Raw genomic sequence first — 54545 nt, forward strand, 5'->3', positions numbered from 1 at the left:
GTGGATTCGAGCCAGTCACGGACGAACTGCTTGTCGAAGCTCGGCGGGTTCTTGTCTTCCTCGTAGCTATCGGCTGGCCAGAAGCGGCTCGAGTCGGGTGTGAGCACTTCGTCCATCAGCGTCAGCGTGCCGTCGTCGTCGAGCCCGAACTCGAACTTGGTGTCGGCGATGATGATGCCGCGCGTGGCTGCGTACTCGACTGCCGCGCTATAGAGCGCGATGGACACGTCGCGCACCTGGGCAGCAAGCTCCTTGCCGATGATAGCCTCGCACTGCTCGAACGAGATGTTCTCGTCGTGATCGCCCACTGCCGCCTTGGTCGAAGGTGTGAAGATTGGCTGCGGCAGCTTGGCAGCTTCTTTCAAGCCGGCTGGCAGCTGGATGCCGCAAACCGTGCCGCTCTTTTGGTATTCCTTCCAGCCGGAGCCGACGATATAGCCACGCACAATCGCCTCCACTGCTACCGGCTTTAGACGCTTGGCGACCACGGCACGGCCTTCTACCAGCGGCAACTCGGTTGCCGGCACAACGTCTTCGACCTTGTCACCGGTGAAGTGGTTGGGGATCAGGCCGTTGAGCTTGTCGAACCAGAAGTTGGAGATCGCGGTGAGTATCTTGCCTTTCTCCGGAATCGGTTCGGCAAGAATCACGTCGAACGCCGATAGACGATCGGTGGCGACCATGAGCATGCGTTTGTCGTCGATCTCGTAGAGATCACGAACCTTGCCCGAATAGATCTTCTTCAGGCTGAGGGCGGTGGGAGTGGTCATACGAAACTTCCGCGGTTGGCAGGTCGGCAGAAACGAAACAGGCGAAACCGAGGGTTTCGCCTATCCGTGTCGTGTTGCAAGGGCAGCTCTCGCTTAGCCCAGGTTGTCCTTGAGCAGACTGAGCACCCGGCGTGCGACATCGGCCGGTGCGACGGTGTCGACGCTCTTGTCGAGCGAGACCTGAACGCCATTGCCGACACGAGTCAGACGTACCTGATAACGCTCAGCCCGCGCCTCGATCTCGTCCTTGTCCGGTGCACCACCGAACAGACGGCTGAAGAAGCCGGGCTTGTCATCCGGATCGTCGGCACGCTCGCTCAGATTCACGTAATACACGCCAAGGCTGCGGTCCAGATCGTCCACGCGTACGTCCGCCGCCTGAAGGGCTCGACCGATACTGGACCAGGCGCGATCGAAATCGCTATCCAGCTGCAGCAGAGGATTGCCGCTGCCGTCCTCGGTCAGATTCACCCGACTCGGCGCATCGAAATCACGCTCTGCCAGCAGCGACACCGAGCCGCCTTGCTTGGCGCTCTGGGTAAGGCTGGCTTGCAACTCGTCGAGCAGTACCCGATCGAGTTCCTTGTTGCTGGAAATCTCCGGCCAGGCCACGTCGGCGGTGCTGCCGGCTGGACGCTTGACGCTGACCACGAAGATCTCGCTGGTATTGCGCTGTACACCCGGCTCGACGCGAACACGTACCCGCGTTTCGCCATCCTGAATGCCCAGATTGCGTACCAACGCGTCGTTCAGCCCCGCGGCGCCTTGCCAGGCCGTGGTGAACTCGCCGGTCTGGCGGCGCTCTTCAGCAATGCTGAAGCCGTTGTCGGTGAAGAACTGCCGCGCGGCGGTCCAGACCTGTGACGGTGTGTACTGTGCCACAAGCCAGCGAGAATCCTCGGACGACTGCACGCTGAAATCACTGAGCTCTGCCGCCACTTGCAAACGCTGGGGGCGCGGCACTTCGTACTTGCCAGGAACGCCAGTGCTGTCAGCAACCTGCTGCGGAATCGGCAGCAGCGGGTCGAGCGGGCGGGTCTCGCCATCGACTGCAACCTGCATCGGTGCGGTCTGACGCGCCGAAAGGTAGTCACTACCGCGGTCACGGAAATATCCATCATCGCCCCACAGCCAGCCGCAGCCACTGGTTGCAGAGATCATCAGGGCAAGGGTCGAAAGTCCGGCCAGTCGCTTCATGCGTATTCCTTTGTTATTAAGCCAGTACGCCGGTTTGGCGCATTGCCTGGCGTAGCGGTTCCTGGAAGCTCTGACTCAGCCAGGTCAGCGGCAGACGGATGCCATTACCCATCAGGCTCATCTCGTGCAGTGCCCACTTGACTGGGATCGGGTTGGCTTCCAGAAACAGAGCGCGATGCAGCGGCATCAAACGCTCGTTGATTGCCCGAGCAGTGGTGGCATCACCGGCCATCGCAGCGGCGCAGAGATCACTCATGGCGCGTGGCGCCACGTTTGCGGTCACGGAGATATTGCCCTTGCCGCCCATCAGCATCAGCTCGACGGCAGTGGGGTCATCACCGGAGTACACGAGGAAATCCTTGCTGACACGATCCAGCACTTCCTGGCCGCGCTTGAGGTCGCCCGTGGCCTCCTTGATCCCGATGATGTTGGATATCTTGGACAACCGCTCGACGGTATCCGGCAGCATGTCGCAAACGGTACGACCGGGCACGTTGTAGAGAATCTGCGGAATCGCCACGGCCTCGGCGATGTGTTTGAAGTGCAGGTAGAGGCCTTCCTGGGTCGGCTTGTTGTAGTACGGGGTCACCAGCAGGCAGGCATCGGCGCCTGCGGACTTGGCGTTCTCGGTCAGCTCGACGGCTTCGCTGGTGGAGTTGGCGCCCGTACCGGCGATGACCGGAATCCGGCCATTGACCTGGTCGACGACGCGCCGGATCACTTCGATGTGCTCGGCGACGCTAAGCGTGGCCGACTCACCGGTAGTCCCGACAGCAACGATTGCATTGGTGCCTTCCTGCAAGTGGAAGTCCACCAGTTTGCTCAGGCTGTCCCAGTCCAGACCGCCCTGCGCATCCATGGGCGTGACCAGCGCCACCATACTGCCCGCAATCATGCAACCACTCCTGCCGGAATAATAAAAAAGAGGCGTAATGGTACAAGGCTCCCCAGCGCTTTGCGAGTAGCCTGAAGCACGCTGCACAAAGCCGATGGGGACCAGGCGCCGAGCCCTCGCCACGGGGGCCATTTGGCAGTGCGCATTCCCTCTGCCCTCGGTTTTCGCTACCCTTAGCCGTTTTCGGCTTGGCTGGCCGACCGATTCACCACCGCCAGGAATGCTGCATGTCCACCCCCCCTCTACCCCGCGAACAATTTCTCGTCATCAGCGCGCTCGGCGCCAACCCGATGGAGCTGACCAACGTGCTCTGCCGGGCCGCCAACGAGAATCGCTGCGCGGTTGTCAGCACGCGGCTGACCCGCCACGGCGAATGCAGTGCACTGGTTCTGGAAGTCACTGGCAGCTGGGACGCATTGGCCCGGATGGAAACGACCCTGCCGGGGCTTGCGAAGAAGCACTCCTTCACCGCCAACGTGGTGCGCAGCGAGGCGCTGGAAAACCGCCCGCAGGCACTGCCCTACGTCGCTTATGTGAGCGCCGCCTTTCGTCCCGACATCCTCAATGAGCTGTGCCAGTTCTTCATCGACCATCGCGTCGAACTGGAAAGCCTGACCTGCGACACCTACCAGGCCCCACAGACCGGCGGAACCATGCTCAACGCCACACTGACCGTCACGCTCCCGGCGGGTACGCAGATCAGCTGGCTGCGCGACCAGTTCCTCGATTTCGCCGACGCACTGAACCTCGACGCACTGATCGAGCCCTGGCGTCCGCAGAACCCTTGAGATCAGTAACCAGGAGCCCACAATGGCCGTTGAAATCGACCGCCCCGTCCCGCCCTTTCAGGCTCAGGCCACCAGTGGTCAGCTGATCAAACTCGAGTCGCTGGCAGGCAAGCAGGTCGTGTTGTACTTCTACCCGAAGGACAACACACCCGGCTGTACAACCGAAGGCCAGGGCTTTCGCGATCACCACCAGGCTTTTATGGCGGCGAACACCCTGGTATTCGGCGTTTCCCGTGACAGCCTGAAGACCCATGAGAACTTTCGCGCCAAGCAGGGCTTCCCGTTCGAGCTGATCAGTGACAAAGAAGAGCAGCTCTGCCAGCTGTTCGACGTGATCAAACTGAAAAAGCTCTACGGCAAGGAATACCTCGGCGTGGATCGCAGCACCTTTCTCATCGACCGCAACGGCGTGTTGCGACAGGAGTGGCGTACGGTCAAGGTGCCGGGCCACGTAGAGGCGGTCCTTCAAGCCGCGCAAGCACTGAACGCCGAATGAAAAAGGCTGGCCACAGCGCCAGCCCTTCCCGCGTCATTCAGCCACTTCGACCAAACCCGCCTTAGGCTCGCCTGGCCACGCATTGAGAACGGCCTTGAACAAGGTCGCCAACGGAATGGCAAAGAACACGCCCCAGAAGCCCCACAACCCTCCAAACAGCAGTACCGCGCAGATGATCGCCACCGGGTGCAGATTCACCGCCTCGGAGAACAGCAGGGGCACCAGCACGTTGCCATCCAGCGTCTGGATGATCGCGTAAGCCACCATCAGGTAGAAGAACTGGTCGCCCAGCCCCCATTGGAATATTCCGATCAGCGCGATCGGAATGGTCACGACCGTCGCGCCGATATAGGGCACCACGACCGAGACGCCGACCAGCATCGCCATCAGCGCGGCATAGTTAAGCCCCAGCGCGGCGAAGACTGCATACGACACCACGGCACAGATCAGGATCTCGATCGCCTTGCCACGGATGTAGTTGGCGATCTGCAGATTCATTTCCTGCGAGACCTGAGTGATCAGCCCGCGCTCGCGCGGCAGATAGCTCTTGATCCAATCGCTGATCTGCTGCCGGTCCTTGAGGAAAAAGAACACCAGGATCGGCACCAGGACCAGATAAATCATCAGTCCGATCAGCAGCGGCAGGCTGGACAGCGACGATGTCAGCACCAATTGGCCATAACGGCCGATCTCGCTTCGAATAAAGTCGATACCGCGCAGCACCTGCTCCTCGGTCACCAGCTGCGGGTAGCGCTCCGGCAGCAATAGCAGCAACGACTGCCACTCGACCAGCATGCGCGGCAGTTCGTTGAACAGGGTCAGAACCTGCTGCCAGAGCAAGGGCACGATGAACAGCGTGCAGACCACCATCACACCGATGAACATCAGAAATACCAGCCACACCGCGAGCAGATGCGGCACCCGCAGCCGTTCCAGCGCGCCCACCAACCCCTGCATCAGGAACGCCAGCACCAATCCCGCCAGTACCGGCGCCAGCATCCGACCAAAAATCAGGACGGCGGCGAAAGCCAGAAACAATAAGACTGCAAGAACCACTGCCTCCTCATGGGAGAAGTAACGCTGCATCCAGCCGCGTAATACCTTGAGCATTTCATTCCTCGAAGCGAATCGTCAGGCCTTGCGCAGCCAGTAGCGATAAAGACCACCTTCGACCTCTTCATGCAGCAATGCATGACCGGCCAGTTTGGCGAAGCTGCGGAAGTCCCTTTGCGAACCCGGATCGCTGGCAATGACCTTGAGCACTGCACCGCTGGACATACGGTTCAGCTCCAGCTTGGCCTTGAGCAGAGGCATCGGGCAGTCAAGCCCAACAGCATCCAGTTCGGCATCGCATTCAAGCGATTGCGGTCGCGCTTCGGTCATGGTTCGCCTCCACAGAAAAGCCTCGCAGCATACCTAGCACAGCGGGCCTCTGGCCAGCCGGCCAAGGTCAAGGCTACAGTAGCCGCTCTCAACTCAACGAGCCTGTCTGGATGAAATTGCTGCGCCCCGCCCTGCTCACGCTCGCCTGCCTGACTGCACTGCCAGCATTGGCCAACGACCTGCCTTCGCTCGGCGATGCCAGCTCCTCCATCGTTTCTCCTGAACAGGAGCACCAGCTCGGCCGGGCATGGCTCAGCCTGCTGCGCGGGCAGGTTAGCCAGCTCTCGGACCCACAGCTCAAGGACTATGTAGAAAGCAGTGTCTATCGCCTGGCAGAAACCAGTCAGCTGCAGGATCGTCGCCTTGAATTCGTCCTGTTGGACAGCCCGCAACTGAATGCCTTCGCAGCTCCAGGCGGGATCATTGGTGTCAACGGGGGCCTGTTCATTTATGCCCAGACCGAAGCCGAATATGCATCGGTGATGGCTCACGAACTGGCGCACCTTTCCCAGCGCCATTTCGCCCGCGGACTGGAAGCGCAACAGCGCATGCAACTGCCTCTGATGGCCGCCATGCTGGCTGGCGTCGTCGCCGCCGCAGCCGGCGCAGGTGATGCCGGCATCGCCGCCATCGTGTCTACCCAGGCCGCTGCCATCCAGGCCCAGCGCCGCTTTTCCCGGCAGAACGAACAGGAGGCCGACCGCATCGGCATCGTCAACCTCGAGCGGGCCGGTTACGACCCGCGTGCGATGCCCTCAATGTTCGGTCGCCTCATGCGCCAGTATCGTTACGATCAGAAGCCACCGGAATTCCTGCTGACGCACCCGGTCAGTGAATCACGCATCGCCGATACCACAAACCGAGCGGAACAGTATCCACAGGGTGGAGCACAGGACAGCCTGCGCTACCAGCTGATGCGCGCTCGAACGCAATTGAAGTTCGAAAGAACACCGGGCGTCGAGGCCAAGCGATTCCGCGCGATGCTCAGCGAAAATCCAGAGATGGATGCCGCACGCTATGGCCTTGCGCTCGCGCAAGTCAAAGCAGGGCAACTCGACGAAGCGAACAGCAGCCTTGCACCGCTGCTAACCAAGGCACCGGACGACATCACCTACAACCTCGCGCAGATCGAACTCGACATCACCGCCAACCGCCTGCAACAGGCGCAGACCCGTTTACAGCGGTTGCTGCAGCTATATCCGGGCAACTACCCGGTGCGCCAGATGCACATTGACCTTCTGATGGAGAAGGGCGAGACACAGCAAGCCGAGCGCGAGCTGGACAAGCTGGTGGAGCAGCGCCGCCAGGATCCCGATATCTGGTATCAGGTCGCCGAAGTGCGCGGGCTCAGCGGCAACATCGTTGGCCTGCATCAAGCACGCGCGGAGTACTTCGCCCTGGTAGGCGACTATGACCAGGGCATCGAGCAACTCGACCTCGCCAAGCGTCGTGCCAGCAACTTCCAGATCGCATCACGGATCGACGCGCGCCAGAAACAGCTGATCGAAGAAAAGCGAATGGTCGAGGAAATGCTGCGCTGAGTTGAAAACGGCGCTGAACATTCAGCGCCGATGCAAAGGCTCAGGCGTTGCCGGCCTGTTTCAGCCGCGCGGCCTGGGTGAAATCGAGCATCCGCTTGAGGGGCTTGACCGCACGCGGAATGATCGCCGGATCGACGAAGATTTCATTGCTGCCAGCGCGCAGGCATTCCAGGGTCCGCTCCAGCGTGTTCATCGCCATCCAGGGGCAATGCGCACAGCTTCGGCAGGCTGCACCCTGGCCGGCGGTCGGCGCTTCGATGAACGTTTTTTCAGGGCACAACTGCTGCATCTTGTAAAAGATGCCCCGATCCGTCGCAACGATCAGCGTCTGCTGCGGCAAGGTCTGCGCAGCCTTGATCAGCTGACTGGTCGAACCTACCGCATCGGCGAGTTCGACCACCGCCTGCGGGGACTCCGGATGCACCAGAATCGCGGCATCCGGGTAAAGAGCCTTCATGTCAGCCAATTGCTTGGCCTTGAACTCTTCGTGGACGATACAGGCGCCATCCCAGAGCAGGATGTCGGCACCGGTCTCGCGCTGTACGTAGTTGCCCAGATGCTTGTCCGGCGCCCAGATGATCTTTTCGCCGTTATCCATCAGGCTTTCGACGATTTCCAGCGCACAACTGGATGTCACCACCCAGTCAGCCCGTGCCTTTACCGCCGCCGAAGTGTTGGCATAGACGACCACGGTGCGCTCCGGATGCTGATCGCAGAAGGCCGAAAACTCATCGACAGGACAGCCCAGATCGAGGGAACAGGTCGCCTCGAGCGTGGGCATGAGCACGCGCTTCTCAGGATTGAGTATCTTCGCCGTTTCGCCCATGAACTTGACGCCGGCTACCAGCACGGTCTGGGCCGGGTGCTCGTTGCCGAAGCGCGCCATTTCCAGGGAGTCCGAGACGCAGCCGCCGGTTTCCTCGGCCAATGCCTGGATCACCGGATCGGTGTAGTAATGCGCCACCAGCACCGCATTCTGGCGCTTCAACTCGGCGGCTATCTCACTGCGCAGCCGCGCTTCCTGCTCAGGCGTAAGCGGCTTGGGCTGCTTGGCTGCCAGGTGAGCCTGCACGAGAATGCGTTCGGGTATCTGCGTCATGGACGGGTCCTGCCAGCACGGGATTGCACGAAGCGCCGAGTATAACGGCCCAGGCCGGGAATTCGGGCTTGTCGGTAGAGACGAGGCGCGCAGGATTCAGACACGCCTCCTGCCTTTCAACGGGGCAGGAATACTAGCCGAAGCCTCTATAAAAGGGAAAGCACGGTAAAAAAGCGTGAAAAGCCGGGCATTGCGCCCTGTCAAACGAAAACCGCCGGCATCAGCCGGCGGTTCTTTTCTTCTGGATCACTCGCCCTTGAGCATGTGTCCACGTTCCTCCAGGTTGATGTGCCACTGCATCGCTTCGCCCAGCAGGTGCGGCGTCTGGCCGCCCTTCTTGCAGGCGTCGTCGAAGTACTGGTTCAGCGCATCGCGGTAGGAAGGGTGCACGCAGTTGTCGATGATGGCGCGGGCGCGCTCGCGCGGAGCGAGGCCACGCAGGTCAGCCAGGCCTTGCTCGGTAACCAGAATCTCGACGTCATGCTCGGTGTGGTCAACGTGAGCAACCATCGGCACGACGCTGGAGATGTTGCCACCCTTGGCGATCGACTTGGTCACGAAGATGGCCATGTGAGCGTTACGCGCGAAATCGCCCGAACCGCCAATGCCGTTCATCATCTTGGTGCCGCCCACGTGAGTGGAGTTGACGTTGCCATAGATGTCGAACTCGAGCGCGGTGTTGATACCGATGATGCCAAGACGGCGCACAAGCTCAGGATGGTTGGAGATTTCCTGAGGACGCAGGATCAGCTTGTCCTTGTACTTCTCCAGGTTGCCGAACACGCGATCATTGCAACGCTCGGACAGGGTGATGGAGCAACCGGAAGCAAAGGTCATCTTGCCCGCATCGATCAGCTCGAAGGTGCAGTCCTGCAGTACTTCGGAGTACATCACCAGGTCTTCGAACGGCGAATCGATCAGACCGCACATCACTGCGTTGGCGATGTTGCCGATACCTACCTGCATCGGGCCGAGGTTCTTCGCCATACGGCCGGCTTCGACTTCGCTCTTGAAGAACTCGACCAGATGGTTGGCGATGGCCTGGGTTTCTTCGTCCGGCGGAGTGACCGTGGAGTAGGAATCCGGCTGATTGGTGATGACGATGGCGGCAATCTTGGCCGGATCGACCGGGATCGAAGTCGCGCCAAGACGATCATCGACCTTGGTCAGCGGGATCGGACCGCGGTTCGGGCGCTCACCCGGGAAGTAGATGTCGTGCAGACCTTCCAGGTTCAGGTTGTGTGCCAGGTTCAGCTCGATGATCACCTGGTCGGCGAACATGGCCAGGTTGGCCGAGTTGCCTACTGAAGTGGTCGGTACGATGTGGCCCTGCTCAGTGATGCACAACGCTTCGACGATGGTGACGTCGGGACGCTTGATCTGATGATTGCGCATCTGCTCGACGGTATGCGACAGGTGCTGGTCGATGAACATGACCTCACCGGCGTTAATCGCCTTGCGCAGTACCGGATCGGCCTGGAACGGCATGCGACGGGCCAGTAGACCCGCGGAAGCCATCTTGCCATCGAGATCGTTACCCAGGCTGGCGCCAGTGACCAGGCTGATCTGCAGCTTCTCGTCCTTGGCACGGTCGATCAGCGCGAGGGGCACGGCCTTGGCTTCGCCCGCACGGGTGAAGCCGCTCATGCCAACGGTCATGCCGTCGCGAATAAGGGCAGCTGCCTCGTGGGCACTCATGACCTTGTTCTGCAGAGAGGACAAGCGGATACGATCAGAATACATTTGAGCCTCGAACCAACGGTAATCGGAAGGGGCCGCAGTCTATTACGTTAAAAACGCTTGAGCCACCTACTAAGGTCGTAGAGAAAAACGCTTCTTATGACCGAACGTAGCAGCCTGCAGCAACGCAAAAACGCGGCCATTAAAAAAGCCGGATAACCCTGACAGGTCTCCGGCTTCTTGTGCTCCCTCGAGAGCGATATGGTGGGTCGTGTAGGATTCGAACCTACGACCAATTGGTTAAAAGCCAACTGCTCTACCAACTGAGCTAACGACCCAATGCGGGGCGCATGATACTGATTTGATTGATGAAAACAAACTTTTTTTTGAAAAAATTCGCGATCGCCTTCGTTTGACGGCACCCCTCCAGTACTGGCGCAGGCCGCTCAGAAATAGCGAGTGGGGTCAGCCAGCCCCGCTTCGGCAAAACCGGCGGCGCGCAATCGACAGCTGTCGCACTTGCCACAGGCACGTCCATCCGTGTCGGCCTGATAGCAGGAAACCGTCGCCGCATAGTCCACGCCCAAACGAGCCCCCTCCTGCACGATCCGCGCCTTGCTCATCTCCTGCAGTGGTGCCTGGATGCGGAACCCCAGCCCTTCTACGCCTGCCTTGGTGGCCAGATTGGCCATTCGCTCGAATGCCGCAACGAACTCCGGTCGACAATCCGGGTAGCCCGAGTAATCGACCGCATTGACGCCGATAAAGATGTCATGGGCACCCAGCACCTCAGCCCAGCCAAGGGCCAACGAGAGAAACACCGTATTGCGCGCCGGGACGTATGTGACCGGAATACCCTCACCAGGCACCTCAGGCACATCGATGCTGTCGTCGGTCAATGCCGAGCCGCCGATGCCATTGAGGTCCAGGCCGATCACCTTGTGTTCGACCACTCCCAGTTGTTGAGCAACACGTTCGGCCGCCTGCAGTTCGGCGCGATGACGCTGGCCGTAGTCAAAGCTCATGGTGTAGCAGGCGTAGCCCTGAGCACGGGCCATGGCGACCACCGTAGCCGAATCGAGCCCGCCGGACAGCAGGATGACTGCTTTCTTCTCGTTCATTTCGCGATACCTTCAAAACGGATGAGCACGACCAGCCAGGGACGAGCCGCTAATGCCAGCGACTCAGTGGCCGGGCGCGTCGTTCCAGATAATCTTGTGCAACTGAAGCTGCAAGCGCACCGGCAGGTTGTCGGCAACGATCCAGTCCGCAAGGGCACGAACATCGACCTGACCGTGACTCGGCGAGAACAACACCTCTCCGGCACGTCGATCCAGCCCGTACTCGATCAGCTTGCTGACAGCCCAGTCATAATCCTCGCGGGAACAGATGACGAACTTGACCTGATCGTTGCGCGTTATGCAGGCGATGTTCTCGTAGCGGTTACGCGCGACCTCGGCGGAACCCGGTGTTTTCAGGTCCACTACACGACTGACACGCTCATCCACCACGGAGATATCGAGTGCACCACTGGTCTCCAGTGAAACCTCATATCCCGCATCGCACAATCGCTGCAGCAAAGGCACGCAGTTGGGCTGCGCCAGCGGCTCTCCCCCGGTCACGCAGACGTAACGGGGATTGTAGGAGGCAACCCGCTCGACGATCGCGTCGAGCGTCATCAACTCTCCGCCGCTGAATGCGTAGGCGGTATCGCAATATTGACAGCGCAGGGGACAGCCGGTCAGGCGAACGAACACAGTAGGCAATCCACTGGTCCGCGTCTCCCCCTGCAGCGAGTAGAAAATCTCGGTAATTCGCAGGGTCATATCAGCCACGGGCGTGACGGCTAAACAGGCCATCCGCCTCCGTTGCGGGAAATAGGGGCGGCGATTCTAACGAAAAAACCCGCGCGATGGGCGGGTTTCGTTCGGTCTCGCCAGTGTGCCTCAGCGATTGAGCTGACGCTGAGCCAATTGTGCAGCCGATGTATTCGGATACTGGGCAATGACCTCACGCAGAATGCCCTGCGCCTTGTCCCGGTTACCCAGGCGGATCTCAACATCTGCCAGCTTGTAGAGGGAATCCGGCACCTTGTTGTGCTGCGGATACGCCTGGCTCACTCGAGCGAACGCCTGACCGGCCCCTTGCAGGTCGCCCTTTGCCAGGTTGACCTCGCCAAGCCAGTACTGGGCGTTGCCAGCGTACTGACTGTCAGGGTACTTGCGCAGGAATGCAGCGAAAGCCTGGCTGGCCTTGTCGAAATCCTTCGCCTTGATCAGGTCGAAAGCAGCGTCGTAATAGAGCTTTTCCTTTGCAGGATCGCCGGATGCGCTTTGCGACTGGCCCTGGCTGGCAGCGGCGGGTGCCGAACTTCCAGCTGACGCCGCCGTATTACTGGACGGAGCAGGCTGATTGCCTGCCGCGGATCCGCTGGACAGACGGCGATCCAGGTCCTGATAGCGTTCCAGCCCCTCTTGTTGCAGGCGCTGGATCTGATTCTGTTGTTCCTCAAGCATGCCGCGCAGTTGCGCGATCTCTTCCTGCATCTGCTGTAGCTGCATGAAGAGCATGCCCTGTGCCGAAGATGGAGCGGTGGCTCCACCTCCGGCATAGGCACCGTCACCGCTCGGCGCAGCGGTGGAGTAACCCGAGTTGCCACTAGCGGCACCTTCTTCGTAATCCACCACCGGCACTTGAGCCACCGCCATCAGCGGCAGCGCGAGCACTGTAAGAGTCAGAGCATGACGGTACTTACGCATGACGAATTACTTGCGCAGTTCGACGCGACGGTTCTGGGCCCAGGACTGCTCGTCGTTACCCATGGCAACTGGACGCTCTTCGCCGTAGGAAACCAGTTCCAGCTGAGCCGGGGAAACGCCCTGCAGTACCAGGTAACGCTGTACGGCCTTGGAGCGACGCTCGCCCAGAGCCATGTTGTACTCACGGGTACCACGCTCGTCGGTGTGGCCTTCCAGAACGACGCGAGCGCCGTTGCCTTTCAGGTCCTTGGCATGAACGTCCAGAGCGCGCATGGCTTCCGGCTTCAGGTCGGAGCTGTCGTACTCGAAGTAGAAGGTAGTGATGGCGCGCAGAGCGGCTTCTTCGCTCATGCTGCTATCGACGGAACCGGAATCAGCACCGTAACCAGCATTCGGATCGATCGCGCCCGAACCTTCGCCCGAATCGTCGCCGCCTTTGGAGGAACAACCGACAGCAACAGCCATGGCCAGAGCCAGAGCGGTGAACTTACCGAATTTCAGCATTTCCATTTGTAACAACCCCAGGTGTGTTTTGGTTAAAAGCGTTGATACCGCATCAGTTCAGGTAAGGGGACCAGGACGGCTCTCGGACTTCGCCTTGAGCTGTAGGAAGCGGGAGCCTAACGCGTCCGTTGATGGACACGAGCATCAAGACTCCCCGGCCCTGCTGGCGGGTGGCGTAGATTAGCATGGTGCCATTAGGCGCAACAGTGGGCGATTCATCCAGACTGGTATCCGAGAGTATTCGCAGATTGCCACGCTGAAGATCCTGCGCAGCAACCTTGAAGTTTGTGTAACCGTCCTGGCGATGGATCATGACCAGCGTCTTCTCATCGGCCGACAGCTTCGGGTTGGCGTTGTAGTTGCCAACGAACGTCACACGCTCAGCTGAATTGCTGCCCAACCGCTGCTTGTAGACCTGAGGCTTGCCAGCACGGTCAGAGGTGTAATAAATGGTCTGACCATCAGCACCCCAGAAGGGTTCGGTATCGATCGCGTAGTGATTGGTCAGGCGCTGCAACTGCCGCGAGCCGAGGTCCATCACATAGATTTCCGGATTGCCATCTTTCGACAGTACGAACGCCAGGCGATTGCCATCTGGCGAGAATGCCGGCGCACCGTTCAAACCTTCGAAGTTGGTGACCTGTTCGCGGCGACCCGTGTCGATGTGCTGAATGAAAATACGTGGACGCTTCTGCTCGAAGGACACATAGGCAATACGGCGTCCGTCCGGTGAATAACGCGGGGAGAGGATGGGCTCGCGCGATTGCAGCAGAGTCACCGCCCGAGCGCCGTCATAATCCGAACGCTGCAGCGTGTAGCGCGTGTTGGCGCCACCCAGCCGCTCAACCGTCACATACAGCAGACGCGTGGAAAACGCGCCCTTGATGCCGGTGAGTTTCTCGAAGGACTGATCCGCCGCATGGTGCGCCATGTCGCGCAACTGATCCGGGGAACCACCAACGGTTCCAGTCATCACCTGCTGTTCGGTCGTTACGTTGAACACTTCGTAACGGACCTGAAGGCGGCCACCGGCCGGCTCGATATTGCCGACCATCACGTACTGGGCGCCCAGAGCCTTCCAGTCGCGATAGATGATCTCGCTGCCGCGGGTCGGCATGCTGATCATGTTCTGCCGCGGAATAGGCTGGAAAATACCGGAATTGCGCAGGTCGTTGCCGACGATTTCCGCCATGTCCTCAGGCAGTACGGTGCCGCCCTGCCAACCGAATGGAACGACCGCGATCGGGATCGCACGGTCGGCACCACTGGTGACGACGATGTTTTTTTCCTGCGCCACCGCCATTCCCGCCAGGCAGCAGAGCAGGACAAGTAGACCTCGAAGGGAGTTGATCACAACGCAAGATCCTCAGGCGTAAATGTCATTTTGAAGGACCGGTAAGGCTGGAAGTCCTGCGGGCTCAGGCCCTGCATTTCCGTCAGCCGACCGATGTTCTTTACTGCGGCGACCGCAGAATTGTCGAATGGCACATCTCCGCTCGATCTGGAGACGCTGACGTTGGTGATGGTGCCATCCGGAAGCATGTTTACCTGGAGCTGCACGGTCATGTTATTGCGCGCCGACGGCGGTCGGGTCCAGCCTTCTGCTGCACGCAGCCGGATCAGATCATCGAAGTTGCCGGCAACCTGATCACCATGGGTATCAGCCAGTGCCTGCTGGCGCTCGGTAGTGTCAGAGAGCAGCTCGGCAAGCGCCTGCGCCTTCTTGTCTTCTGCCGCTTTGCGCGCGGCTTCCGCCGCAGCCTTCTTCTTGGCATCTTCAGCAGCTTTCTTCTTCGCTGCTTCTGCGGCAGCCTTCTTCTTCGCTTCCTCCGCTGCCTTGCGCTTGGCTTCTTCGGCGGCCTTCTTCTTGGCCTCCTCTGCTGCCTTCTTCTTGGCCAGTTCTTCAGCAGTCTTTTTCTTGGCGATGTCAGCCTGCTTCTGCTGTTCGACCTTCTTGGCTTCCTCGGCCTTTTTCGCCGCAGCCGCTTTATCGGCTGCAGCTTTCGCCGCATCCGCCTTTCGAGCCTCTTCCGCCTTCTTTTGTTCCGCAGCGCGGGTGGCAGCAGCCTGCTTCTGCTGCTCGACCTTACGCTGTTCCATCTGTTCGCTTTCGAACTGCTTGGCAGCCGTCTTCTTCGCTTCGCCGGCAATCTTCTGATTGGTCTGAGTCGTCGCCTGGCTCTGCGACTTCAACTGATACAAGGTGGCCTGCACGATCGGCTTGGACGGCGGCAGCTCGGGCGTCATCGAAAAGCTGACGAACAGCATGCCGAAAATAATGACGTGCAGGCCGACCGCCAGCACGGTCGGCCAGAAGTAGCTCTGAGAAGGCGATGACTCACGCTGCTGCATCAAGGCGCCTCGGTGATCAGACCGACATTACCCACGCCGGCTTCCTGCAGACCGCCCATGGCCTCCATCACCGAACCATAATCAACCGCGCGATCGCCACGGATGAACACCTGGGTATCCGGACGCTGGCGCATGATGGCAACGACAGCCTGCGTCATGTCTGCCAATGCGACGGCCTCGTTGCCCTTGCTGTCGGTATCGACCTCGCTACCGACGTTCCAGTAATAGGTTTTGTCAGCCTTGATGGAAATGGTCAGCACCTGCTTGTCGTTATCCTGCGGCAAGGCTTCGCTGCTGACCTTGGGCAGATCGACCTTGACGCCCTGATTGAGCATCGGCGCCGTGACCATGAAGATAACCAGCAGCACCAGCATCACATCGATGTAAGGCACCACGTTCATCTCGGCGACGGGCTTGCGTCTGTTGCGGATTCTGGCCATGGCCGTGGGCCTCAGTCTTCGGTGGTGTGAACTTTGCGGTGGAGGATGGCCTGGAACTCATCGGCAAAGGTGTAATAACGACCGATGAGCATCTCGCCCCGCGCGGCGAAACGGTTGTAGGCGATCACCGCAGGAATCGCGGCGAACAAACCGATCGCCGTAGCGATCAGCGCTTCGGCGATGCCTGGCGCCACAGTCGCTAGAGTTGCCTGCTGAACCTGAGCCAGGCCGCGAAAGGAGTTCATGATCCCCCAGACGGTACCGAACAGGCCGATGTAAGGGCTGGTGGAACCAACGGTGGCCAGGAATGGCAAGCTCTGCTCGAGCTTTTCCTCTTCACGGGAAATCGCCACGCGCATGGCGCGATTGACCCCATCCATCACTGCATCGGGATCGACACCCTGCTGCTGACGCAGACGGGAAAATTCCTTGAAGCCGGCGCGAAAGATCTGCTCGACGCCAGAATCCGGATCCGGGTTGCTGCCTGCCTGGCGATACAGCTTGGACAGGTCGATACCGGACCAGAAGCGCTCTTCGAAGGTATCGAGTGCTCGCTTCGCGGCACGCAGCATACTGCCGCGCTGAAAAATCAGAATCCATGATGCGACCGAAGCGGCCACCAGAATCAGCATGACCAGCTGCACCACGAAGCTGGCGTTGCTGATCAGGCTCCACATGGACATGTGATCGACGTTGGCTTCCACGCTTACTCTCCTGCAGGGGATAGACCCGAGCCAGCGAAGGCGACACGCAGCGCTTCGGGAATGGCTCGGGGTTTCAAACTTTCGGCACGCACGCAGGCAACCAGCACCTGCCCCTCACAAAGCAGAACATCATCCAGTGCACGCCGGACCTGCTGGCGAAACCGCAGACTGGCACGATTCACCTCAACCACCTCGGCCGTCACCAGCAATTCATCATCCAGGCGAGCCGGTGCTCGGTAGCGGGCTTCGACCGAATGCACGACGAACAGCAAGTCCTCACCGGCCAGCTGCGACTGGGCGAATCCCAGGCTGCGCAACCGCTCGGTACGAGCTCGCTCCATGAATTTGAGGTAATTGACGTAGTAGACAATGCCGCCCGCGTCGGTGTCCTCGTAATAGACTCGACAGCGGTGGGTGAAGATTTCAGCTCCGGCTTGCGCGCGCATACTAGTGCTCGGCCCTGTAAATGCCAATCGGGTAACAGAACAATATTTTCTTCAAACTATGTCGCCATCGAACAGATCCGGCGTTGGAGCATCGCTCATGCGCTTGGGCAGGTTGAGACCGAAATGGAGATAGGCGTGACGCGTCACGACCCGACCACGCGGCGTGCGCATGATGTAGCCCTGCTGGATGAGGTACGGCTCGAGCACATCCTCGATGGTGTGCCGCTCTTCACTGATCGCAGCGGCCAGGCTGTCGATCCCCACCGGTCCGCCGTCGAACTTCTCGATCAGGGTCAGTAGCAGCCGGCGATCCTGATGATCGAAGCCTCGCTCATCGACGTCGAGCATGTTCAAGGCAAGGTCGGCAATCTGCCGGGTGATCTCGCCACGACCCCGCACTTCTGCGAAATCTCGCACACGGCGTAGCAAGCGGTTAGCGATACGCGGCGTCCCTCGCGCCCGACGGGCAATCTCGAATGCACCCTCCGGCTCGGTCGGCAGACCGAGGATACCGGCGGAACGGCTGACGATGGTCGCCAGGTCCTCGGTGGAATAGAACTCCAGACGCTGGACGATACCGAATCGGTCTCGCAATGGATTGGTCAGCATACCGGCCCGCGTGGTGGCGCCCACAAGGGTGAACGGCGGCAGATCCAGCTTGATCGAGCGAGCCGCAGGCCCCTCGCCGATCATGATATCCAGCTGGAAATCTTCCATCGCCGGGTACAGAACCTCCTCGACAATGGGCGAAAGGCGATGGATCTCGTCGACGAACAGAACGTCGCCCGCCTCCAGATTGGTCAGCAATGCGGCCAGGTCACCCGGTCGCTCAAGCACCGGGCCCGACGTGCTCTTGATCGACACGCCCATCTCTTCGGCGATGATGTTCGCCAAGGTAGTCTTGCCCAGCCCCGGCGGACCGAAGATGAGCGTGTGATCGAGCGCTTCCTGACGGCCCTTGGCGGCGCGGATGAACAGATCCATCTGCTCGCGCACGACCGGCTGACCGATGTACTCGGCCAGCTTGAGTGGCCGAATGGCACGATCCAGTTGCTCGTCGCGATCGCGACTGCCTGCCGTGACGATACGATCCGCTTCGATCATGGCTTACACCATCCCCTTGAGGGCGCGGCGGATCATTTCTTCACTGCTCAAATCATCTTCCTGTATGGCGGACACTGCACGGCTGGCTTCCTGTGGCTTGAAGCCCAGGGAGATCAACGCGCTGACCGCATCATTCTCGGCGCTTGTGACTGCCATTTTGCTCCCGGGTTCAACCACGAAGGTCGCAATGGCGGGCATGCTCTCCCACGCCTTGAAGCGGTCCTTCAACTCCACCAGAAGCCGTTCGGCGGTCTTCTTTCCAACGCCGGGGATGCGCACCAGGACCGACGTATCCTGTGCTTGCACACAACGCACCAGCTCATCGACTTCCAGTCCGGACATCAACGCCAACGCCAGCTTCGGTCCCACACCGTTCAAACGGATCAGCTCACGGAACAGCTCGCGCTCGCGCTTCTCAGCGAAGCCATAAAGAAGTTGTGCGTCTTCACGCACGACGAGGTGCGTATGCAGCGTCACCGGCTCGCCGACCGCCGGCAGGCGATACAGCGTCGTCATCGGCACTTCGACCTCATAGCCGATACCGTTGACATCGAGAATCAGATGTGGCGGTTGCTTTTCCACCAGCGTGCCACGCAAACGTCCGATCAAGCTGTTTCCTCCATGGCCATCGCATCCGCTGACGACCAGTCGATTATTCGTTCAACCAAGAGAGTTTGCGCCGACTACAGACGCAACCGCCCGCCTCGTCGCTTGGCGCCGGCCAGGCCGTGCGGAATGAGGCTCTGCCGGTGATGCGCATGACATAACGCAATGGCCAGCGCGTCCGAAGCATCGATCTGGGGTTTTTCCAGAAGCTTGAGCAAGTGCATGACCATCATCTGCACCTGCTGCTTATCAGCCCCGCCCGTTCCGGCGATGGCCTGTTTGACATGCGTCGCGGTGTACTCTGCGATCTGCAGACCTGCTTCCGCGCCAGCAACAATGGCTGCCCCCCGAGCCTGGCCGAGCTTAAGCGCGGAATCGGCATTACGCGCCATGAATACTTGCTCGATGCCCATCGTTACCGGGCCATAGGTCCGAATGACCTCGCTCACACCACTGAAAACGGCACGCAAGCGATCAGGCAGCTCGCCGGTGCCGGTACGAATGCAACCAGAGGCGACGTATTCACAACCGCGGCCGGTGTCCCGTACGACGCCGTAGCCGGTGATTCGAGAGCCGGGATCGATACCCAAAATCAGCGTCATGCCGTGCCGTGCTGTCTATTTATCCAGTGGCGAGTATACGGAGGCGCTGCCGTCTCCGCCACCGACAACAATATGCGCCCAGATAGTCACTACGTTGCCAGCGATGCGTGCCTATAAAAAAGCCGGGAGCCCAGCAATGCGGCTCCCGGCTGCGGACACCACGACATTCAGCCCAGCTGCTGCATGATCTCGTCGGAGATTTCCGCGTTGTGGTAGACGTTCTGCACGTCATCCAGGTCTTCCAGCGCATCGATGAGACGCAGAACCTTCTGCGCCGTCTCGACGTCGGTGATGGGCGCCATGATGGACGGAATCATCGCCACTTCTGCTTCGTCGCCGCGGAATCCGGCTTCTGTCAGTGCTTCGTTGACCGAGAGGAACTCGGCGAAGCTGGTATAGACGTCGACCGACCCATCCTCCTGACTGACGACGTCGTCGGCGCCCGCCTCCAGCGCCGCTTCCATCAGCGCGTCTTCATTGACGCCGGGCGCATAGCTGATCTGGCCCTTACGATCGAACATGTAGGCGACCGAGCCGTCAGTACCGAGGTTGCCACCGTTCTTGCTGAAGGCGTGACGCACTTCGGCCGCGGTACGGTTGCGGTTGTCGGTCATGGCCTCGATGATGATCGCCACCCCGCTTGGCGCGTAACCCTCATAGCTCAGCTCGGTCATGTTGTCCGCTTCGCTGGAGCCTGCGCCCCGGGCGATGGCGCGATCGATGACGTCACGCGACATGTTGGCTGTCAGCGCCTTGTCCACGGCCAATCGCAGACGCGGATTGTCCGCCGGCACGCCGCCGCCATGCTTGGCCGCCACGGTCAGCTCACGGATCAGTTTGGTGAAGATCTTGCCCCGCTTGGCGTCCTGACGCTCTTTGCGGTGCTTGATATTGGCCCATTTGGAATGACCAGCCATAACTCACTCCATTCTTCGACTGAATCAGAAAATCTCGATAACCGGATCCGTCTGTCACTCGATAAAGACAGCGGCCGGCTATCGCCGTAATGTCTCGCACTCAGAGCCGCAAGACGAAGAAGCCTGGCAGAACCAGGCTTCGGGTAGCGCTTACTCCGCCTTCGGTTGCTCGCGCAGACGGATATGCAGGTCGCGCAGCGCTTTGCTGTCCACCGCACCCGGCGCCTGAGTCATGACGTCCGCCGCACTCTGGGTTTTCGGGAAGGCAATCACTTCACGAATCGACTGCGCACCGGTCATCAGCATTACCAGGCGATCCAGACCGAAGGCCAGACCACCATGTGGCGGAGCGCCGAATTTCAACGCATCGAGGAGAAAGCCGAACTTCTCTTCCTGCTCGGCCTCATCAATGCCGAGAATGCGGAACACAGTCTGCTGCATTTCCTTGCGATGGATACGGATCGAACCGCCACCCAGCTCGGTACCGTTGAGCACCATGTCGTAGGCACGCGACAGCGCCGCAGCCGGATTGGCCTCGAGCTCCTGAGGCGAGCACTTCGGCGCGGTGAACGGGTGGTGCAGCGCGCTCAGCGAGCCGTCATCGTTCTCTTCGAACATCGGGAAGTCGACCACCCATAGCGGCGCCCAGTCGCAGGTCAACAGCTTGAGGTCGTGACCAATCTTGATGCGCAGGGCACCCAGGGCCTCGGAAACGATCTTCGCCTTGTCTGCACCGAAGAACACGATGTCGCCATCGACCGCGCCGACGCGATCGAGAATCACATTGAGGTTGTCTTCCGGGATGAACTTGACGATCGGTGACTGCAGGCCTTCAACGCCCTTGGCGCGCTCATTGACCTTGATATAGGCCAGGCCCTTGGCCCCATAGATGCCAACGAACTTGGTGTAATCGTCGATCTGGCTGCGCGGCATGCTCGCCGCACCCGGGACGCGCAGCGCGGCAACGCGGCCTTTCGGGTCATTGGCCGGACCGGAGAACACCTTGAACTCGACAGCGTTGAGCTGGTCGGCAACATCCACCAGTTCCAGCGGGATGCGCAGGTCGGGCTTGTCCGAGCCGTACCGGCGCATGGCCTCTTCGAACGGCATGTGCGGGAATTCGCCAAACTCCAGATCCAGCACTTCCTTGAACAACTTGCGGATCATGCCTTCGGTGATACCGATGATGTCCGCTTCATCGAGGAAGCTGGTCTCGATGTCGATCTGGGTGAACTCGGGCTGGCGATCAGCGCGCAGGTCTTCGTCGCGGAAGCACTTGGCGATCTGATAGTAGCGGTCGAAACCGGCAACCATCAGCAGCTGCTTGAACAGCTGCGGCGACTGCGGCAGGGCAAAGAAATTACCGGCATGGGTGCGGCTCGGCACCAGATAGTCACGCGCGCCTTCAGGTGTAGGACGCCCCAGGATCGGGGTTTCCACATCGAGAAAGCCGTTGTCATCCAGGTACCGACGAATGCTCGCGGTGATACGCGAGCGCAGCTTGAGCTTCTCGGCCATTTCCGGGCGACGAAGGTCGATGAAGCGATAGCGCAGTCGCGTCTCCTCGCCCACATCGCTGTATTCGTTGAGAGGGAACGGCGGGGTTTCGGCGTCGTTCAACACCTCCAGCTCGTAGCCCAGCACCTCGATGGCACCGGAAGCCATATTCGGGTTCACCGCACCAGCGGGGCGCAGGCGGACCTTGCCGGTGATCTTCACTACATACTCGCTACGCACCTTGTCGGCGGTCGCAAAGGTTTCGGCGCGATCCGGATCGAAGACCACCTGAGCCAGGCCCTCACGATCACGCACATCGAGGAAGATCACCCCGCCGTGATCACGACGGCGATGTACCCAGCCGCAAAGAGTGATTTCCTGGCCGTCCAGGCTTTCGTTCAATTGGCCGCAATAGTGGCTGCGCATCATGGTGAAGTTCGCTTCTCGTATCTTAATTCGATGGGGCGCCAGAGCCGCGACAGACTGACAAGACCGTGACTGCTCTGCGCAAGCGGCATGTACCGTACGCGATACCGCATTGACGCCGGGCGCCGCAGCACGCACTGGGACCGCCAGGCACAAGCGCGGGATTATATCGACATAATCACCGCGGCGCAGCCGTTGCCCTCGCCAACTCGAAATCGGGCCATTGATGGAACCCTGAATCGATCAGAGCCTTCCAATGGTGAGCATTCGACCAGAAACGTATCGCTTCACAACACCACGCATTTTTCTGGCATAACTAACGGCTGAACCATCCACCAGGAGAAAAACATGGAAATCAACATTGGCATCGCCGAACAGGACCGGGCAGCCATCGCCGAGGGCCTGTCGCGCCTGCTCGCCGACACCTACACCCTGTATCTGAAGACCCATAACTTCCATTGGAACGTCACGGGGCCGATGTTCAACACGCTGCACACCATGTTCGAAACCCAGTACACCGAACTCGCCATCGCCGTGGACGATATTGCCGAACGCATCCGCACGCTGGGATTCCCGGCGCCGGGCACCTACGCGGCATACGCCCGCCTGAGCTCGATCAAGGAAGAGGAAGGCGTCCCCTCCGCCGAAGAGATGATCAAGCTGTTGGTCGAAGGCCAGGAAGCCGTTGTACGAACCGCCCGCGGTATCTTCCCGCTACTGGACAAGGTCAACGACGAGCCGACCGCCGACCTCCTGACTCAACGCATGCAGAGCCACGAAAAAACTGCATGGATGCTGCGCAGCCTGCTTTCGGCCTAAGTTTCGCTACTGGGCGGAGCGCCACATGCGCTCTGCCCAGATCGCAACGCATCTGCTACGAAACAGCCCGTCTTCGAGCATTCTCCGCACCCGAAGCCACGACGGCGAACAGGCTCATTTGAGCCCCCTCCTCCTTTCCTGTTAAATACGCCGCGCTGCAGCCCGGACCCGCGCGGTTTATCGAACAGTGTTCAGCCCTGACCGACAAACGTTTTCTACGAACTCCAGGCCTGCGGCTTCTCTGTCGTGTTATCAACCGTGAGCCATACAAGAATGTTAAAGATCGTCCATGTCCTGGCGGGCGTCATTGCCCTATTGCTGTCCTTTGTTCCAAGCCTGCGCGGCGCAATGCCACTACTGCTGCAACCCGACGCCTTGTGCCTGCTGATGCTTGGCCTGCTGAACGTTCAATTCGCCCCATCTGCCCAGTTGATCGACAGCCGCACCCGGCCAGTCATAATCGCTGCGTCAGCGCTGCTGCTCCTGTCTATCGCGCTGCAGGCCGTCATCGTACTTGTAGCTTTGCCGCAGATCGCCGGCCAGCCCGCAACACTCGCCAGCCTGCTGCTCGCCCTTGTGGCCGTGCTGCTACACCTCGCCACGCCACGCGGCCTGAGCAAGCAGGCAAAACCGGCTCGCACAAACCCCCGCGCGCCATCGGCAGCAGGGCGCGAGGCTGGCACCGTGAAATGGTTCAACACATCCAAGGGGTTCGGATTCATTTCCCGGGACAGCGGAGATGACGTATTCGTCCACTTTCGCGCCATCCGCGGCGAAGGGCACCGCATCCTGGTCGAGGGCCAGCGCGTGGAGTTCACCATCATGATGCGGGACAAGGGACTGCAGGCCGAAGACGTCGTCCCGATTGAGTAGGACGACCAAGCAAGCCGCCACGGGGCGAAGTCACCACGCCGCCCCGTTTCACAATTCAATAATGCGGTGGAGGCGCGTCGTCCTCACCAGTGTCCATTGGAACCTGCATTTCGTCCTGACGTTTTGCCAGTGCGCGCAGCTGAAGCTGCAGACGCTCCATGATCCGCTGTTGCTCGACGAGCACATCGCTCAGCGCCTGGATCGTATCGTCCTGAAACGCCAGACGCGTTTCCAGATCCATCACTCTCGATTCAAGGTCCACAGTCATACTCCAAAACGAAAGTGATCGGTCAGCACCAACTTTAGCTTGTCCCTGATGGCTGCCACCTGCTCGTCACTGTAAGGCTTCGCCGGATGCCTGCCCCACACCGGCGCTGGCCAGGCAGCATCATCGCGTCGCCGCGCAATGACATGCATATGCAGCTGCCCGACGACATTACCAAGCGTGGCGACATTCATCTTGTCGGCGCCGAAGGTGTCCTTGACGGTCTCGGCCAGCGCAGTGGCCTCCTTCCACAGCGCCAGCTGATCAGCCGCATCCAGCTGAAACAACTCACTAATCTCTTCGCGACGCGGCACCAGAATGAACCAGGGATACTGGGCGTCGTTCATCAACAGCAACCGGCAGAGCGGGAAGTCACCAAGCAGCAACGTGTCCTGCTCCAGACGTGAATCAAGTACAAACATAAGACTCCCCTTGCGAAGCAAACCCCGCGCGAATGCGCCGTAGGAAACAGGTAAAAAAGGATACCTCAGACATCCCAGACAACAACCTGGCAACCGCGCACAAGATTGGTGCCTGACCTGAGAAAACGCGCCGCCTTTCAGTGCAATGCGGCCCCAATATTTCTCCGCAACGCCCGACTAGCTCGATCATGAATTCTGAGTACGATTCTTGCTAGACGAACTATGCGAACGCTAGGGGCGGCTTCAAAACACCGCAATCAGCGTCACACAGCTTGCTCTAGCGCTGCACTAGAGCCAAACAGTACATTCTCTGGATGGCTTTTCGCGAGAGCAGCCAAAATTGGCTAAAGCCTGATGCGGGACTAAGAAGTTGCACCCTTTCCGCCCACGCGCGGCAAGGTAAGCACCGTTTTTAAACCAAAGGAGCAATCACAATGAAAGTGATGAAGTGGAGCGTAATCGCCCTGGCCGTATCGGCGGGCACCTCCCAGATGGCGTTGGCCAGCCAGCAGTCGGAGTCCAAGGGATTCGTCGAAGATGCGAGCCTAGATCTGTTGCTGCGCAACACTTACTACAACCGTGATTACAAGGATGGTGCCGACGACGTACGGAGCTGGGGCCAGGGCTTTATCACTACCTTCGAGTCCGGCTTCACCCAAGGCACCATCGGAGTAGGCGTCGACGCCTATGGCCTACTGGGTGTTCGCCTTGATGGCGGCCAGGGCTATAGCTATACCGCCATGTTCGAGCGCGACTCCAACAACGAGCCGGAGCGCGACCTTTCCCAGGCAGGCGCAGCTATCAAAGCCCAGTTCTCCAACACCGTGATCAAGTACGGCAACCAGATGCCGATGATGCCGGTACTCGCCTACGATGACTCGCGCCTGCTGCCAGAGTCGTTTACTGGCACCTTGATCACCAGCAATGAGATCGAAGGCCTCGAGCTGAATGCTGGTCGTTTCACCGCAGATAGCTCCATGCCTTCCTCCAGCCGTGACGACGTGGGCCTGAAGAGCATTGATGTCGTCGGCGGCACCTATGCCTTCAACGAGAACCTGAGCGCGTCGCTTTATTACGCTGACAACGAAGATGTTGCCAAGAAGAAGTACGCTAACGTCAATTACGTTATGCCCTTTAGTGACGACCAGTCGCTGAGCTTTGACTTCAATATCTACCGTTCCGATTATGACAAGGACTATGTCCAAGCTGCGGACACCACTTTCAACAACGACGGTTCGGTTGATGAGCTTGGCGCACGCGAGTCACACGACAACACCATTTGGAGCCTTGCAGCCAAGTATTCTGTCGGTGCGCATGCGTTTATCCTCGCTCACCAGCGCGTTAGTGGTGACCGCGGTTACGACTACGACATCGGCGACGGCGGCAGCTCCATTTTGGGTAGCTAACTCCTACTACTCCGACTTCAACTCCAAGGACGAGCGTTCCTGGCAGGCGAGCTATGAGCTGGACTTCGGCGGTTACGGCGTTCCCGGCCTGTTCTGGAAAACCGCCTATGTCTACGGCGACAACGTAGACACCGGCACTGGCGAAGGTAAGGAACGCGAGTTCTTCAACCAGGTCCAGTACGTCGTACAGAGCGGCCCGGCAAAAGATCTGTCGCTGAAGCTGCGCAACTCGATCTACCGTTCCAACAGCGACATGCGTGAGTACTACAGCCCGGACCTGAACGAGATCCGTGCATTCATCGAATACCCGCTGAGCATCCTGTAACCCAGGCGCTCGGACCATTCGATGCAAACGGAGGCCGGCGAAAGCCGGGCTCTTTCGTTTCGCCGCACATCCAGCGCGGCGCCCCGTCCTGTACGCCGCAATGCGCGCGCCGTACAATGCCGAGCCAAATTCCAGCCTCTTCTGCAAGGACACAACGGCCACATGCGCACCAGTCAGTTCCTGCTCTCGACCCTCAAAGAAACCCCATCCGATGCAGTGGTCATCAGTCACCAACTCATGCTGCGTGCCGGGATGATTCGCAAGCTGGCGTCCGGTCTCTACACCTGGATGCCGATGGGGCTGCGTGCGCTGCGAAAGGCCGAGGCCATCGTTCGCGAGGAAATGAACAAGGCAGGCGCCCTGGAAGTACTGATGCCGGCCATTCAGCCAGCCGAGCTCTGGCAGGAGTCCGGCCGCTGGGAGCAGTACGGCCCGGAGCTGCTGCGTCTGAAGGACCGCCACAATCGCGAATTCTGTGTCGGCCCGACCCACGAAGAGGTCATCACTGACCTGGCACGCAACGAGCTTCACAGCTACAAGCAGCTGCCGATCAACTTCTATCAGATCCAGACCAAGTTCCGCGACGAAATCCGTCCGCGCTTCGGCCTCATGCGCGGCCGCGAGTTCCTGATGAAGGACGCCTACTCCTTCCACCTGTCCCAGGAATCGCTGCAGGAAACCTACGACCGCATGCACGAGGCGTACTGCAATGTCTTCACTCGCCTCGGGCTCGACTTCCGTCCGGTGCAAGCCGACACCGGCTCCATCGGCGGAACCGGCTCGCACGAGTTCCACGTACTGGCCGAGTCTGGCGAAGACGACATCGCGTTCAGCGACACCTCCGACTACGCCGCCAACATCGAGAAGGCCGAAGCCATTCCGCGCGAAACCGATCGTGCGGCACCAAGCGAAGAAATGCGCCTGGTAGACACACCGAATGCCAAGACGATCATCGAACTCGTCGAGCAGTTCGGCCTCGCCATCGAGAAAACGGTAAAAACGCTGGTCGTTCATGGCGTCGAAGAAGGCCAACTGATCGCCCTCATCGTACGCGGCGACCACGAACTCAACGAGATCAAGGCCGCCAACCTGGAGCAGGTTGCCAGCCCGCTGGTATTCGCCTCGGAAGCGGAAATCCGTACTGCCATTGGCGCGGGTCCCGGCTCGCTGGGCCCACTGAACCTGACGATTCCCTGTGTGATCGACCGTTCTGTCGCGCTGATGAACGATTTTGGTGCCGGCGCCAACGTCGACGACAAGCACTACTTCGGCCTGAACTGGGAGCGGGACCTGCCGCTACCGCAGATCGCCGATCTGCGTAATGTGGTTGCGGGTGATCCGAGCCCGGACGGACAGGGGAATCTGGTAATCAAACGCGGTATCGAGGTCGGCCATATCTTCCAGCTGGGCACCAAGTACAGCGAGGCTATGAATTGCCGGGTGATGGGTGAGAACGGCAAACCGGCCACTCTGATCATGGGCTGCTACGGCATCGGCGTATCCCGCGTGGTTGCCGCGGCGATCGAGCAGAACTACGACGACCGCGGCATTCTCTGGCCAGACGCGCTCGCGCCTTTCCAGATCGCCCTGGTACCGATGAAGTACGAAAATGAAGCGGTTCGTGAGGCTACCGACCGACTCTACGCCGAACTCACCGCAGCAGGTTACGAAGTGCTGCTCGACGATCGTGACAAAAAGACCAGCCCCGGCGTCAAATTCGCCGACATGGAACTGATCGGCATCCCGCACCGTATTGTCATCAGTGATCGCGGGCTGGCCGATGGCACCCTGGAATACAAGCACCGCCGCGACGCGCAGCCTCAGCCAGTCGCGACTGCTGACATCCTGTCCTTCATCAACTCGCGTGCTCATCGCTGATCGGAAATCATGCTCAACCGACGTATTGTCGTTTCAACCAGCGCCGCGCTTTGCGCGGCGCTGCTCCTTGGCGGCTGCGCCAATCACTTGCCGCAGCGCAGCGAGCACGAGGCGCGTGTCGAGCGCAAACTGCTCGACCACAGCCTGCGCATCGAACTCGGTGAACCCCAGGTGCTCGAACTGCCGCAGCGGCGTATCCGCGTGCAAGAGCAGATGACATTCGAAGTCACCGATTTCGAAGTAACCCGCCGTTACGATCGCTATACGCCTTACCAGCCCTGGCGAGAGCTGTACGAGATTCCGCTGGGCGTCGTCGCAGTGGTCGCCGGCGTAGGCGCAAACGTGCTCAACGTGGTGATGCTCGGCAACATGCCAGAGAGCGCGACTCGCGACTGGATCAGCTACGGCTTCGCCGGCATCAACCCGTTCATGAACGCCGAGTCCAATGGCCGCTCGCAGCAGAACCTGGCCAGCCTCGACGAGCAACGCCGGGATGCGCGGCTCGAGTACACCAGCCTGCCTTGGGCGGGGCGTCCGGTGCTTGTCAGCGCCGGTCCGCACACTCACGAGCTGTCGACCGATCGTCACGGCGTCTTGCGCCTGAATCTTCTCGACGGGCCGTTCGCTGATCAGGACGTCACGCAGATCGGCAAGTTGCAGCTGTCGGTTGAGGATGAACAGGATGGCACCCGGGCAGAGGCCACGCTGCTTGTAAGCCACAAGCTGCGCGGCAAGCTGCAAGAAGCTCACGACCTGATCTTCGATGACCTGGAAGGCGACGACGTCGCGCAATGGGTGCATCGCGTCCGGCGCCTGTCCGAACTTGGTCTGGAAGAAGAAGCCAGCGAACTGGAGCAGAGCCTGATAGAGCTGACGCGCAACGACCCCGAGCTGCAACAGCACTTTCTGCAAAGTCTGATCGAAGGCAGCAACGGAAACTGAAACCGATGAAGACGCCTGCTCTTCTTCTCGCATTGCTGCTGGTGAGCGCCCTGCCGGCAGCAGCCAATATCCGTCAAGCGCCCGAACCCGAACTCCGCGACCTCATGCAGAGGACAGTCGCTGAGGCGGACAGCTTTCAGGATCGCTTCGATGCAGAGGTCTGGCTGGTCGACATGTCCGGCCGACTCAAGCGCTACATCCCCGATGCCGAAGAGCGGCTGTCGCTGCTCCGACTGGTGCATCGCGAGGCGAGCAAGGCGGGCCTGAAGCCGGAACTGGTGCTGGCGCTGATCCATGCCGAAAGCCTATTCGACCGATTTGCAATCTCCAGCGTTGGCGCGCAGGGCATGATGCAGGTGATGCCATTCTGGAAAGCGGAACTGGGTCGACCACAAGACAACCTCACCGACAACGCCACCAATCTTCGCTATGGCTGCACCATCCTCAGCTATTACCTGAACAAGGAAAATGGCGACATCAACCGGGCGCTCGCGCGCTACAACGGCAGCCTCGGGCAGAATCGCTATCCGGTCAAGGTGATCGGCTTCTGGCAGGATTTCTGGTACGTCAAACCCTGAGTCACCAGGCGGGCTACTCGCCCTTCAGCCGCGCCAGATGCACAAGGATGCCCTCGGCAGTCTGTTCGCCAACCAGGCGCTCGCGCACCTTCCCCTGGTCGTCAACCAGATAGGTCACCGGCAGCACCTCGCTACGCGGCAATTGCAGACGCTCGGCGGGATCATCACTGAGCACACGGAAGTCGATACCCAGCGCCTTGGCGGCCTGAGCGAGCTCTTCGCCGCGCAACTCGTCGAAATTCACACCCAACACTGCCAGTCCCTGCTCGGTTTCGGCCAAGGCGTTCAGCTCCGGAATCTCGGTGCGGCAGGGACCGCACCATTCGGCCCAGTAATTGATCAGCAGCCACTGCCCCTGCAGCTGTGCCGCAGTCACTTCACGCCCGTGCTGGTCGATCCCCCAATCCTTTTCGCAGGCAGACAGGAACAGGCAGCTCAGCAGGAGCAGCAACGAGGCGATCGGTTTGGTCATGGTGCTCATTCCTTAACGTATACGGCCGAGGATACCGCTGCGTTGCAGTCAAGGCACGCCTGGGACGACCCGATCCTGACGCAGACCGTGGCGGCGCCAAGTAACCGTCGCGCTTTTCGCCGTTATGCGAGTCCGATCACGCGCGGCGGCGCTCAAGTGCACAGTTTTGTCGGACCTGCACTGCCTATAATTCCGCACCCACCACCGTATGCCAGTAGCGAAGCCATGTCCCAACTCCACGACAAACTGATCGGCACCGTACCCTCACGCATCGTCGAGCAAGCCGCCATCGCCCTCACTACCTATGACGGGCGCGTAGCTGAATTCAATGTCGCCAGCTGGTTGCAGCTGCAGGGACACGCAGGGCTCATGGTGTCTCTCGTCGCCAAATATCGCGATGGACAGCAGCAGCGAGAAGCGATCATTGATCACGGACGCACCGATGGCGCAGGCAAGATTCTGCTGTCCGGCGTCGCGCGGCTACCGGTCCGACACAAGATCGAGGAGCTGCAGATTCACCTGCGTCCTGCCGCCACGGTAGCTGCAATCACCGTCGAAGAGCTGTTCGCTCACCCGGTCGAGCCCGTAGCCGCCGAAATGAAAGCCGTCCAGGCCTGATTCAGCCGCTGACCTTTTTCGGCTCCAACTGCTTGCTTGCCAAAGCGGCGTGCGGCGCGTCGGTTGGAGCATCATCCCTGACGACCAGCGATTCCGGCCATTGCCTAAAGCGAAGACCGGTAAGGCGGTTCAATGCCTCGAGCGCCGCGTCTGGCGCCCTCTGGTGCAAATACAGAATGGTGCTGCGCTTGCCGTCCATTACGTCTTCCCCTCAACTACTCCGAGCCATAGCCAGAAGCGTGCCATCACCTCGAAAACGCCGTCATGGCCTGTACGTACGCATCTGATCGCTCGAACAACCTGCCACCGAGCGCAGCGCCTCCACGTAAACACTCCCTTACTGACGATTTTTGTCACCGCCCGATTGCAACCAGTCGGCCAGGCTGCCACTGAACAGGCTGGCCTGTTCCTGCTGCAGTAGCTCCAGTGACTGGCGCAAAGTCGGATACCAGGGTTCGTTCAGCTGCTCGGGCAACGTTACGCGCGCTGACAGTGGCCACGGGTTGCAGCGCAATAGTTTATCCAGACTGTAGTGATTCAGATCTCGACAAAGCACCCAGCCCCCGGAACCCGTCCGACAGACCAGCTGTTCCTGTTCGAAGAAGCCGAGTATGTCGTCCCACTCATCCTCGGGAAGGCGCAGGCCGGCCCTGTGCAGATCACGCAGGCGCAGCTCCCGCCCCTCCTGCTGACGCTGGTGCAGGTTGCGCAGCAGCATCAGCATGACCAGCAGGCGTGGCAGCGGCCGACGGCGCCATTGCTGCGACGACGACAGGCCGCAGACCAGCTCGGCGCCGAACAGCACGATCATCCAGGACAGATAGACCCATAACAGAAACAGCGGGACAGCCGCGAAAGCGCCGTAGATCAGCTGATAGCTCGGGAAATAGCTGACGTACAGGCCGAACAGTTGCTTGGCCGCCTCGAACAACACTGCGGTGAATACACCGCCCACCAACGCATGCCGTAACGGGACACGGGTATTGGGCACCGCGGCGTAGATCAGAGTGAAGGCCGCCACGCTGAGCAGCAATGGCATGACCTTGATCAGCGTGCCGACGCCAATGAGCGCGTACGGCCCCGAGATCAGCGAAAGCGAGGCGATGTAGGTACTGGTGGCAAACCCTGCGCCGAGCAGCAGCGGCCCGAGGCTGAGAATCGCCCAATACAGCAGAAAACTGGACACCCCCCGTCGTGGCTGTCGTACGCGCCAAATGGTATTGAAGGCCTTCTCGATGGTCAGCAGCATCATCAACGCGGTAGCCATGAGAAACCCGACCCCGAACCAGGTGAGTTGCCGCGCCTGGCTGGTGAACGCGAGCAGATATTCCTGGATGGTCGCGCCGGTGGACGGGATGAAATTGTTGAATATGTAGAACTGGATCTGCTCGCCAACACCTTTGAAAGCGGGAATCGCCGACAGCATGGCGAACGTGACGGTCATCATCGGCACCACGGCGAACAGGGTGGTGTAGGTCAAGGCCGCCGCGCTATGCGGACCTTGATCGGACAAAAAGCGCCGAACCAGGAAGCGACCGAACTCGAGGGCATTGTCGATGCGCTGATGCATCCCTTCTCCTTGTTACAGCTGCCTGGAGCCGTTGGCTCGACAGTGCTCATCGTCAAAAGACCCGGACAGACCGACAGCCCGCCCGGATCACACGCGCTGCACATTTCGGCGAGCGCCACGTTGGGGGTTAGAATGGCCACCTCATCCGGCGAGACGCAACCACAAATGACCGAACTCACGCTGTATCACAACCCTCGCTGCTCCAAATCGCGCGGTGCCCTGGAGCTGCTTGAAGCCCGCGGTCTGACGCCCGAAATCGTGCGCTACCTGGAAACGCCCCCCACCGCAGCCCAACTCTGTGCTCTGCTGGACAAGCTGGGGCTCACCGCCCGGCAACTGCTGCGTACAGGCGAAGAAGAGTACAAAAGCCTCGACCTGGCCAATCCTAAACTCAGCGAAGCAGAACTGATCGACGCCATGATCGAGCACCCTCGCCTGATCGAACGCCCGATCCTGGTCGCGGGCAATAAGGCGATCATCGGCCGCCCGCCGGAAAAAGTGCTGGAGATCTTGCCGTGAGCACGCCCTACATTCTGGTGCTGTACTACAGCCGCCACGGCGCTACAGCCGAAATGGCCAGACAAATTGCTCGCGGCGTGGAAATGGCCGGGTTGGAAGCGCGTCTGCGCACCGTACCTGCCGTGTCCACCGAGTGCGAAGCGGTCGCGCCCACCATTCCCGACGCCGGTGCACTGTATGCGACCCTCGAAGACCTGAAGAATTGCGCCGGCCTTGCGCTAGGTAGCCCCACTCGCTTCGGCAATATGGCGGCCCCCCTGAAATACTTCCTCGACGGCACCAGCGGCCTGTGGCTGACCGGCGAGTTGGTCGGCAAGCCAGCCGGCGTGTTCACCTCAACCTCCAGCTTGCACGGCGGACAGGAAAGCACGCTGCTGTCGATGCTGCTGCCGCTGCTGCACCACGGAATGCTGGTGCTCGGCCTGCCTTACAGCGAGAACGGGCTGCTGGAAACCCGCGGTGGTGGCACGCCTTACGGCCCTAGTCACCATGCCGGTGCGGACGGCAAGCGTTTGCTCGACGAACATGAAATCGCCCTCTGTCGCGCCCTCGGACAGCGCCTGGCACACACGGCACAGCGGCTGGAGATGTCCCTTGGCTAAGAAGCGTAAACCGCTGCCATCACTGGAGTGGCTGACCCCGCGGGTCAAATCCAGCCGAGCGATAAGCCTTGCCAGCTTCATCGGCCTCGCAGTGCTACTGGTCGTCTGGAACCTGGCCTTTGCCGACTTGCACGGAGCCAGAACCTGGGTTGTCGTCAGCATCCAGCTCATTCCACTATTGCTGGTTGCACCAGGGATGATCGCTGGCAGCCCGAGGGCGCACGCCTGGCTCTGCTTTATCGTCAACCTGTACTTCATTCAGGGCGTGCTCGCGGCGATCGACCCGGCGCGGATGATCTACGGCCTGCTGGAGGCCGGACTGAGCCTGACATTGTTCGTCGCGGCGCTGCTCTACACCCGCTGGAGCTATCAGTACGAACGCAAGGCCGCGGGCGAGGCGTGAGGGCAGCTGATCACGGCGAAAACTGCTTCAATGTTTTCGCCGACGTCGCCTAGTGGCCTGTGCGGTGAGTTGTTGAGGCAAGTTCGGATGAGCGTGGCTGCGAGACAAGGCGCTGAACTTACCAAGCAGGCCACAAGCTACCAGCCGAGCGTTTCCTTGAGGAAAGGGATGGTCAGTTTGCGTTGCGCCTGCAGCGAGGCCTGATCCAGCTGATCGAGCAACTCGAACAGCGCGTTCATGCTGCGTGCGCCTCGGGTCAGGATGAAGCGACCAACGTCATCCGGCAGATTCAGCCCACGACGCGAGGCTCGCAGCTGCAGGGCGCGTAGCTTGTCCTCGTCGGACAGCTGTTGCAGCTGGAAAACCAGCGCCAGACTCAAACGAGATTTGAGGTCGGGCAGCGCGATCGACAACTCGCGCGGCGAGGCGTCCGCAGCCAGCAATAACCGTCGGCCGGCGTCACGCAGGCGGTTGAACAGATGGAACAACGCCTCCTCCCATACCGCGTCCCCGGCCACCGCATCGAGATCGTCCAGGCAGACCAGCTCGCTCTGCTCGAGGTTGTCGAGCAAGGCCGGACCATATTCGGCCACTTCCGCCAACGGCAGATAGACAGCCAACTCTCCGCGCTCCTCCACCCGCAGGCAAGCAGCTTGCAGCAGATGACTACGACCGACACCGGCCTGCCCCCAGAGATAGATCAACTCATCGGACCAGCCCGCAGCAGGCGAACACAGCCGCTCGACATAGCCGAGTGCGGCTGCATTGGCGCCAGGGTAGAAGTTGGCGAAGGTGGCGTCGTCGCGCAGACGGACGCCCAGGGGGAGCTGGATGGGTTTCATGGCTGGCTGGGTGGTTCGGCCGGTGCACCGGCGGGCTCGGCGTAAAGGTCCGAGAGTTTATAGAGATCGTGCACGTGGCGCAGCAGAACCATGATCACCGCCGCCACCGGCAGTGCCAGCAGCACACCGGTAAAACCGAACAGCTGACCACCGGCGAGCACCGCAAAAATCACCGCCACCGGATGCAGCCCAATGCGGTCGCCGACCAGTAACGGCGTCAGCAGCATCCCCTCGAGCATCTGCCCTACCGTGAATACCGCCGCCACGCCCAGCAGCGGGTAAGGTGCCAGCCCGAACTGAAAGAGCACAGCGACCACCGCCGCACCGATGCCGACGACGAAGCCCATATAGGGCACGATGCTGGCGAGGCCGGCAAGAACGCCTATCAACAGCCCCAGTTCGAGCCCGACCAGCATGAGGCCGGACGCATAGATGATTGCCAATGCCAGCATGACCAGCAACTGGCCGCGGAGGAATGCGCCGATCACCTCATGGCACTCGCTCATCAGACGCACCACCATGCCCTCACCGCGGCGCGGCAGCAGGCTGCGCAGCTTGAGCATGATCAAATCCCAGTCACGCATCAGATAAAAGCTCACCACCGGTATGAGCAGCAGGTTGCCAATCCATGCCAGCAGGGCCAGCCCCGACGCGGTGGCTCGGCTCAACACCATGCCGAGGACGTCGGTGGTGCTGCCCAGGTGTTCAGCGAATGCGGCCTTCAGCTGATCGAGACGCCAGAAGTTGTCTTCCAGCCCGAACTGCGCCTGCACCCAGGGCAACGCCTGATGCTGCAACCAGTCCAGCGCCAGCGGCGCCAGCTGGTAGAGCTTCACCAGCTGCTTGCCTAGCATCGGCAGCAACACCAGCAACATCAGCAACATCAGCAGACTGAACAGGGCGAATACGACGATCACCCCCCAGGTACGCGACAGCCCCCAGCGCTCCAGGCGATCAACCAGCGGATCTCCGAGATAGGCCAACAGGATGCCGATGAGAAAAGGGGTGAGGATCGGCGTCAGCAGATATACCAGCCAGGCGCACAAGAGCACGCCTGCCAGCCAGAGCCAGCGGTTCGAATCGTTCATGGTCACTCTATGCCTTCCGTGCAGGACAGTCGCCGATATAGGAATTGCGTCATCACCAGCGGTAACGCATCACCGTGCCGCTCTCGGGCGACGCAGGCGCATTGTCGGGCTCGCCAACCACACCGCCCTCATCCATCGGCTGCCGTGCATCCAGCGGCGCCTCGTCTTCGGCGACTTCCTGCAAACGCGCCAGCGCCAGCTGAGCACGCAACTGCTCCGGACTGGCGTTGACGCGATAGACCAGGCGATCACTTTCCACCCGCAGCAGGTTGCCACCAAAGGGTTCGAGCAAGCGATCCAGCTCCGCGAATCTCGCGACATCGGCCCCCAGGATCTCCAGGGTGATGTCCGACGCGGCGCCTGGCGCAACCACATAGCGTGGCGCCAGGTACTCACTGACGGACAGCATTACCGCATCCGCCAGTCCCTCGAGGGTTTCCGCCTCAGCCTTGCCGTCGCGCTGCTCGTCGTCGAGCCAGACGTTCCACTGAGCCTGCCAGCGGGAATCGGCTTCTCGCGCATGGACCGCCAGCAGTACGTCGGCATCGTAGCGCTCGGACGCCTCGCCCAGCGTCTCCCGGCTGTTCGCGCCGAATGCGTCCGGTGTTGCCAGCAGCTGTTCGGACAGATCCGCCAGCGGCAGGCGCAACGGCAGGCCACGGTGCTGCGCGGCAGCACGCACTGGCGCAGCGCTGCGCTGATCGTCGCCAAGCAACTGGGTGCCCTCGACCCGCTCGTTCAGCCACCAGACCAGAAGCGTCGGCCGGTTCGCACCCCACAGCGACAAGCCGGCACTACGCAGGCTGCGCTCCGTGGTGCCTGGATCGAAGTCGACGACGATATGGTCGTGCTCGTAACCATACTTGCTGATCAGTTGCTGCGGGTCCTTGCGCAGCTCAGCGACGGCCTCGCGCTTGCTTGCCTGCGCATCGCCGGTCAGGCGCAACAGCAAGGTATCGAAAGCCCGCTGCAACGCAGCTGCGCGCTCCTCGCTCTGCTCGCCGGAAACAGGCTCACGCACCTGATACAGACCCTTGAGCTGTTCGGCCTGACCGGGCAATGACGCCCCCAGCGCAAGGCACAGAATGAGTAAGCGGTAGACAAGGCGCATGATTGATTCTCGCAGGCCGCCGGACCCCGGGGCAGGAAGTAGAGGAAACAGGACGCTACACCTTAAACAGCCGGCCCAGAGCCGGCAACCGCCTACCTCACAGATGCCCGACTCAAAATGCGGCCCGCCCGCGCCATCGCAGCTGCCGGGATGGCCGCTGCGCGGCAAGCCTGATAAAATCGCGCGCTTTCCGCAGACCGGTTCCGGCGCTTGTACGAGCCCGGCATTCAGTACCCAGGCAAACGCGACGCAGGTGGACTCAGCCCCGGCGTCAACCGGCCACTCTGGTGACAACACCAGTAGCCGGAAACGGTTAGCCCTGGCGTGGATGCAGCACCTGACCGGTCGACACCCGCACTCCTTTCACAGGTCCGGATTCTATGAGCAAGCAACCCTCCCTCAGCTACAAGGACGCTGGCGTCGATATCGATGCAGGCGAAGCGCTGGTCGAACGCATCAAAGGCGTGGCCAAGCGCACCGCACGACCTGAGGTAATGGGCGGCCTGGGCGGCTTCGGCGCCCTGTGCGAAATCCCGGCAGGCTACAAGCAGCCGGTGCTGGTCTCCGGCACCGACGGCGTCGGCACCAAGCTGCGCCTGGCACTGAACCTGAACAAGCACGACAGCATCGGCCAGGATCTGGTCGCCATGTGCGTCAACGATCTGGTGGTCTGTGGCGCCGAGCCGCTGTTCTTCCTCGACTACTACGCCACCGGCAAGCTCAACGTCGACGTGGCCGCCACCGTGGTGACCGGCATCGGTGCCGGCTGCGAACTGGCCGGCTGTTCGCTGGTAGGCGGCGAAACCGCCGAGATGCCTGGCATGTACGAGGGTGAAGACTACGACCTGGCCGGCTTCTGCGTCGGCGTAGTGGAAAAGAGCGAGATCATCGACGGCTCGAAAGTCGCAGCGGGCGACGCGCTGATCGCCCTGCCCTCCTCGGGCCCGCACTCCAACGGCTACTCACTGATTCGCAAGATCCTCGAAGTGTCCGCCACCGACATCGAGAACACCCAGCTGGACGGCAAGCCGCTGGCCGACCTGCTGATGGCGCCGACGCGCATCTACGTCAAGCCGCTGCTCAAGCTGATCAAGGACACCGGTGCGGTCAAGGCCATGGCCCACATCACCGGCGGCGGCCTGCTCGACAACATCCCACGGGTATTGCCTGACAACGCCCAGGCGATCATCGACGTCGCCAGCTGGCAGCGCCCGGCAGTGTTCGACTTCCTGCAGGAAAAAGGCAACGTCGACGAACACGAAATGCACCGCGTGCTCAACTGTGGCGTCGGCATGGTCATCTGCGTCGCCCAGGATCAGGTTGAGCCGGCCCTGGCCAATCTGCGCGCATCCGGCGAATCGCCCTGGGTGATCGGTACGATCACCACCGCGGCGCAAGATGCCGAACGAGTCCAGCTGAACAACCTGAAACAGCACTGATGACCGCAAGCTGCAATGTGGTGGTGCTGATTTCAGGGTCCGGCAGCAATCTGCAGGCGCTGATCGACAGCCAGGCCGAAGACAATCCGGCGCGTATCCGCGCCGTGATTTCCAACCGGGCCGATGCATTCGGCCTGACGCGGGCGCAAGACGCCGACATCCCCACAGCAGTGCTCGATCACAAGGCCTTCGATGGCCGTGATTCGTTCGACGCCGCACTGATGGAAGTAATCGACGAACATGCGCCGGATCTGGTGATCCTCGCCGGGTTCATGCGCATTCTCACGCCAGGCTTCGTCCGCCACTACCAGGGCCGCCTGCTGAACATCCATCCTTCGCTACTGCCCAAGTACAAGGGCCTCGATACCCATCGAAGAGCGCTGGAAGCAGGCGACAGCGAACACGGCTGCAGCGTGCATTTTGTCACCAAGGAGCTGGACGGCGGCCCGGTGGCCATCCAGGCGGCGCTGGCGGTGGAGCCTGGTGAAAACATCGAGCAGCTGACGCGGCGCGTGCATTCGGCCGAGCACCAGATCTACCCGCTGGCCATGCGCTGGTTCGCCGAAGGGCGCTTGCGCCTCGCCGAACAAGGCGCGATGCTGGACGACGTCAACCTGCCGGCCTCCGGCTATCAGATCAGAATCTAGGAGATACCATGCGTCGCGCTTTGCTGCTCGCTCTCGCCGTGCTGACCCTGCCGGTCCAAGCCCTGGAGCTCAAGCCCTTCTCCGCTAGCTACACCGCCGACTGGAAGCAGGTTCCGGTCAGTGGCACAGCTCAGCGCAGCCTCGAGCAGCTGGACGATGGCAACTGGAGGCTCGATTTCGAGGCCTCCATGCTGGTCGCCAGTCTCAACGAGCGCAGCACGTTCCGCACCGAAGGCGATACCTTCCTGCCACAGACCTATCGCCTCAAGCGCAGCGGCCTGGGCAAGGGCAAGCGTGTCGAGCACCGCTTCGACTGGGACAACAAGCAGGTCGAAGGCAGTGACCGGGGTGATCCGGTCAAGCTTCCGCTGCATCGCGGCTTGCTGGACAAATCCACCTACCAGCTGGCGCTGCAGCAGGAAGTCGCGGCCGGCAAGCAGAGCATGAGCTATCAGGTGGTGGATGGCGACGAGATCGAAACCTACGATTTCCGCGTACTGGGCGAAGACAAGGTCAGCACCAAAGCCGGCCAGGTCGATGCCATCAAGGTCGAGCGCGTGCGCGACCCAACGCAGAGCAAGCGTGAAACCATCCTCTGGTTCGCCAAGGACTGGGACTACCTGCTGGTCCGCCTGCATCAGGTCGAGACGGACGGCAAGGAATACCAGATCATGCTCGAAGAAGGCCGTGTCGGCGGCAAGACCGTCAAAGGCAACTGAGTCATCGCGGCGGGCCTTCGCGACCGCCGCCTCCCACCCGCTTCGAGTTTTCCGATGACCTCTTCACGCCCCCTGCTGATTGCACTGCTCCTGTCCCTGGCCGGTTGCCAGTCATTCTTCGCCGAGCGCCCTCCGGCCAAGGCAGCAACCGAACGCCTGCAGGGTGAAGTTCGACAAGTCGACGGCCAGCTTCAGTTGCAGAGCTGCCAGGGGCAACGGACGTTGAAACTGCTGAGCAAGGACACCGGGTTGCAGGACGACGTGCAGGTGCTGCTGACCGATGATCAGGATGCACTGTTCGCCGACCTGCGTGGCACCCTCAGTCAGGCCGAACCGGACGGTACTGGCCAACTCGCGTTGACCCGCATCTATCGCCTGCAGCGCGAAGGCCACGGCTGTGGCGAGGAGAACTTCAAGCAGATGATCCTGCGCGCCAGCGGTCATGAACCAGGCTGGATGCTGACCGTGACCACCCGCGGCATGCTGCTCGTTCGGCCGGGGCAATCACCGATCGCCCTGCCTTATCTGGAAGAGCAGCTTCCCGGTGGCCAGTTCAGTTTCACCAGCGAGGCCAACCAGCAGCGCCTTGACCTGTGGGTTGCACCGCAGCGCTGTGTCGACAGTGCCAGCGGCACGGTCAGCCACCTCACTGCAGAGCTCCGTCTGGACGGCCAGACATTGCGCGGTTGCGCCTACTACGGTGGCGCACGCGACGACTGATCTCACGAATGCGGGGCGTTCGCCGCGCTCATCCTGAAAGAACTGCATCCATGAACAACGCCCTGAATCTGCTGCACCCATACCCCTTCGAGAAGCTGCGTGGCCTGCTCGCTGGCGCACAGCCGCCTGCCGACAAGCGTGCCATCGCGCTGTCGATTGGCGAGCCGAAGCATCGCTCGCCGGACTTCGTTGCCCAGGCACTGGCGGACAACCTTGATCAGCTGGCGGTCTATCCGACCACACTCGGCATTCCGGCGCTGCGCGAAGCCATCGCGCGCTGGTGCGAGCGGCGCTTCGGCCTCGCCGCAGATGCACTGGACCCGGCGCAGCACGTGTTGCCGGTCAACGGTACGCGCGAGGCACTGTTCGCCTTCACCCAGGCCGTGGTGGATCGCTCAGCGGACGGTCTGGTGGTCAGCCCGAACCCGTTCTATCAGATCTACGAAGGCGCAGCCCTGCTCGCCGGCGCCACGCCTCATTACCTGCCATGCCTCGAGCAGAACGGCTTCAACCCGGACTTCGATGCCGTGCCGGCGGATGTCTGGCAGCGCTGCCAGATTCTCTTCCTCTGTTCACCGGGCAACCCGACCGGTGCGCTGGTGCCGCTGGAGACGCTAAAAAAGCTGATCGCGCTGGCCGACCAGTACGACTTCGTCATTGCCGCCGACGAGTGCTACAGCGAGCTGTACTTCGACGAGGCTAGTCCACCTGCAGGGCTGCTCACCGCCTGTGCAGCACTGGGTCGCACCGATTACAAGCGCTGCGTGGTGTTCCATAGCCTGTCGAAGCGCTCGAACCTGCCGGGGCTGCGTTCGGGCTTCGTCGCCGGTGATGCCGATATCCTCAAGTCCTTCCTGCTCTACCGCACCTATCATGGCTGCGCCATGCCCGTGCAGACCCAGCTGGCGAGCATCGCTGCCTGGAACGACGAGATTCACGTGCGCGCCAACCGCGAGCTGTATCGCGCCAAGTTCGATGCCGTGCTGGAAATACTCGCGCCGGTCATGGACGTGCAACGCCCCGATGGTGGCTTTTATCTATGGCCGAAAACGCCGATGGACGATCAACAGTTCACCCGCGAGCTGTTCGCCCGCGAGCATGTCACCGTGGTGCCGGGTTCCTACCTGTCGCGCGAAGTGGACGGCATGTCCCCAGGCGTCGGCCGCGTGCGTATGGCACTGGTTGCGCCGCTGGCCGAATGCATCGAGGCGGCGCAACGCATTCGCCACTTCATTGAAACGTTCTGACAACGCACCGGGCGGTCCGGCCGCCCGGTTGTCCGAGGCTTCAAGCCACGCCTGGCGGGATCATGTCCTTGCCGTAATCGCGCAGCTTTTCCAGATTTTCCGGTTTCATGTGTTCTGGAATATCTGCCCGCGGATGCTCCTCATGCCGGTTGGAATCCACTGGCTCAGGCGCATGCTCAGTATGCTCGTCGTGATCATTCATACAACGCCTCCTGTTCAGATGGCGTGTTCTTCCCAGATCAGCTCGCCTTCGTCGCTGACCTCTATAACTTTAGTCAAAGCTGCCTCGGCAATCGCGTCGGCTTCGGAGGCCAGGTCGTAGCGACGGCCATCTGCGATCTTGAATACGTGTACATGCTCGTCGCTGTCGCGCCGTTTGATGGCGATAACCGCTTCGAACGCATCCTCGGCAGGCACCGCCGAAGAAATCGCTTCGAAATTCTCGAAATGCTTGCGTGCCATTACTCGTCACCTCACCGTTGCGATTGTCATCAATGGACAACACCATCGGTGTAAAAGGTCGAGAGCCCTCGCCGAACGACGGCCCGGCGGCAAGTTCGAACGTTGGAAGGCACACGGAGAACCTGCCATGAACATGACTGAACACTACGTACAAAACGAGCCCAGCCGTACAGAGGTCGACGCCATGCAGAGGCCGCTGCTGCTGGAGTTCGGCACCGCCTGGTGCGGCCACTGCCGAGCAGCTCAGCCACTACTGGCAAAGGCCCTGGCTGAGCGCAGCGGCATTTGTCATCTGAAGATCGAGGACGGCCCGGGCCGCCCGCTGGGACGCTCGTTTCGGGTCAAGCTCTGGCCGACCCTGATCCTGCTGGAGAATGGCCAGGAACTCGCGCGCGTCGTGCGCCCGCTGAACGAGCAGGCGATCGAGCAGGCGCTAGGCGAGACGGGAAAGGGATGAGAGAGACAGTTCGCGAGCCATCTGCCGCGCCGCGCTCTTCGAGGCGAGAAGGCATGCTCGCCTCCATAGCCCGGCGAGGCGTGGCATAATCCGCCGTCCAGTTTTGCAGGAGCCTTGGAGAGTCGTTTATGTCCGAATCAGATCAGCGGTTGTGCCTATACGGAATCAAAGCCTGCGACACGATGAAAAAGGCCCGTACCTGGCTCGACGAACACGGACTGGACTACGACTTCCACGACTACAAGAGCGTCGGCATCGACCGCGCCCACCTGGAAGCCTGGTGCAATGAACACGGCTGGCAGACCGTTCTCAACCGTGCAGGCACCACCTTCCGCAAGCTGGAAGACGCTGCAAAGGCCGATCTTGACCAGGCCCGGGCCATCGAGCTGATGTTGGCCCAACCGTCGATGATCAAACGCCCTGTACTCGACTTGCGCGGTAAGACCCTGATTGGCTTCAAGCCCGATCTTTACGCTGCCGAAGTGGCAGCGCCGAACTGATAGCCGCCCAACAGACGGCGCGGCCGACAAAAAGGAAATTCTATGTCCGCAACCCTATTTAGCCTCGCCTTTGGCGTTGGCACCCAGAACCGCCAAGGCGACTGGCTGGAAGTCTTCTACGCACAACCGCTGCTGCAACCTGCCGGCGAGCTGGTAGCTGCCGTCGCCCCGCTGCTCGGCTATGCCGGCGGCAATCAGGCAATCAGCATCACCACTACCCAGGCTGCACAGCTGGCCGATGCCCTGAAGCCGCTCGACGCTACCCAGTACGCGCTGCTGACCCGCCTGGCCGAAAGCCAGCGCCCACTGGTCGCCACTCTGCTCGCCGAAGACGCGCCGCTTACCTCGACCCCCGAGGCCTACCTCAAGCTGCACCTGCTTTCGCACCGGCTGGCCAAGCCGCATGGTCTGAACCTGACCGGCATCTTCCCGCTGCTGCCCAACGTTGCCTGGACCAACCAGGGCGCGGTGGACCTGAGCGAACTGGCCGAGCGCCAGCTGGAAGCACGCCTGAAGGGCGATCTGCTGGAAGTCTTCTCGGTGGACAAGTTCCCGAAGATGACCGATTACGTGGTCCCTGCCGGCGTGCGTATCGCCGACAGCGCGCGCATTCGCCTCGGTGCCTATGTGGGTGAAGGCACAACCGTGATGCACGAAGGCTTCATCAACTTCAACGCCGGTACCGCCGGCCCGGGCATGATCGAAGGCCGCGTCTCCGCTGGCGTGTTCGTCGGCAAGGGTTCGGACCTCGGCGGCGGCTGCTCGACCATGGGCACCCTGTCCGGTGGCGGCAACATTGTCATCTCCGTCGGCGAAGGCTGCCTGATCGGCGCGAATGCCGGCATCGGCATCCCGCTGGGCGACCGCAACACCGTGGAGTCGGGCCTGTACATCACCGCCGGCACCAAGGTCAGCCTGCTCGACGACGGCGATAAACTGGTCAAAGTGGTCAAGGCGCGCGAGCTGGCCGGTCAGAGCGACCTGCTGTTCCGTCGCAACTCGCAGACCGGCGCGGTCGAGTGCAAGACCCACAAGTCGGCCATCGAGCTGAACGAGGCGCTGCACGCGCATAACTGAGCAGGAGCAGCGGCAAGCTGCGAGCCATGAGCGCCTGCCTTGCCGCATCCCCTGCAGCTGGAGGTTTGCCGCTTATGGCCCTGTTTTCTCCCTGGCGCGCCGACTTCCCTGCTCTGGCGATACTCGAAGCGCAAGGCCAGACCTATCTCGACAGCGCCGCCACGGCACAGAAGCCGCAGGCACTGATCGATGCTCTCAGCGGCTACTACACCTGCGGCGCCGCCAATGTGCACCGCGCCCAGCACCAGCCCGCCGAACGCGCGACTCGCGCTTACGAAGACTCCCGCATCAAGGTGGCGAAATGGCTGAACGCGGCTTCGCCCACTGAAATCCTCTTCACCCGCGGCGCGACGGAAGCGCTGAATCTGCTCGCCTACGGACTGGAACATCTGATCGGAGCCGGTGACGAGATCGTCATCAGCGCCCTCGAACATCACGCCAACCTGCTGCCCTGGCAACAGCTGGCCAAACGGCGCAACGCCAGGCTTCAGGTGCTACCGATCGATACCGCCGGGCGCATCGACCTGGCCGCAGCTGCCGCGCTGGTCGGGCCGCGTACCCGACTGCTGGCGGTGAGTCAGCTGTCCAACGTGCTGGGCGGCTGGCAACCGCTGGACGACCTGCTGCACCTGGCCAAGACCCAAGGTGCGCTGACCATCGTCGACGGCGCGCAGGGCGTAGTGCACGGCCGTCACGACATGACCACGCTGGGTTGCGATTTCTACGTGCTCTCCAGCCATAAGCTCTACGGGCCGGATGGCGTCGGCGTACTGTACGGCCGCGGCGAATCGCTGCTGGAGCTGCGTCACTGGCAGTTCGGCGGCGAGATGGTACGCATCGCCGATTATCAACACGCCGAGTTCCATGCCGCGCCCCTGGGCTTCGAGGCCGGCACGCCGCCGATCTCCGGCGTCATCGGTCTCGGCGCCACGCTGGACTATCTGGCTGGACTCGACGTTGCCGCGGTCGAGCGCCACGAGCAGGCATTGCACGACCAGCTGCTCGCCGGGCTTGCCGCACGCAACGGCGTTCGCCTGCTCGGCTCGCCGCAGGTTGCGCTGGCCAGCTTCGTTGTCGAAGGCGTGCATCATTCCGACTTGGGGCATCTACTCACCGAACAGGGCATCGCGGTGCGCAGCGGCAATCACTGCGCCATGCCGCTGATGAAACACCTTGGTCTGGATGGCGCGACACGCGTCTCGCTCGGACTGTACAACGATAGTGCCGACCTCGAGCGCTTCTTCAGCGCGCTGGATCAGGCCTTGGAGTTGCTGCGATGAGCGACTTGCCGCAAGCCGCTGGCGAAGCGCTGGAGGCATTCACTCAGGCACCCGGCTGGGAGCAGCGCGCGCGCCTGCTGATGCTATGGGGTGAGCGGCTGGAACCGTTGGATGAAGATGAACGCAGCGAAACGAATCAGGTATCGGGCTGCGAAAGTCGCGTGTGGCTGGTCGGCGAACGACAGGACGGCTGCTGGCATTTTCGTGCCGGCAGTGACGCCCGACTCATCCGCGGCCTGCTGGCGGTACTGCTGGCAAGAGTCAATGGCCTGGACGCGAATAAGCTGGCACAGGTGGATATGGCCGACTGGTTCGCCAGCCTGGGGCTGTCACGACAGCTGTCACCATCGCGCAGCAATGGCATGAATGCCGTGCTGCAGCGAATGTGTGAGCTGACCGGCTGAGCCGGCCAGGGCGAATCAGCGCTTGCGCAGGATCACGCTGCCGATCGAGTAGCCCGCACCGAACGAGCTGAGCACACCGAGGCTGCCGCTGGGCAGGTCGTCCTGGTGCTTGTGGAAGGCGATCACCGAGCCGGCCGAACTGGTATTGGCGTAGGTATCGAGGATCACCGGCGCCTCTTCCTCGGTAGCGTCGCGGCCCAGCAGGCGGCGCACGATCAGGTGGTTCATGTTCAGGTTGGCCTGATGCAGCCAGAAACGCTTCACCGATTCCACAGCGATGTCGTTCTCAGCCAGGTGCTCACCGATCAGCTCCGCCACCATCGGGCAGACTTCCTTGAACACCTTGCGACCTTCCTGGATGAACAGCTTGTCCGGATCGTTCATGTGCTCTTCGGCAGCACGGTTGAGAAAGCCGAAGTTGTTGCGGATGTTGTTGGAAAACTCGGTCACCAGCTTGGTACTGATGACGTCCCACTGCTGCGCCGAGGTCGCCAGATCTTCGCGCTCGATGATTACCGCAGTGCAGGCGTCGCCGAAGATGAAATGGCTGTCGCGGTCGCGGAAGTTCATATGCCCGGTACAGATCTCGGGGTTGACCATCAGGATCGCGCGCGCCTGGCCCAGCTTGATGCTGTTGACCGCGTTCTGGATGCCGAACGTGGCCGACGAGCACGCCACGTTCATGTCGAAGCCGAAACCCTTGATCCCCAGTGCCGCCTGCACTTCGATGGCGACTGCCGGATAGGCGCGCTGCAGGTTGGAGCATGCGACGATCACGCCGTCGATGTCCGCAGCGGTCTTGCCGGCGCGGGCCAGCGCTTCTTCGGCTGCCTTGACCGACATCTCGCAGAGAATCGACCACTCGTCATTGCTGCGCTCGGGAATGCGCGGAACCATGCGCTCGGGATCGAGGATGCCGGCCTTGTCGGTAACGTAGCGGCTCTTGATGCCGGAAGCCTTTTCGATGAAGGCGGAGCTGGACTCGGGCAGCGGCTGGATCTCGCCGGCCTCGATGGCAGCGGCATTCTCGCTGTTGAAGCGATGAACGTAGGTGTTGAAGGACTCCACTAGTTCATCGTTGGAAATGCTGTTGGCAGGGGTATAAAGGCCGGTACCGCTGATGACGACGTTATACACGGTCGTTCCTCTCGAATGGCTTGATCGTTTCTGACGTTGGGACGGCAGCAACAGGACTCGGCCAGTCACGATCATTCCAGCGCCTCTTATGGCGGCTATTGTGCATGAAAATCTGAAAGAATCCGTAACATTGCGCTTATAACGGACAGGTAATTAAGCCTTTTGGCACATCTGAATGTGACCGCTCAGTCCGAAAATGAAGAGAGCGCCGAATGGCGCCCTCTTCTGTCCGCAATGATGTACTTAAGTCTCTATTTGATGCCCTGTCCAAGTACGACGCCATCCACCTCCTGTCCATAGAGATTCACTCCGTCGTTGGCGTGGTAGCGAAGCCGCGTCTTTTCCACCGAGCCGTCGACCAGACGCGGGTCCTGCGGCCGCTCATGGCTGTTCATGTATGCGGCCACGTGCCAGGCATCCTCGTCGCTGAGCGAACCACCCTTGCCCAGCGGCATGCTCTCCTTGATGAAGGCCGCGGCGGTGTTGATCCGGTGCATGCCGGCACCCCAGTTGAACGAGTCCTTGCCCCATAACGGTGGGAACACATACGCGCCACCCGCCTGCTGGCCCTGGCCGTTGTCGCTGTGACAGACCGCGCACTGCTCGGCATAGATCTGCTTGCCCTTGGCAATATCGAAACCACCTTTGGGCTGTGGGACTTCAGGATAGGCCCGCCCCGGCAGCTCCTGGCCTGTCGGAGCACCAGTGGAAAGCCAGTAGGAATAGGCCGTCAGGGCATTGATCACATGGCTATCGGCTGCCGGCGGCTTGCCGTTCATGCTGAACTGGAAACAGCCCTGTATCCGCTCGGCGTAGCTGTTGACCTTGTCATTCTTCTTCCGGTAAGCCGGATACATCGGATACGCGCCCCACAGCGGCGCGGAGTTGGCCTTGCGCCCCTGATCGAGGTGACAGTTGGTACAGTTCATGCCGTTGCCGACATATTCGGCGGCGTACTTCTGCGTGTCGACGAAAATCGCCCGGCCCTGCTGCACCAACTCGCCATAAGCGTTGGCCGGCAGATCCTTTTCCTGCGGCGGTTGGAAGAAGCTCTCACCTGCGCCCTTGGCGGCTTTCTGTGTCAGCTGGGACTGATCGTCCATCTTGATCTCGGCCGCCAGCGACGCACTGCTGACCGCCATGGCCAGTAGCGTTAACCAGTACGTTCTCATTGGCTGTCCCCCTTCTGCTCCAGGCCGGCAAAGTACTCGGCGACGGCCTGCACCTCGTCGTCGGTCATTGCACGGGCGATATGACCCATCAGGTCATTCGGATCGTTCTTGCGAGTGCCCTGACGCCAGGCATTGAGTTGCGCACTGAGGTATTGCGCCGACTGCCCGGCCAGCGGCGGGAAGCTCTCACCGACCCCCATGCCAGCGGGGCCATGGCAGGCCACGCACTCGGGAATGTTGCGTTCCCAGGCACCACGAAGGGCAAGGCGCGGGCCCACACCTTCCGCTTTTTCCGCCCGACCGATGCTGGCGAAAACCGGCGCAGGCCTGGCTTCGAGCATGGCCGCCACGGCATCCATCTCTTCGTCGCTCAAGGCTGCGGCAATCGGCTGCATGACCGGATTGGTTCTGGCACCGGAGCGGAAGTCCTCGAGCTGCTTGCGCGTGTATCCGGCGGATATCCCGGCGAGGCGTGGAAAGCCGGCCGCCGCCATCCCCATCGCATCGGCACCGTGGCACGTGCCACACGCCATCGCCGCAGGGTTGGCGCCGCCCTGCGCGTAGATTTTTTGCCCATCGGCAGCCTGTGCCTGCATCGTCAGTAACAACGCAGCCACACCGGCCAGGGGCCAGTGAGTGAGTTTCATGAAAGGGCCTCATCAGCGGTTGTAGTTATGCTTGCCGCCACCGGCGTGGTCTTCGCAACGCTCGGGTTCTATCGATGGTGTGCGGCAGCTTGTCGCAGAAGCGACGCTACCACATCGCCACGGCGGCCCTCCAGAAACAGAATAAGCTTAGAACTGCTTTGCATATATCAGACACAGCGGCCCGCTGCGCAACCAGCGGTGCACACGAGACAACGACCTTGGTTATCCTTGCGTGCTCACTCGCGCAGGAACACCCATGAAAGACCAACTTGCCGCACTGATCAGCCTTATCAGCTCCGGCTGCATGACCGACGACGAAATTGGCCGCGTCGCGGCAGAAGCCGCGGAGGCGTACGCCGATCCGCAGGCATTTCTGCAGGCCAACCCGGACATCAATTACGACGACAGCTTTCCCATTCCTCTCGGCGAATGGGTAGTGGTCGGCAGCCTGCCGGAGACGGTCTTGTTCCAGGCTGATGATTATCAGGAGCTGTTCACACAGATCGTCGCGTCCTTCGGCGACAGCGTGACCTTCGTCCTCAAGCCCAAGCAGCTCGCCAAGACCGAGCCGCTGACAGCGCTGAACCGCATTCAGGTGCAGCTGAGCAGCCTGTATCCGGAGAAAGGTGGCTACGTGCTGGTGGACTTCAGCGAGCCGCTGGACGATGAGCTGCAGGCGGTGCTGGTCTACACCTGCGATGTGCCACGACTGATGGAGCTGGCGGTGGAAGTAGGCATCTATGCCGCGCCGGCCCTGGAGGTGTTGCGCGAGCAAACCGAGCAACCGTGACGGTAGGCACTTCGCCGGCGATCAGCCGCGCGAAGCGTTGCGGCGGCGCAAGGGTTCCAACAGGGCTGAAAGCCCGTTGTGGTCGATCTCGTGCATCAGCTCCAGCAGCTGGCCGAGGCTGCCAGGCGGGAAGCCGACGCGGGCGAACCAGTTGAGGTAATTACCCGGCAGGTCGGCTATCAACCGGCCCTTGTACTTACCGTAGGGCATCGTCTGGGTCACCAGGCGTTCGAGATCTTCAGGCTTCATCGCTTCGGGCATCGGAGTGTCGGGCCGTCGAATACTGCCACAACCGCACCGGCTTCTGACACGCGAGCCTGATCCGATGGCGTTCCGATATTCCTTCGGCCTGGCCATCGCTTGGGACTGGGCGCACATACAGAGCGCCTATCCGCAGGATAGAAAGCCTTGGTTGGCGCATCGCCAGCCCGATCACCACAATGGCGTTCGACACGGCAGGCGAACTGCTGACAGCCATGGAGAACCGCGATGCAAACGCCCAGACAACTGCCAGAACTGGATGACGCCACCCTCGCCTTCGCCGAGCAGGTGTTCGACAGCGCTCGCACCGGCGATAGCTCGCGCCTTGGTGAACTGCTCAGTCAGGGCATGCCAGCCGATCTTCGCAATCACGCCGGTGACAGCCTGCTGATGCTCGCCAGCTACCACGGCCACCTCGACGCCAGTCGTGTGCTGCTCGAGCATGGCGCCGATCCGCAGCTGCGCAATATTCGCGGTCATACGCCGCTGGCGGGCGCAGCCTTCAAGGGCGACCTGAACATGATCGAGTTGCTGCTGGCGCACGGCGCCGATGTCGAGAGCCCCTGCGAGGACGGCAAAACCGCTCTTATGATGGCAGCCATGTTCAACCGTACCGAAATCATCGAACACCTGATCGCCCGGGGCGCCAACCCGCAAGCCGTCGACGCCAATGGCGCCACAGCACTGGTCGCCGCAGCCATGATGGGTGCTCAGGACGCCCAGGCGTTGTTGCAACGCCTGCTCTCCGGCTGACGCACCGATGTTTCGGCGCAGCGCAAATTTTAACCTCGCTTGACCGGACCCTCGCAGCTATCAGCTATCAGCTATCAGCCGCGCCCGATCGACGCAAAAACAGCCTTACTGTGCTCAGCCAGCACGGCGGGGGCCAGCTCGACTTCCAGCCCGCGACGACCAGCGCTCACGTAGATGCTCGCCTGCGCCTGCGCAGAACTGTCGATAAAGGTACGCAGACGCTTCTTCTGCCCCAGCGGACTGATACCACCGACCAGGTAACCGGTGGCACGTTGGGCTGCCATCGGATCGGCCATCTCCACCTTCTTCACGCCGGCCGCCTGGGCCAGCGCCTTGAGATCGAGGGTGCCGGCGACGGGCACCACGGCGACCAGTAGCTCGCTCTTCTCGCTACAGGCGAGCAGCGTCTTGAATACCCGCGCCGGATCAAGCCCGAGCTTTTCCGCCGCCTCCAGTCCATAGGACGCAGGCTTGGGATCGTGTTCGTAACTGTGTACGGCGTGCTCGGCTCGGGCTTTTTTCAACAGGTCGATGGCAGGTGTCATGGCTTTGTAGTGCTAATGATTGATGAATGGCGGTAACGTAAAGCGACAAAGAATCGGTAGTTATAAGCGCCCATGAATCATCCTCTTCTTGCACCGCTCGCGGAAGTCTACGACCTAGCCGTGGTTGGCGGCGGCATCAATGGCGCAGGTATCGCCGCCGATGCCGTCGGGCGCGGCCTGTCGGTGTTTCTCTGCGAGCAGGGCGACCTGGGCGAACACACCTCCTCCGCCAGCAGCAAGCTGGTGCACGGCGGGCTGCGCTATCTCGAACACTACGAGCTGCGCCTGGTTCGCGAAGCGCTGGCCGAGCGCGAAGTGCTGCTGGCCAAGGCGCCGCACATCATCACCCCGCTACGCTTCGTGCTGCCCTACCGTCCGCATCTGCGCCCGTCGTGGATGATCCGCACTGGCCTGTTTCTCTACGATCACCTCGGCAAGCGCGAAAAGCTCGGCGGTTCGCGCAGCCTGCGTTTCGGTGCCGATAGCCCGCTCAAGGACGAGATCACCCACGGCTTCGAATATTCCGATTGCTGGGTCGACGATGCGCGGCTGGTGGTACTCAATGCCATGGCCGCACGCGAGCTGGGCGCGCATATTCATACCCGCACTCGCTGCGTCAGCGCGCGCAGCAGCAAGGGGCTCTGGCATCTGCATCTGGAGCGTCAGGACGGCAGCCGGTTTTCGATCCGCGCCCGCGCGCTGGTCAACGCCACCGGACCGTGGGTAGCCTCGTTCATCCAGGAGCAGCTCCGGCAGACTTCGCCTCACGGCATGCGCCTGATCCAGGGCAGCCACATCGTCGTGCCGAAACTCTATGAGGGCGATCACGCCTACATCCTGCAGAACGAGGATCGGCGCATCGTGTTCATCACGCCGTATCTCGGCCACTTCAGCCTGATCGGCACCACCGATCACGAGTACCACGACGACCCGGCGCAGGTGCGGATCACCGATAAGGAGATCGACTACCTGCTGGCCATCGTCAACGCGCACTTCAAGCATCAGCTGCACCGCGCCGACATCCGCTACAGCTATGCCGGGGTCAGGCCGCTTTGCGATGACGAGTCCGACCAGCCCTCGGCGATCACCCGCGATTACACGCTCACACTCAGCGATAGCGCCGGTGAGGGACCGTTGCTCTCGGTGTTCGGCGGCAAGCTGACCACCTATCGCAAGCTCGCCGAAGCAGCACTGGCGCAGCTGGCACCGCTGTTTCCCGAAATGAAACAGCCCTGGACGCACGACGCGGCGCTACCTGGCGGTGAGCACCTGGAGGAACCATCAGCACTGGCCCATGCGCTCTGCGCCAGCTACCCGTGGTTACCAGGGCCGATTGCGCGGCGCTGGGCGCGCACCTACGGCAGCCGCAGCTGGCTGCTGCTCAAGGGTACCGATGCGCTGCAGGACCTTGGCGAATGCTTCGGCGCCGGCCTGCACGCGCGCGAGGTGGACTACCTGATGGTCGAGGAATGGGCGCAGACGGCAGAAGACATCCTCTGGCGCCGCACCAAGCTCGGGCTGTTCATGCAGCCCGCGGAGGTGGCGCTGCTACAGCGCTATCTGGACAGCCGGACAGCCAAGCGCCTGACCCACTTCGACCACGTCGCCCAAGGCTGATGGGTCACGGCGCAGCCCTCCGCATTGGAGCGCCGCGCCAGCGCTGAAGTCAGGCCACCTTGGCGTTGCGCGAGGCACGCAGCTGACGGGCAGCCGCCACCATGTTCACCAGCGCCGCTTCGGTCTCCGGCCAGGCGCGGGTCTTCAGCCCGCAATCCGGGTTCACCCAGAGCCGCTCGGCAGGGATGCACTCGGCGGCCTTCTCCAGCAGCTGCACCATTTCGGCCGTATCCGGCACGCGTGGCGAGTGGATGTCGTAGACCCCCGGGCCGATATCGTTGGGATAGTCGAAGGCGCGGAAGGCTTCGAGCAGCTCCATCTGCGAACGCGAGGTCTCGATGGTGATGACATCGGCATCCATCGCCGCGATGGACTCGATGACGTCGTTGAACTCGCTGTAGCACATGTGGGTGTGGATCTGCGTCTCGTCGCGTACGCCGCTGGCACACAGACGGAACGCCTCGACCGCCCAGTCCAGATAGTGCTGCCACTGGGCACGGCGCAGCGGCAAGCCCTCGCGGAAAGCCGCCTCATCGATCTGGACGATGCGGATGCCGGCGGCTTCCAGGTCGCAGACCTCGTCGCGGATCGCCAGCGCCAGCTGCCGCGCCTGGACCTCACGCGACACGTCCTCACGAGCGAACGACCACATCAGCATGGTCACCGGTCCGGTGAGCATGCCCTTCATCACGCGGTCGGTCTGCTGCTGGGCGTAGCGAATCCAGTCGACGGTCATCGGCTGCGGGCGGCTGAGGTCGCCGTAGATCACCGCCGGCTTCACACAACGCGATCCATAGCTCTGCACCCAGCCGAAACGGGTGAACGCATAACCATCGAGCTGCTCGGCGAAGTACTCGACCATGTCGTTGCGCTCCGCTTCGCCGTGTACCAGCACATCCAGGCCGATCTGCTCCTGCACCGCCACCGCATGGCGGATCTCGGCCTGCATCGCCTCGGTGTAATCGCCGAGCGACAACCGGCCCTGCTTATAGGCCTGCCGCGCCAGGCGGATGGCAGGCGTCTGCGGGAACGAGCCGATGGTCGTGGTCGGGAACGCCGGCAGGTCGAGCCGCGCGCGCTGCTGTTCGATTCGCGCAGCGAACACCGAGGTACGCTGGCTGTCCTGCGGCTGGATGGCATTCAGGCGCGCCTGAACCTGCGGTTTGTGGATGCGTGGCGAGTGCTGACGTGCCGCCTGCACGGCACGGCTGCGTGCCAGTTCGACCACCACATCCTCGTTTGTCGGCTCGTTGATGGCACGGGCCAGCGTCGCCACTTCGGCGCATTTCTGCACGGCGAAGGCCAGCCAGCCTTTCAGTTCATGATCGAGCCGGTCCTCGCGCTCAAGGTCCACCGGGCTGTGCAGCAGCGAGCAGGATGGTGCCAGCCAGAGGCGGTCACCCAGACGCTCGGCGGCATGCCGCGCCACCTCCAGGGCCTTCTCCAGGTCGCAGCGCCAGACGTTGCGCCCATTGACCAACCCCAGCGACAGCACCTTGTAGGTCGGCAACCAGTCGAGAATCAGTGGGTACTGCTCCGGCGCACGCACCAGATCGATGTGCAGGCCGTCCACTGGCAGCGCCGCCGCCAGGCTGAGGTTATCCTCCAGTCCGCCAAAGTAGGTGGCGACCAGCTTTTTCAGCGGGGCGCGCTGCAGCAGGTTGTAGGCGCGCTCGAAGGCGTTCTTCCAGTCCTGCGGCAGGTCGAGGGCGAGGATCGGCTCGTCGATCTG

The 54545-nt window shown here is 61.4% G+C and carries 62 protein-coding genes, 1 tRNA gene and 1 pseudogene (1 of these 64 running past the window's edge); 26 read left to right on the forward strand and 38 right to left on the reverse strand.

The window, feature by feature from the left end; translation table 11 throughout:
* The 3 genes from RT582_RS15280 to dapA all read right to left on the reverse strand — a co-directional run.
* Nucleotides 1-770 (reverse strand): phosphoribosylaminoimidazolesuccinocarboxamide synthase (locus RT582_RS15280; RefSeq protein ID WP_313478319.1); only part of this gene is annotated, 770 nt, incomplete at its 3' end.
* Nucleotides 771-863: 93 nt separating this feature from the next.
* Nucleotides 864-1967, reverse strand: a complete 1104-nt coding sequence (gene bamC / locus RT582_RS15285; RefSeq protein WP_090521330.1) for an outer membrane protein assembly factor BamC — start codon at nt 1965-1967, stop codon at nt 864-866.
* 16 nt (nt 1968-1983) lie between these two features.
* Entirely contained in the window at nt 1984-2862 is an 879-nt protein-coding gene (gene dapA, locus RT582_RS15290; protein WP_090521332.1) for a 4-hydroxy-tetrahydrodipicolinate synthase, read from the reverse strand.
* Nucleotides 2863-3089: 227 nt separating this feature from the next.
* On the opposite strand from dapA, the gene RT582_RS15295 reads away from it, so the two are divergent.
* Both RT582_RS15295 and RT582_RS15300 read left to right on the forward strand, forming a co-directional pair.
* Nucleotides 3090-3650: a glycine cleavage system protein R gene (locus tag RT582_RS15295; RefSeq protein ID WP_090521334.1), complete on the forward strand. Its 561-nt coding sequence runs from the start codon at nt 3090-3092 to the stop codon at nt 3648-3650.
* Between the two features lie 22 nt (nt 3651-3672).
* Nucleotides 3673-4146: a peroxiredoxin gene (locus RT582_RS15300; protein ID WP_090521336.1), complete on the forward strand. Its 474-nt coding sequence runs from the start codon at nt 3673-3675 to the stop codon at nt 4144-4146.
* A 33-nt stretch (nt 4147-4179) separates the two neighbouring features.
* Here the strand turns inward: RT582_RS15300 and RT582_RS15305 are convergent, their stop codons facing one another.
* A complete protein-coding gene (locus tag RT582_RS15305) occupies nt 4180-5256 on the reverse strand; it encodes an AI-2E family transporter (protein ID WP_014821026.1) in 1077 nt (358 codons plus the stop codon).
* 21 nt (nt 5257-5277) lie between these two features.
* A complete protein-coding gene (locus tag RT582_RS15310; RefSeq protein ID WP_014821027.1) occupies nt 5278-5529 on the reverse strand; it encodes a sulfurtransferase TusA family protein in 252 nt (83 codons plus the stop codon).
* A gap of 110 nt (nt 5530-5639) precedes the next feature.
* Here RT582_RS15310 and RT582_RS15315 point away from each other — a divergent pair, with 110 nt between their 5' ends.
* A complete protein-coding gene (locus tag RT582_RS15315) occupies nt 5640-7070 on the forward strand; it encodes a M48 family metalloprotease (RefSeq protein WP_023446252.1) in 1431 nt (476 codons plus the stop codon).
* Between the two features lie 40 nt (nt 7071-7110).
* Here the strand turns inward: RT582_RS15315 and nadA are convergent, their stop codons facing one another.
* From nadA to aspS, 17 genes are all read right to left on the reverse strand, one after another.
* Nucleotides 7111-8169 (reverse strand): quinolinate synthase NadA, encoded by a 1059-nt coding sequence (nadA, locus tag RT582_RS15320; RefSeq protein WP_041014610.1) that lies wholly within the window; start codon nt 8167-8169, stop codon nt 7111-7113.
* A gap of 246 nt (nt 8170-8415) precedes the next feature.
* Entirely contained in the window at nt 8416-9912 is a 1497-nt protein-coding gene (locus RT582_RS15325) for an acetyl-CoA hydrolase/transferase family protein (protein WP_041014611.1), read from the reverse strand.
* A gap of 199 nt (nt 9913-10111) precedes the next feature.
* A tRNA-Lys gene (locus RT582_RS15330) sits at nt 10112-10187 on the reverse strand.
* Between the two features lie 108 nt (nt 10188-10295).
* Nucleotides 10296-10970: a 7-cyano-7-deazaguanine synthase QueC gene (gene queC, locus RT582_RS15335; protein ID WP_041014612.1), complete on the reverse strand. Its 675-nt coding sequence runs from the start codon at nt 10968-10970 to the stop codon at nt 10296-10298.
* A 63-nt stretch (nt 10971-11033) separates the two neighbouring features.
* Nucleotides 11034-11675 (reverse strand): 7-carboxy-7-deazaguanine synthase QueE, encoded by a 642-nt coding sequence (gene queE, locus RT582_RS15340; protein ID WP_023446256.1) that lies wholly within the window; start codon nt 11673-11675, stop codon nt 11034-11036.
* Nucleotides 11676-11795: 120 nt separating this feature from the next.
* The gene (gene ybgF, locus RT582_RS15345; RefSeq protein WP_041014613.1) at nt 11796-12608 is read right to left on the reverse strand and encodes a tol-pal system protein YbgF; all 813 of its coding nucleotides are present in this window, start codon (nt 12606-12608) and stop codon (nt 11796-11798) included.
* 6 nt (nt 12609-12614) lie between these two features.
* On the reverse strand, nt 12615-13118 hold the full coding sequence (gene pal, locus RT582_RS15350) for a peptidoglycan-associated lipoprotein Pal (protein ID WP_003280313.1): 504 nt from the start codon (nt 13116-13118) through the stop codon (nt 12615-12617).
* A gap of 46 nt (nt 13119-13164) precedes the next feature.
* Nucleotides 13165-14466 (reverse strand): Tol-Pal system beta propeller repeat protein TolB, encoded by a 1302-nt coding sequence (tolB, locus tag RT582_RS15355; RefSeq protein WP_041014614.1) that lies wholly within the window; start codon nt 14464-14466, stop codon nt 13165-13167.
* On the reverse strand, nt 14463-15464 hold the full coding sequence (gene tolA, locus RT582_RS15360; RefSeq protein ID WP_313478322.1) for a cell envelope integrity protein TolA: 1002 nt from the start codon (nt 15462-15464) through the stop codon (nt 14463-14465). Before tolA ends, tolB begins: the two co-directional genes overlap by 4 nt.
* Nucleotides 15464-15904, reverse strand: coding sequence for a protein TolR (tolR, locus tag RT582_RS15365; RefSeq protein ID WP_003300685.1), 441 nt, complete (start codon nt 15902-15904; stop codon nt 15464-15466). Before tolR ends, tolA begins: the two co-directional genes overlap by 1 nt.
* An 11-nt stretch (nt 15905-15915) precedes the next feature.
* The gene (gene tolQ, locus RT582_RS15370) at nt 15916-16608 is read right to left on the reverse strand and encodes a protein TolQ (protein ID WP_014821036.1); all 693 of its coding nucleotides are present in this window, start codon (nt 16606-16608) and stop codon (nt 15916-15918) included.
* A gap of 2 nt (nt 16609-16610) precedes the next feature.
* Nucleotides 16611-17054 (reverse strand): tol-pal system-associated acyl-CoA thioesterase, encoded by a 444-nt coding sequence (gene ybgC, locus RT582_RS15375; RefSeq protein WP_023446262.1) that lies wholly within the window; start codon nt 17052-17054, stop codon nt 16611-16613.
* A gap of 51 nt (nt 17055-17105) precedes the next feature.
* On the reverse strand, nt 17106-18158 hold the full coding sequence (gene ruvB / locus RT582_RS15380) for a Holliday junction branch migration DNA helicase RuvB (RefSeq protein WP_003300681.1): 1053 nt from the start codon (nt 18156-18158) through the stop codon (nt 17106-17108).
* Nucleotides 18159-18161: 3 nt separating this feature from the next.
* Nucleotides 18162-18767 carry a Holliday junction branch migration protein RuvA gene (ruvA, locus tag RT582_RS15385; protein WP_014821038.1) on the reverse strand — a complete coding sequence of 202 codons (606 nt, stop codon included), beginning with the start codon at nt 18765-18767 and terminating at the stop codon, nt 18162-18164.
* Between the two features lie 74 nt (nt 18768-18841).
* Nucleotides 18842-19366, reverse strand: coding sequence for a crossover junction endodeoxyribonuclease RuvC (gene ruvC, locus RT582_RS15390; RefSeq protein ID WP_041014616.1), 525 nt, complete (start codon nt 19364-19366; stop codon nt 18842-18844).
* Between the two features lie 167 nt (nt 19367-19533).
* Nucleotides 19534-20283, reverse strand: a complete 750-nt coding sequence (locus RT582_RS15395; protein WP_041014617.1) for a YebC/PmpR family DNA-binding transcriptional regulator — start codon at nt 20281-20283, stop codon at nt 19534-19536.
* 150 nt (nt 20284-20433) lie between these two features.
* Nucleotides 20434-22209 (reverse strand): aspartate--tRNA ligase, encoded by a 1776-nt coding sequence (gene aspS / locus RT582_RS15400; protein ID WP_031298108.1) that lies wholly within the window; start codon nt 22207-22209, stop codon nt 20434-20436.
* Between the two features lie 345 nt (nt 22210-22554).
* On the opposite strand from aspS, the gene RT582_RS15405 reads away from it, so the two are divergent.
* Both RT582_RS15405 and RT582_RS15410 read left to right on the forward strand, forming a co-directional pair.
* Complete coding sequence (locus RT582_RS15405; RefSeq protein ID WP_003300673.1) at nt 22555-23025, forward strand: Dps family protein; 471 nt, start codon at nt 22555-22557, stop codon at nt 23023-23025.
* A 273-nt stretch (nt 23026-23298) separates the two neighbouring features.
* Entirely contained in the window at nt 23299-23898 is a 600-nt protein-coding gene (locus RT582_RS15410; protein ID WP_014821043.1) for a cold-shock protein, read from the forward strand.
* Nucleotides 23899-23953: 55 nt separating this feature from the next.
* On the opposite strand, the gene RT582_RS15415 is transcribed toward RT582_RS15410, so the two are convergent.
* Both RT582_RS15415 and RT582_RS15420 read right to left on the reverse strand, forming a co-directional pair.
* Nucleotides 23954-24166 carry a SlyX family protein gene (locus RT582_RS15415; protein WP_192871762.1) on the reverse strand — a complete coding sequence of 71 codons (213 nt, stop codon included), beginning with the start codon at nt 24164-24166 and terminating at the stop codon, nt 23954-23956.
* Nucleotides 24163-24585 carry an HIT family protein gene (locus tag RT582_RS15420; RefSeq protein WP_041014619.1) on the reverse strand — a complete coding sequence of 141 codons (423 nt, stop codon included), beginning with the start codon at nt 24583-24585 and terminating at the stop codon, nt 24163-24165. Before RT582_RS15420 ends, RT582_RS15415 begins: the two co-directional genes overlap by 4 nt.
* A gap of 434 nt (nt 24586-25019) precedes the next feature.
* Here RT582_RS15420 and RT582_RS15425 point away from each other — a divergent pair.
* From RT582_RS15425 to RT582_RS15440, 4 genes and pseudogenes are all read left to right on the forward strand, one after another.
* Nucleotides 25020-26316, forward strand: a pseudogene (locus RT582_RS15425) (OprD family porin).
* Nucleotides 26317-26478: 162 nt separating this feature from the next.
* Nucleotides 26479-28194, forward strand: a complete 1716-nt coding sequence (locus RT582_RS15430; protein ID WP_090521360.1) for a proline--tRNA ligase — start codon at nt 26479-26481, stop codon at nt 28192-28194.
* 9 nt (nt 28195-28203) lie between these two features.
* Nucleotides 28204-29136: a hypothetical protein gene (locus RT582_RS15435; protein WP_090521363.1), complete on the forward strand. Its 933-nt coding sequence runs from the start codon at nt 28204-28206 to the stop codon at nt 29134-29136.
* 5 nt (nt 29137-29141) lie between these two features.
* Nucleotides 29142-29714: a lytic transglycosylase domain-containing protein gene (locus RT582_RS15440; protein WP_044314469.1), complete on the forward strand. Its 573-nt coding sequence runs from the start codon at nt 29142-29144 to the stop codon at nt 29712-29714.
* Between the two features lie 13 nt (nt 29715-29727).
* Here RT582_RS15440 and RT582_RS15445 read toward each other — a convergent pair whose 3' ends face one another.
* Entirely contained in the window at nt 29728-30186 is a 459-nt protein-coding gene (locus RT582_RS15445; RefSeq protein WP_023446271.1) for a TlpA family protein disulfide reductase, read from the reverse strand.
* 225 nt (nt 30187-30411) lie between these two features.
* Here RT582_RS15445 and RT582_RS15450 point away from each other — a divergent pair, with 225 nt between their 5' ends.
* A complete protein-coding gene (locus RT582_RS15450) occupies nt 30412-30804 on the forward strand; it encodes a hypothetical protein (RefSeq protein WP_003299046.1) in 393 nt (130 codons plus the stop codon).
* Between the two features lies 1 nt (nt 30805).
* Here RT582_RS15450 and RT582_RS15455 read toward each other — a convergent pair whose 3' ends face one another.
* Nucleotides 30806-31003, reverse strand: coding sequence for a hypothetical protein (locus tag RT582_RS15455; protein ID WP_014821052.1), 198 nt, complete (start codon nt 31001-31003; stop codon nt 30806-30808).
* A gap of 138 nt (nt 31004-31141) precedes the next feature.
* Complete coding sequence (locus RT582_RS15460; RefSeq protein ID WP_014821053.1) at nt 31142-32374, reverse strand: virulence factor BrkB family protein; 1233 nt, start codon at nt 32372-32374, stop codon at nt 31142-31144.
* Nucleotides 32375-32539: 165 nt separating this feature from the next.
* On the opposite strand from RT582_RS15460, the gene arsC reads away from it, so the two are divergent.
* From arsC to RT582_RS15475, 3 genes are read left to right on the forward strand one after another with little or no spacing between them, the layout of a single operon-like run.
* The gene (gene arsC / locus RT582_RS15465; RefSeq protein ID WP_044314470.1) at nt 32540-32893 is read left to right on the forward strand and encodes an arsenate reductase (glutaredoxin); all 354 of its coding nucleotides are present in this window, start codon (nt 32540-32542) and stop codon (nt 32891-32893) included.
* On the forward strand, nt 32890-33495 hold the full coding sequence (gene wrbA, locus RT582_RS15470; RefSeq protein ID WP_023446272.1) for an NAD(P)H:quinone oxidoreductase: 606 nt from the start codon (nt 32890-32892) through the stop codon (nt 33493-33495). The genes arsC and wrbA overlap by 4 nt, the downstream gene beginning before the upstream one ends.
* Entirely contained in the window at nt 33488-33898 is a 411-nt protein-coding gene (locus tag RT582_RS15475) for a DUF2069 domain-containing protein (RefSeq protein ID WP_042926446.1), read from the forward strand. The genes wrbA and RT582_RS15475 overlap by 8 nt, the downstream gene beginning before the upstream one ends.
* A 137-nt stretch (nt 33899-34035) precedes the next feature.
* Here RT582_RS15475 and hda read toward each other — a convergent pair whose 3' ends face one another.
* From hda to RT582_RS15490, 3 genes are read right to left on the reverse strand one after another with little or no spacing between them, the layout of a single operon-like run.
* Entirely contained in the window at nt 34036-34740 is a 705-nt protein-coding gene (hda, locus tag RT582_RS15480) for a DnaA regulatory inactivator Hda (RefSeq protein WP_041014626.1), read from the reverse strand.
* Nucleotides 34737-35828, reverse strand: coding sequence for an AI-2E family transporter (locus RT582_RS15485; protein WP_041014627.1), 1092 nt, complete (start codon nt 35826-35828; stop codon nt 34737-34739). The genes hda and RT582_RS15485 overlap by 4 nt, the downstream gene beginning before the upstream one ends.
* Nucleotides 35829-35880: 52 nt before the next feature.
* The gene (locus RT582_RS15490; protein ID WP_041014628.1) at nt 35881-36939 is read right to left on the reverse strand and encodes a DUF2066 domain-containing protein; all 1059 of its coding nucleotides are present in this window, start codon (nt 36937-36939) and stop codon (nt 35881-35883) included.
* Nucleotides 36940-37319: 380 nt separating this feature from the next.
* Between RT582_RS15490 and purM the strand changes: the two genes are divergently transcribed.
* From purM to dapC, 5 genes are read left to right on the forward strand one after another with little or no spacing between them, the layout of a single operon-like run.
* Nucleotides 37320-38378, forward strand: coding sequence for a phosphoribosylformylglycinamidine cyclo-ligase (gene purM / locus RT582_RS15495; RefSeq protein ID WP_041014629.1), 1059 nt, complete (start codon nt 37320-37322; stop codon nt 38376-38378).
* On the forward strand, nt 38378-39025 hold the full coding sequence (gene purN / locus RT582_RS15500) for a phosphoribosylglycinamide formyltransferase (protein WP_041014630.1): 648 nt from the start codon (nt 38378-38380) through the stop codon (nt 39023-39025). The genes purM and purN overlap by 1 nt, the downstream gene beginning before the upstream one ends.
* A gap of 8 nt (nt 39026-39033) precedes the next feature.
* The gene (locus tag RT582_RS15505) at nt 39034-39744 is read left to right on the forward strand and encodes a DUF3108 domain-containing protein (protein WP_023446278.1); all 711 of its coding nucleotides are present in this window, start codon (nt 39034-39036) and stop codon (nt 39742-39744) included.
* A 54-nt stretch (nt 39745-39798) separates the two neighbouring features.
* Entirely contained in the window at nt 39799-40464 is a 666-nt protein-coding gene (locus tag RT582_RS15510) for a COG3650 family protein (RefSeq protein WP_041014631.1), read from the forward strand.
* A gap of 50 nt (nt 40465-40514) precedes the next feature.
* Nucleotides 40515-41711: a succinyldiaminopimelate transaminase gene (gene dapC / locus RT582_RS15515; protein WP_044314471.1), complete on the forward strand. Its 1197-nt coding sequence runs from the start codon at nt 40515-40517 to the stop codon at nt 41709-41711.
* A 40-nt stretch (nt 41712-41751) separates the two neighbouring features.
* Here the strand turns inward: dapC and RT582_RS15520 are convergent, their stop codons facing one another.
* The gene (locus RT582_RS15520) at nt 41752-41913 is read right to left on the reverse strand and encodes a hypothetical protein (RefSeq protein WP_014821065.1); all 162 of its coding nucleotides are present in this window, start codon (nt 41911-41913) and stop codon (nt 41752-41754) included.
* Nucleotides 41914-41927: 14 nt separating this feature from the next.
* Nucleotides 41928-42173 carry a hypothetical protein gene (locus RT582_RS15525; RefSeq protein ID WP_014821066.1) on the reverse strand — a complete coding sequence of 82 codons (246 nt, stop codon included), beginning with the start codon at nt 42171-42173 and terminating at the stop codon, nt 41928-41930.
* Between the two features lie 127 nt (nt 42174-42300).
* On the opposite strand from RT582_RS15525, the gene RT582_RS15530 reads away from it, so the two are divergent.
* From RT582_RS15530 to RT582_RS15550, 5 genes are all read left to right on the forward strand, one after another.
* Nucleotides 42301-42630 carry a thioredoxin family protein gene (locus tag RT582_RS15530; RefSeq protein ID WP_041014633.1) on the forward strand — a complete coding sequence of 110 codons (330 nt, stop codon included), beginning with the start codon at nt 42301-42303 and terminating at the stop codon, nt 42628-42630.
* A 128-nt stretch (nt 42631-42758) separates the two neighbouring features.
* A complete protein-coding gene (locus RT582_RS15535; RefSeq protein WP_041014634.1) occupies nt 42759-43130 on the forward strand; it encodes an ArsC family reductase in 372 nt (123 codons plus the stop codon).
* 42 nt (nt 43131-43172) lie between these two features.
* Nucleotides 43173-44207 (forward strand): 2,3,4,5-tetrahydropyridine-2,6-dicarboxylate N-succinyltransferase, encoded by a 1035-nt coding sequence (gene dapD / locus RT582_RS15540; protein WP_023446283.1) that lies wholly within the window; start codon nt 43173-43175, stop codon nt 44205-44207.
* Nucleotides 44208-44281: 74 nt separating this feature from the next.
* Nucleotides 44282-45487, forward strand: coding sequence for an aminotransferase class V-fold PLP-dependent enzyme (locus RT582_RS15545; RefSeq protein ID WP_313478328.1), 1206 nt, complete (start codon nt 44282-44284; stop codon nt 45485-45487).
* Nucleotides 45484-45891 carry a SufE family protein gene (locus RT582_RS15550; RefSeq protein WP_255849555.1) on the forward strand — a complete coding sequence of 136 codons (408 nt, stop codon included), beginning with the start codon at nt 45484-45486 and terminating at the stop codon, nt 45889-45891. The genes RT582_RS15545 and RT582_RS15550 overlap by 4 nt, the downstream gene beginning before the upstream one ends.
* A gap of 15 nt (nt 45892-45906) precedes the next feature.
* On the opposite strand, the gene RT582_RS15555 is transcribed toward RT582_RS15550, so the two are convergent.
* The 3 genes from RT582_RS15555 to RT582_RS15565 all read right to left on the reverse strand — a co-directional run bounded on the left by RT582_RS15555 (nt 45907) and on the right by RT582_RS15565 (nt 48847).
* Complete coding sequence (locus RT582_RS15555) at nt 45907-47028, reverse strand: beta-ketoacyl-ACP synthase III (protein WP_014821072.1); 1122 nt, start codon at nt 47026-47028, stop codon at nt 45907-45909.
* A gap of 251 nt (nt 47029-47279) precedes the next feature.
* The gene (locus tag RT582_RS15560) at nt 47280-48200 is read right to left on the reverse strand and encodes a c-type cytochrome (RefSeq protein ID WP_313478332.1); all 921 of its coding nucleotides are present in this window, start codon (nt 48198-48200) and stop codon (nt 47280-47282) included.
* Entirely contained in the window at nt 48197-48847 is a 651-nt protein-coding gene (locus RT582_RS15565) for a c-type cytochrome (RefSeq protein WP_313478335.1), read from the reverse strand. The genes RT582_RS15560 and RT582_RS15565 overlap by 4 nt, the downstream gene beginning before the upstream one ends.
* Before the next feature lie 256 nt (nt 48848-49103).
* On the opposite strand from RT582_RS15565, the gene RT582_RS15570 reads away from it, so the two are divergent.
* The gene (locus RT582_RS15570) at nt 49104-49637 is read left to right on the forward strand and encodes a hypothetical protein (RefSeq protein WP_014821075.1); all 534 of its coding nucleotides are present in this window, start codon (nt 49104-49106) and stop codon (nt 49635-49637) included.
* A gap of 21 nt (nt 49638-49658) precedes the next feature.
* Here RT582_RS15570 and RT582_RS15575 read toward each other — a convergent pair whose 3' ends face one another.
* On the reverse strand, nt 49659-49886 hold the full coding sequence (locus RT582_RS15575; RefSeq protein WP_003280237.1) for a DUF3820 family protein: 228 nt from the start codon (nt 49884-49886) through the stop codon (nt 49659-49661).
* 240 nt (nt 49887-50126) lie between these two features.
* Here RT582_RS15575 and RT582_RS15580 point away from each other — a divergent pair, with 240 nt between their 5' ends.
* Complete coding sequence (locus tag RT582_RS15580) at nt 50127-50651, forward strand: ankyrin repeat domain-containing protein (RefSeq protein ID WP_313478337.1); 525 nt, start codon at nt 50127-50129, stop codon at nt 50649-50651.
* 74 nt (nt 50652-50725) lie between these two features.
* On the opposite strand, the gene ybaK is transcribed toward RT582_RS15580, so the two are convergent.
* On the reverse strand, nt 50726-51196 hold the full coding sequence (ybaK, locus tag RT582_RS15585) for a Cys-tRNA(Pro) deacylase (protein ID WP_014821078.1): 471 nt from the start codon (nt 51194-51196) through the stop codon (nt 50726-50728).
* Nucleotides 51197-51268: 72 nt separating this feature from the next.
* Between ybaK and glpD the strand changes: the two genes are divergently transcribed.
* Nucleotides 51269-52813 carry a glycerol-3-phosphate dehydrogenase gene (glpD, locus tag RT582_RS15590; protein ID WP_313478340.1) on the forward strand — a complete coding sequence of 515 codons (1545 nt, stop codon included), beginning with the start codon at nt 51269-51271 and terminating at the stop codon, nt 52811-52813.
* A 49-nt stretch (nt 52814-52862) separates the two neighbouring features.
* Here the strand turns inward: glpD and metE are convergent, their stop codons facing one another.
* On the reverse strand, nt 52863-54545 hold the 3' portion of the coding sequence (metE, locus tag RT582_RS15595; protein WP_313478343.1) for a 5-methyltetrahydropteroyltriglutamate--homocysteine S-methyltransferase. The gene runs 627 nt beyond the window's last position; 1683 of the gene's 2310 nt are visible here — the last part of the coding sequence; the start codon falls outside the window, past its right edge; it ends in the stop codon at nt 52863-52865.

This window comes from Stutzerimonas kunmingensis (assembly GCF_032106285.1).
Lineage (GTDB): Bacteria > Pseudomonadota > Gammaproteobacteria > Pseudomonadales > Pseudomonadaceae > Stutzerimonas > Stutzerimonas kunmingensis_B.

What these genes read in the sequence shown, in the direction of transcription:
- bamC (WP_090521330.1), bottom strand. Translation starts at nt 1,967, where the DNA reads ATGAAGCGACTGGCCGGACTTTCGACCCTTGCCCTGATGATCTCTGCA.
- dapA (WP_090521332.1), bottom strand. Translation starts at nt 2,862, where the DNA reads ATGATTGCGGGCAGTATGGTGGCGCTGGTCACGCCCATGGATGCGCAG.
- RT582_RS15295 (WP_090521334.1), top strand. Translation starts at nt 3,090, where the DNA reads ATGTCCACCCCCCCTCTACCCCGCGAACAATTTCTCGTCATCAGCGCG.
- RT582_RS15300 (WP_090521336.1), top strand. Translation starts at nt 3,673, where the DNA reads ATGGCCGTTGAAATCGACCGCCCCGTCCCGCCCTTTCAGGCTCAGGCC.
- RT582_RS15305 (WP_014821026.1), bottom strand. Translation starts at nt 5,256, where the DNA reads ATGCTCAAGGTATTACGCGGCTGGATGCAGCGTTACTTCTCCCATGAG.
- RT582_RS15310 (WP_014821027.1), bottom strand. Translation starts at nt 5,529, where the DNA reads ATGACCGAAGCGCGACCGCAATCGCTTGAATGCGATGCCGAACTGGAT.
- RT582_RS15315 (WP_023446252.1), top strand. Translation starts at nt 5,640, where the DNA reads ATGAAATTGCTGCGCCCCGCCCTGCTCACGCTCGCCTGCCTGACTGCA.
- nadA (WP_041014610.1), bottom strand. Translation starts at nt 8,169, where the DNA reads ATGACGCAGATACCCGAACGCATTCTCGTGCAGGCTCACCTGGCAGCC.
- RT582_RS15325 (WP_041014611.1), bottom strand. Translation starts at nt 9,912, where the DNA reads ATGTATTCTGATCGTATCCGCTTGTCCTCTCTGCAGAACAAGGTCATG.
- queC (WP_041014612.1), bottom strand. Translation starts at nt 10,970, where the DNA reads ATGAACGAGAAGAAAGCAGTCATCCTGCTGTCCGGCGGGCTCGATTCG.
- queE (WP_023446256.1), bottom strand. Translation starts at nt 11,675, where the DNA reads ATGACCCTGCGAATTACCGAGATTTTCTACTCGCTGCAGGGGGAGACG.
- ybgF (WP_041014613.1), bottom strand. Translation starts at nt 12,608, where the DNA reads ATGCGTAAGTACCGTCATGCTCTGACTCTTACAGTGCTCGCGCTGCCG.
- pal (WP_003280313.1), bottom strand. Translation starts at nt 13,118, where the DNA reads ATGGAAATGCTGAAATTCGGTAAGTTCACCGCTCTGGCTCTGGCCATG.
- tolA (WP_313478322.1), bottom strand. Translation starts at nt 15,464, where the DNA reads ATGCAGCAGCGTGAGTCATCGCCTTCTCAGAGCTACTTCTGGCCGACC.
- tolR (WP_003300685.1), bottom strand. Translation starts at nt 15,904, where the DNA reads ATGGCCAGAATCCGCAACAGACGCAAGCCCGTCGCCGAGATGAACGTG.
- ybgC (WP_023446262.1), bottom strand. Translation starts at nt 17,054, where the DNA reads ATGCGCGCGCAAGCCGGAGCTGAAATCTTCACCCACCGCTGTCGAGTC.
- ruvB (WP_003300681.1), bottom strand. Translation starts at nt 18,158, where the DNA reads ATGATCGAAGCGGATCGTATCGTCACGGCAGGCAGTCGCGATCGCGAC.
- ruvC (WP_041014616.1), bottom strand. Translation starts at nt 19,366, where the DNA reads ATGACGCTGATTTTGGGTATCGATCCCGGCTCTCGAATCACCGGCTAC.
- RT582_RS15395 (WP_041014617.1), bottom strand. Translation starts at nt 20,283, where the DNA reads ATGGCTGGTCATTCCAAATGGGCCAATATCAAGCACCGCAAAGAGCGT.
- aspS (WP_031298108.1), bottom strand. Translation starts at nt 22,209, where the DNA reads ATGATGCGCAGCCACTATTGCGGCCAATTGAACGAAAGCCTGGACGGC.
- RT582_RS15405 (WP_003300673.1), top strand. Translation starts at nt 22,555, where the DNA reads ATGGAAATCAACATTGGCATCGCCGAACAGGACCGGGCAGCCATCGCC.
- RT582_RS15410 (WP_014821043.1), top strand. Translation starts at nt 23,299, where the DNA reads ATGTTAAAGATCGTCCATGTCCTGGCGGGCGTCATTGCCCTATTGCTG.
- RT582_RS15415 (WP_192871762.1), bottom strand. Translation starts at nt 24,166, where the DNA reads ATGACTGTGGACCTTGAATCGAGAGTGATGGATCTGGAAACGCGTCTG.
- RT582_RS15420 (WP_041014619.1), bottom strand. Translation starts at nt 24,585, where the DNA reads ATGTTTGTACTTGATTCACGTCTGGAGCAGGACACGTTGCTGCTTGGT.
- RT582_RS15430 (WP_090521360.1), top strand. Translation starts at nt 26,479, where the DNA reads ATGCGCACCAGTCAGTTCCTGCTCTCGACCCTCAAAGAAACCCCATCC.
- RT582_RS15435 (WP_090521363.1), top strand. Translation starts at nt 28,204, where the DNA reads ATGCTCAACCGACGTATTGTCGTTTCAACCAGCGCCGCGCTTTGCGCG.
- RT582_RS15440 (WP_044314469.1), top strand. Translation starts at nt 29,142, where the DNA reads ATGAAGACGCCTGCTCTTCTTCTCGCATTGCTGCTGGTGAGCGCCCTG.
- RT582_RS15445 (WP_023446271.1), bottom strand. Translation starts at nt 30,186, where the DNA reads ATGACCAAACCGATCGCCTCGTTGCTGCTCCTGCTGAGCTGCCTGTTC.
- RT582_RS15450 (WP_003299046.1), top strand. Translation starts at nt 30,412, where the DNA reads ATGTCCCAACTCCACGACAAACTGATCGGCACCGTACCCTCACGCATC.
- RT582_RS15455 (WP_014821052.1), bottom strand. Translation starts at nt 31,003, where the DNA reads ATGGACGGCAAGCGCAGCACCATTCTGTATTTGCACCAGAGGGCGCCA.
- RT582_RS15460 (WP_014821053.1), bottom strand. Translation starts at nt 32,374, where the DNA reads ATGCATCAGCGCATCGACAATGCCCTCGAGTTCGGTCGCTTCCTGGTT.
- arsC (WP_044314470.1), top strand. Translation starts at nt 32,540, where the DNA reads ATGACCGAACTCACGCTGTATCACAACCCTCGCTGCTCCAAATCGCGC.
- hda (WP_041014626.1), bottom strand. Translation starts at nt 34,740, where the DNA reads ATGAAACCCATCCAGCTCCCCCTGGGCGTCCGTCTGCGCGACGACGCC.
- RT582_RS15485 (WP_041014627.1), bottom strand. Translation starts at nt 35,828, where the DNA reads ATGAACGATTCGAACCGCTGGCTCTGGCTGGCAGGCGTGCTCTTGTGC.
- RT582_RS15490 (WP_041014628.1), bottom strand. Translation starts at nt 36,939, where the DNA reads ATGCGCCTTGTCTACCGCTTACTCATTCTGTGCCTTGCGCTGGGGGCG.
- purM (WP_041014629.1), top strand. Translation starts at nt 37,320, where the DNA reads ATGAGCAAGCAACCCTCCCTCAGCTACAAGGACGCTGGCGTCGATATC.
- purN (WP_041014630.1), top strand. Translation starts at nt 38,378, where the DNA reads ATGACCGCAAGCTGCAATGTGGTGGTGCTGATTTCAGGGTCCGGCAGC.
- RT582_RS15505 (WP_023446278.1), top strand. Translation starts at nt 39,034, where the DNA reads ATGCGTCGCGCTTTGCTGCTCGCTCTCGCCGTGCTGACCCTGCCGGTC.
- RT582_RS15510 (WP_041014631.1), top strand. Translation starts at nt 39,799, where the DNA reads ATGACCTCTTCACGCCCCCTGCTGATTGCACTGCTCCTGTCCCTGGCC.
- dapC (WP_044314471.1), top strand. Translation starts at nt 40,515, where the DNA reads ATGAACAACGCCCTGAATCTGCTGCACCCATACCCCTTCGAGAAGCTG.
- RT582_RS15520 (WP_014821065.1), bottom strand. Translation starts at nt 41,913, where the DNA reads ATGAATGATCACGACGAGCATACTGAGCATGCGCCTGAGCCAGTGGAT.
- RT582_RS15525 (WP_014821066.1), bottom strand. Translation starts at nt 42,173, where the DNA reads ATGGCACGCAAGCATTTCGAGAATTTCGAAGCGATTTCTTCGGCGGTG.
- RT582_RS15530 (WP_041014633.1), top strand. Translation starts at nt 42,301, where the DNA reads ATGAACATGACTGAACACTACGTACAAAACGAGCCCAGCCGTACAGAG.
- RT582_RS15535 (WP_041014634.1), top strand. Translation starts at nt 42,759, where the DNA reads ATGTCCGAATCAGATCAGCGGTTGTGCCTATACGGAATCAAAGCCTGC.
- dapD (WP_023446283.1), top strand. Translation starts at nt 43,173, where the DNA reads ATGTCCGCAACCCTATTTAGCCTCGCCTTTGGCGTTGGCACCCAGAAC.
- RT582_RS15545 (WP_313478328.1), top strand. Translation starts at nt 44,282, where the DNA reads ATGGCCCTGTTTTCTCCCTGGCGCGCCGACTTCCCTGCTCTGGCGATA.
- RT582_RS15550 (WP_255849555.1), top strand. Translation starts at nt 45,484, where the DNA reads ATGAGCGACTTGCCGCAAGCCGCTGGCGAAGCGCTGGAGGCATTCACT.
- RT582_RS15560 (WP_313478332.1), bottom strand. Translation starts at nt 48,200, where the DNA reads ATGAGAACGTACTGGTTAACGCTACTGGCCATGGCGGTCAGCAGTGCG.
- RT582_RS15565 (WP_313478335.1), bottom strand. Translation starts at nt 48,847, where the DNA reads ATGAAACTCACTCACTGGCCCCTGGCCGGTGTGGCTGCGTTGTTACTG.
- RT582_RS15570 (WP_014821075.1), top strand. Translation starts at nt 49,104, where the DNA reads ATGAAAGACCAACTTGCCGCACTGATCAGCCTTATCAGCTCCGGCTGC.
- RT582_RS15575 (WP_003280237.1), bottom strand. Translation starts at nt 49,886, where the DNA reads ATGAAGCCTGAAGATCTCGAACGCCTGGTGACCCAGACGATGCCCTAC.
- RT582_RS15580 (WP_313478337.1), top strand. Translation starts at nt 50,127, where the DNA reads ATGCAAACGCCCAGACAACTGCCAGAACTGGATGACGCCACCCTCGCC.
- ybaK (WP_014821078.1), bottom strand. Translation starts at nt 51,196, where the DNA reads ATGACACCTGCCATCGACCTGTTGAAAAAAGCCCGAGCCGAGCACGCC.
- glpD (WP_313478340.1), top strand. Translation starts at nt 51,269, where the DNA reads ATGAATCATCCTCTTCTTGCACCGCTCGCGGAAGTCTACGACCTAGCC.